Source organism: Pseudanabaena sp. PCC 9330 (assembly GCF_055795045.1).
Genome location: NZ_JAYFES010000117.1, coordinates 342,134 through 399,804, shown reverse-complemented (window position 1 = coordinate 399,804; position 57,671 = coordinate 342,134). Strand labels below are relative to the sequence as shown.

49 protein-coding genes and 1 tRNA gene (2 of these 50 running past the window's edge) are annotated in these 57,671 nt (G+C 58.3%); 24 read left to right on the top strand and 26 right to left on the bottom strand.

Features of this window, described 5'->3' with window-relative positions:
* Both AC0QKW_RS23960 and AC0QKW_RS23955 read right to left on the bottom strand, forming a co-directional pair.
* A protein-coding gene (locus AC0QKW_RS23960; RefSeq protein ID WP_473153624.1) for a response regulator crosses the window boundary here: on the bottom strand, window positions 1–854 show its 5' portion. 175 nt of this gene lie to the left of the window's left edge; 854 of the gene's 1,029 nt are visible here — the first part of the coding sequence; it begins with the start codon at window positions 852–854; its stop codon lies off the left edge, out of view.
* Between the two features lie 59 nt (window positions 855–913).
* Window positions 914–1,810, bottom strand: a complete 897-nt coding sequence (locus tag AC0QKW_RS23955) for a tRNA (5-methylaminomethyl-2-thiouridine)(34)-methyltransferase MnmD (RefSeq protein WP_473153623.1) — start codon at window positions 1,808–1,810, stop codon at window positions 914–916.
* 392 nt (window positions 1,811–2,202) lie between these two features.
* Between AC0QKW_RS23955 and AC0QKW_RS23950 the strand changes: the two genes are divergently transcribed.
* Window positions 2,203–3,927 carry a diflavin flavoprotein gene (locus AC0QKW_RS23950; protein ID WP_473153622.1) on the top strand — a complete coding sequence of 575 codons (1,725 nt, stop codon included), beginning with the start codon at window positions 2,203–2,205 and terminating at the stop codon, window positions 3,925–3,927.
* Between the two features lie 197 nt (window positions 3,928–4,124).
* On the opposite strand, the gene AC0QKW_RS23945 is transcribed toward AC0QKW_RS23950, so the two are convergent.
* The 4 genes from AC0QKW_RS23945 to AC0QKW_RS23930 all read right to left on the bottom strand — a co-directional run bounded on the left by AC0QKW_RS23945 (window position 4,125) and on the right by AC0QKW_RS23930 (window position 6,873).
* A complete protein-coding gene (locus AC0QKW_RS23945) occupies window positions 4,125–4,337 on the bottom strand; it encodes a type II toxin-antitoxin system HicB family antitoxin (RefSeq protein WP_473153621.1) in 213 nt (70 codons plus the stop codon).
* 1 nt (window position 4,338) lies between these two features.
* Window positions 4,339–4,587 (bottom strand): type II toxin-antitoxin system HicA family toxin, encoded by a 249-nt coding sequence (locus AC0QKW_RS23940; RefSeq protein WP_473153620.1) that lies wholly within the window; start codon window positions 4,585–4,587, stop codon window positions 4,339–4,341.
* Between the two features lie 7 nt (window positions 4,588–4,594).
* Entirely contained in the window at window positions 4,595–6,544 is a 1,950-nt protein-coding gene (locus AC0QKW_RS23935) for an NACHT domain-containing protein (protein ID WP_473153619.1), read from the bottom strand.
* A gap of 101 nt (window positions 6,545–6,645) precedes the next feature.
* Window positions 6,646–6,873: a hypothetical protein gene (locus AC0QKW_RS23930; protein WP_473153618.1), complete on the bottom strand. Its 228-nt coding sequence runs from the start codon at window positions 6,871–6,873 to the stop codon at window positions 6,646–6,648.
* A 62-nt stretch (window positions 6,874–6,935) separates the two neighbouring features.
* Between AC0QKW_RS23930 and cobJ the strand changes: the two genes are divergently transcribed.
* The 5 genes from cobJ (at window position 6,936) to AC0QKW_RS23905 (ending at window position 12,436) form a co-directional block, all read left to right on the top strand.
* Entirely contained in the window at window positions 6,936–8,774 is a 1,839-nt protein-coding gene (cobJ, locus tag AC0QKW_RS23925) for a precorrin-3B C(17)-methyltransferase (RefSeq protein WP_473153617.1), read from the top strand.
* Window positions 8,775–8,887: 113 nt separating this feature from the next.
* Window positions 8,888–9,895 carry a hypothetical protein gene (locus AC0QKW_RS23920; RefSeq protein ID WP_473153616.1) on the top strand — a complete coding sequence of 336 codons (1,008 nt, stop codon included), beginning with the start codon at window positions 8,888–8,890 and terminating at the stop codon, window positions 9,893–9,895.
* A 334-nt stretch (window positions 9,896–10,229) separates the two neighbouring features.
* On the top strand, window positions 10,230–11,024 hold the full coding sequence (locus AC0QKW_RS23915) for a transporter substrate-binding domain-containing protein (RefSeq protein ID WP_473153615.1): 795 nt from the start codon (window positions 10,230–10,232) through the stop codon (window positions 11,022–11,024).
* Window positions 11,025–11,061: 37 nt separating this feature from the next.
* Window positions 11,062–11,721 (top strand): amino acid ABC transporter permease, encoded by a 660-nt coding sequence (locus tag AC0QKW_RS23910; protein ID WP_473153614.1) that lies wholly within the window; start codon window positions 11,062–11,064, stop codon window positions 11,719–11,721.
* Window positions 11,714–12,436 carry an amino acid ABC transporter ATP-binding protein gene (locus AC0QKW_RS23905; protein WP_473153613.1) on the top strand — a complete coding sequence of 241 codons (723 nt, stop codon included), beginning with the start codon at window positions 11,714–11,716 and terminating at the stop codon, window positions 12,434–12,436. The genes AC0QKW_RS23910 and AC0QKW_RS23905 overlap by 8 nt, the downstream gene beginning before the upstream one ends.
* 61 nt (window positions 12,437–12,497) lie before the next feature.
* On the opposite strand, the gene AC0QKW_RS23900 is transcribed toward AC0QKW_RS23905, so the two are convergent.
* The gene (locus AC0QKW_RS23900) at window positions 12,498–12,698 is read right to left on the bottom strand and encodes a hypothetical protein (protein WP_473153612.1); all 201 of its coding nucleotides are present in this window, start codon (window positions 12,696–12,698) and stop codon (window positions 12,498–12,500) included.
* 207 nt (window positions 12,699–12,905) lie between these two features.
* On the opposite strand from AC0QKW_RS23900, the gene AC0QKW_RS23895 reads away from it, so the two are divergent.
* On the top strand, window positions 12,906–15,299 hold the full coding sequence (locus AC0QKW_RS23895; protein WP_473153611.1) for an NACHT domain-containing protein: 2,394 nt from the start codon (window positions 12,906–12,908) through the stop codon (window positions 15,297–15,299).
* 114 nt (window positions 15,300–15,413) lie between these two features.
* On the opposite strand, the gene AC0QKW_RS23890 is transcribed toward AC0QKW_RS23895, so the two are convergent.
* On the bottom strand, window positions 15,414–16,886 hold the full coding sequence (locus tag AC0QKW_RS23890; RefSeq protein ID WP_473153610.1) for a sensor domain-containing diguanylate cyclase: 1,473 nt from the start codon (window positions 16,884–16,886) through the stop codon (window positions 15,414–15,416).
* Between the two features lie 262 nt (window positions 16,887–17,148).
* Here AC0QKW_RS23890 and folP point away from each other — a divergent pair, with 262 nt between their 5' ends.
* A complete protein-coding gene (gene folP / locus AC0QKW_RS23885; RefSeq protein WP_473153609.1) occupies window positions 17,149–18,033 on the top strand; it encodes a dihydropteroate synthase in 885 nt (294 codons plus the stop codon).
* Between the two features lie 81 nt (window positions 18,034–18,114).
* Here folP and AC0QKW_RS23880 read toward each other — a convergent pair whose 3' ends face one another.
* Complete coding sequence (locus tag AC0QKW_RS23880; protein ID WP_473153608.1) at window positions 18,115–19,167, bottom strand: serine hydrolase domain-containing protein; 1,053 nt, start codon at window positions 19,165–19,167, stop codon at window positions 18,115–18,117.
* A gap of 234 nt (window positions 19,168–19,401) precedes the next feature.
* Between AC0QKW_RS23880 and AC0QKW_RS23875 the strand changes: the two genes are divergently transcribed.
* Window positions 19,402–19,473: transfer RNA gene (locus AC0QKW_RS23875), tRNA-Val, on the top strand.
* Window positions 19,474–19,676: 203 nt separating this feature from the next.
* Here AC0QKW_RS23875 and AC0QKW_RS23870 read toward each other — a convergent pair.
* The gene (locus AC0QKW_RS23870; protein WP_473153607.1) at window positions 19,677–21,584 is read right to left on the bottom strand and encodes a putative bifunctional diguanylate cyclase/phosphodiesterase; all 1,908 of its coding nucleotides are present in this window, start codon (window positions 21,582–21,584) and stop codon (window positions 19,677–19,679) included.
* Window positions 21,585–21,926: 342 nt separating this feature from the next.
* Between AC0QKW_RS23870 and AC0QKW_RS23865 the strand changes: the two genes are divergently transcribed.
* Window positions 21,927–22,133, top strand: coding sequence for a hypothetical protein (locus tag AC0QKW_RS23865; protein ID WP_473153606.1), 207 nt, complete (start codon window positions 21,927–21,929; stop codon window positions 22,131–22,133).
* Between the two features lie 245 nt (window positions 22,134–22,378).
* Window positions 22,379–23,665 (top strand): SGNH/GDSL hydrolase family protein, encoded by a 1,287-nt coding sequence (locus AC0QKW_RS23860; protein ID WP_473153605.1) that lies wholly within the window; start codon window positions 22,379–22,381, stop codon window positions 23,663–23,665.
* Window positions 23,666–23,681: 16 nt separating this feature from the next.
* On the opposite strand, the gene AC0QKW_RS23855 is transcribed toward AC0QKW_RS23860, so the two are convergent.
* Window positions 23,682–24,584 (bottom strand): DMT family transporter, encoded by a 903-nt coding sequence (locus AC0QKW_RS23855; protein ID WP_473153604.1) that lies wholly within the window; start codon window positions 24,582–24,584, stop codon window positions 23,682–23,684.
* 259 nt (window positions 24,585–24,843) lie between these two features.
* Between AC0QKW_RS23855 and groES the strand changes: the two genes are divergently transcribed.
* Window positions 24,844–25,155 carry a co-chaperone GroES gene (groES, locus tag AC0QKW_RS23850; RefSeq protein WP_190694526.1) on the top strand — a complete coding sequence of 104 codons (312 nt, stop codon included), beginning with the start codon at window positions 24,844–24,846 and terminating at the stop codon, window positions 25,153–25,155.
* Window positions 25,156–25,361: 206 nt separating this feature from the next.
* Complete coding sequence (gene groL, locus AC0QKW_RS23845; RefSeq protein WP_473153603.1) at window positions 25,362–26,993, top strand: chaperonin GroEL; 1,632 nt, start codon at window positions 25,362–25,364, stop codon at window positions 26,991–26,993.
* A gap of 188 nt (window positions 26,994–27,181) precedes the next feature.
* Here the strand turns inward: groL and AC0QKW_RS23840 are convergent, their stop codons facing one another.
* From AC0QKW_RS23840 to AC0QKW_RS23825, 4 genes are all read right to left on the bottom strand, one after another.
* Complete coding sequence (locus tag AC0QKW_RS23840; RefSeq protein WP_473153602.1) at window positions 27,182–27,817, bottom strand: hypothetical protein; 636 nt, start codon at window positions 27,815–27,817, stop codon at window positions 27,182–27,184.
* 110 nt (window positions 27,818–27,927) lie between these two features.
* Window positions 27,928–28,065 (bottom strand): DUF29 family protein, encoded by a 138-nt coding sequence (locus tag AC0QKW_RS23835; RefSeq protein WP_473153601.1) that lies wholly within the window; start codon window positions 28,063–28,065, stop codon window positions 27,928–27,930.
* Window positions 28,066–28,069: 4 nt separating this feature from the next.
* Entirely contained in the window at window positions 28,070–29,734 is a 1,665-nt protein-coding gene (locus AC0QKW_RS23830; RefSeq protein WP_473153600.1) for a protein kinase domain-containing protein, read from the bottom strand.
* Window positions 29,735–30,126: 392 nt separating this feature from the next.
* Window positions 30,127–31,455 (bottom strand): cytochrome P450, encoded by a 1,329-nt coding sequence (locus AC0QKW_RS23825; protein ID WP_473153599.1) that lies wholly within the window; start codon window positions 31,453–31,455, stop codon window positions 30,127–30,129.
* A 278-nt stretch (window positions 31,456–31,733) separates the two neighbouring features.
* On the opposite strand from AC0QKW_RS23825, the gene AC0QKW_RS23820 reads away from it, so the two are divergent.
* Window positions 31,734–32,522: an META domain-containing protein gene (locus AC0QKW_RS23820; protein WP_473153598.1), complete on the top strand. Its 789-nt coding sequence runs from the start codon at window positions 31,734–31,736 to the stop codon at window positions 32,520–32,522.
* A gap of 365 nt (window positions 32,523–32,887) precedes the next feature.
* Window positions 32,888–36,550: a CAAX protease gene (locus AC0QKW_RS23815; RefSeq protein ID WP_473153597.1), complete on the top strand. Its 3,663-nt coding sequence runs from the start codon at window positions 32,888–32,890 to the stop codon at window positions 36,548–36,550.
* Here the strand turns inward: AC0QKW_RS23815 and AC0QKW_RS23810 are convergent.
* Both AC0QKW_RS23810 and AC0QKW_RS23805 read right to left on the bottom strand, forming a co-directional pair.
* Window positions 36,547–38,112: an endo-1,4-beta-xylanase gene (locus AC0QKW_RS23810; protein WP_473153596.1), complete on the bottom strand. Its 1,566-nt coding sequence runs from the start codon at window positions 38,110–38,112 to the stop codon at window positions 36,547–36,549. The two genes, AC0QKW_RS23815 and AC0QKW_RS23810, sit on opposite strands and share 4 nt — an antisense overlap.
* 94 nt (window positions 38,113–38,206) lie before the next feature.
* Window positions 38,207–38,554 carry a VOC family protein gene (locus tag AC0QKW_RS23805; protein ID WP_473153595.1) on the bottom strand — a complete coding sequence of 116 codons (348 nt, stop codon included), beginning with the start codon at window positions 38,552–38,554 and terminating at the stop codon, window positions 38,207–38,209.
* A gap of 77 nt (window positions 38,555–38,631) precedes the next feature.
* Here AC0QKW_RS23805 and AC0QKW_RS23800 point away from each other — a divergent pair, with 77 nt between their 5' ends.
* Window positions 38,632–39,222: a CpcT/CpeT family chromophore lyase gene (locus AC0QKW_RS23800; protein WP_473153594.1), complete on the top strand. Its 591-nt coding sequence runs from the start codon at window positions 38,632–38,634 to the stop codon at window positions 39,220–39,222.
* A 290-nt stretch (window positions 39,223–39,512) separates the two neighbouring features.
* Window positions 39,513–42,116, top strand: coding sequence for a leucine--tRNA ligase (gene leuS, locus AC0QKW_RS23795; RefSeq protein ID WP_473153593.1), 2,604 nt, complete (start codon window positions 39,513–39,515; stop codon window positions 42,114–42,116).
* Between the two features lie 63 nt (window positions 42,117–42,179).
* Here the strand turns inward: leuS and AC0QKW_RS23790 are convergent, their stop codons facing one another.
* The 6 genes from AC0QKW_RS23790 to AC0QKW_RS23765 all read right to left on the bottom strand — a co-directional run bounded on the left by AC0QKW_RS23790 (window position 42,180) and on the right by AC0QKW_RS23765 (window position 47,469).
* A complete protein-coding gene (locus tag AC0QKW_RS23790) occupies window positions 42,180–43,505 on the bottom strand; it encodes a bifunctional folylpolyglutamate synthase/dihydrofolate synthase (protein WP_473153592.1) in 1,326 nt (441 codons plus the stop codon).
* Between the two features lie 96 nt (window positions 43,506–43,601).
* Window positions 43,602–43,940, bottom strand: coding sequence for a P-II family nitrogen regulator (locus AC0QKW_RS23785; RefSeq protein ID WP_473153591.1), 339 nt, complete (start codon window positions 43,938–43,940; stop codon window positions 43,602–43,604).
* 140 nt (window positions 43,941–44,080) lie between these two features.
* The gene (locus AC0QKW_RS23780; protein WP_473153590.1) at window positions 44,081–44,752 is read right to left on the bottom strand and encodes a hypothetical protein; all 672 of its coding nucleotides are present in this window, start codon (window positions 44,750–44,752) and stop codon (window positions 44,081–44,083) included.
* A gap of 307 nt (window positions 44,753–45,059) precedes the next feature.
* On the bottom strand, window positions 45,060–45,839 hold the full coding sequence (locus AC0QKW_RS23775) for a cysteine hydrolase family protein (protein WP_473153589.1): 780 nt from the start codon (window positions 45,837–45,839) through the stop codon (window positions 45,060–45,062).
* Window positions 45,840–45,892: 53 nt separating this feature from the next.
* Window positions 45,893–46,999 carry a phospho-N-acetylmuramoyl-pentapeptide-transferase gene (gene mraY / locus AC0QKW_RS23770; protein WP_473153588.1) on the bottom strand — a complete coding sequence of 369 codons (1,107 nt, stop codon included), beginning with the start codon at window positions 46,997–46,999 and terminating at the stop codon, window positions 45,893–45,895.
* A 224-nt stretch (window positions 47,000–47,223) separates the two neighbouring features.
* Window positions 47,224–47,469: a DUF3134 family protein gene (locus AC0QKW_RS23765; protein ID WP_473153587.1), complete on the bottom strand. Its 246-nt coding sequence runs from the start codon at window positions 47,467–47,469 to the stop codon at window positions 47,224–47,226.
* Window positions 47,470–47,636: 167 nt separating this feature from the next.
* On the opposite strand from AC0QKW_RS23765, the gene AC0QKW_RS23760 reads away from it, so the two are divergent.
* The 7 genes from AC0QKW_RS23760 (at window position 47,637) to AC0QKW_RS23730 (ending at window position 55,091) form a co-directional block, all read left to right on the top strand.
* Window positions 47,637–48,230: a PAP/fibrillin family protein gene (locus tag AC0QKW_RS23760; RefSeq protein WP_473153586.1), complete on the top strand. Its 594-nt coding sequence runs from the start codon at window positions 47,637–47,639 to the stop codon at window positions 48,228–48,230.
* Between the two features lie 53 nt (window positions 48,231–48,283).
* Entirely contained in the window at window positions 48,284–49,195 is a 912-nt protein-coding gene (locus AC0QKW_RS23755; RefSeq protein ID WP_473153585.1) for an RsmB/NOP family class I SAM-dependent RNA methyltransferase, read from the top strand.
* A gap of 107 nt (window positions 49,196–49,302) precedes the next feature.
* Window positions 49,303–50,187, top strand: a complete 885-nt coding sequence (locus AC0QKW_RS23750; RefSeq protein WP_473153584.1) for a 4-hydroxybenzoate solanesyltransferase — start codon at window positions 49,303–49,305, stop codon at window positions 50,185–50,187.
* A gap of 59 nt (window positions 50,188–50,246) precedes the next feature.
* Complete coding sequence (gene gatB, locus AC0QKW_RS23745; RefSeq protein WP_473153583.1) at window positions 50,247–51,749, top strand: Asp-tRNA(Asn)/Glu-tRNA(Gln) amidotransferase subunit GatB; 1,503 nt, start codon at window positions 50,247–50,249, stop codon at window positions 51,747–51,749.
* Window positions 51,750–52,297: 548 nt separating this feature from the next.
* Window positions 52,298–53,524, top strand: a complete 1,227-nt coding sequence (locus tag AC0QKW_RS23740) for an ATP-dependent 6-phosphofructokinase (RefSeq protein ID WP_473153582.1) — start codon at window positions 52,298–52,300, stop codon at window positions 53,522–53,524.
* A gap of 169 nt (window positions 53,525–53,693) precedes the next feature.
* Entirely contained in the window at window positions 53,694–54,392 is a 699-nt protein-coding gene (locus AC0QKW_RS23735; RefSeq protein ID WP_473153581.1) for a response regulator, read from the top strand.
* A 291-nt stretch (window positions 54,393–54,683) separates the two neighbouring features.
* Window positions 54,684–55,091, top strand: coding sequence for a hypothetical protein (locus AC0QKW_RS23730; RefSeq protein ID WP_473153580.1), 408 nt, complete (start codon window positions 54,684–54,686; stop codon window positions 55,089–55,091).
* Between the two features lie 416 nt (window positions 55,092–55,507).
* Here the strand turns inward: AC0QKW_RS23730 and AC0QKW_RS23725 are convergent, their stop codons facing one another.
* From AC0QKW_RS23725 to AC0QKW_RS23715, 3 genes are all read right to left on the bottom strand, one after another.
* Complete coding sequence (locus AC0QKW_RS23725; protein ID WP_473153579.1) at window positions 55,508–56,110, bottom strand: fasciclin domain-containing protein; 603 nt, start codon at window positions 56,108–56,110, stop codon at window positions 55,508–55,510.
* A 204-nt stretch (window positions 56,111–56,314) separates the two neighbouring features.
* The gene (locus AC0QKW_RS23720; RefSeq protein ID WP_473153578.1) at window positions 56,315–57,193 is read right to left on the bottom strand and encodes a 3'-5' exonuclease family protein; all 879 of its coding nucleotides are present in this window, start codon (window positions 57,191–57,193) and stop codon (window positions 56,315–56,317) included.
* Window positions 57,194–57,282: 89 nt separating this feature from the next.
* On the bottom strand, window positions 57,283–57,671 hold the 3' portion of the coding sequence (locus AC0QKW_RS23715) for a sirohydrochlorin chelatase (RefSeq protein WP_473153577.1). It continues 688 nt past the right edge of the window; only the last 389 of its 1,077 coding nucleotides appear in the window; its start codon lies off the right edge, out of view; it ends in the stop codon at window positions 57,283–57,285.

Here is a 57,671-nt window from a genome sequence, read left to right as displayed (position 1 = left end):
TTGTAGGGGCGGGCATGGGTGAGGGCATCAAAAATATCGATCAGCTGAAAGACCTGGGCCAGGTAGGGAATAGCATCCCCCTTGAGGCCGTCGGGGTAGCCGCTGCCGTCCCAGCGTTCGTGGTGGTGGCGAATGATCGGCACCACTCCCTGCATGGTGCGCAGGGGACGGCAGATCGATTCACCAATGGCGACATGCTGCTCCATGATGGTGCGCTCCGCCAGGGTAAAGGGGCCAGTTTTGAGCAGCACGGCATCGGGAATGCCAACTTTGCCGATATCGTGCAGATAGCCTGCCCAGGCCAAATCGCGCACCTGCCCTGAGGACAGGCCGAGGTATTCGCCAAAGGCCCGCCCCAGGCTGACCAGGCGATCGCAGTGGTCACCGGTATTGGGATCGCGGCTTTCAATGGTGCGAGCGATGGAAAACAGCACCTGCTCGGCGTGGTCGAGGTCTTCGTTGAGGCGCTTCTGGTGAATCAGCGACTTGACCCGGGCCGACAGTTCAAGATTGTCAAAGGGCTTGGTTAAAAAGTCGTCGCCGCCAGCCTCGATGCCCCGCAGCCTGGCTTCGCGATCGCCCAGAGCGGTCACAAACACCACCGGTATCAGCCGCGTGTGATCATTACCTTTAATTTGGCGGCAGACCTCAAAACCATCGAGGCCGGGCATCATTACGTCTAGCAAAATTAGGTCGATCGGGTGCTGTGACACCTGGCCAAGGGCGTTCTGACCGCAGGCAGCCTGGAGCACTTCGTAGCCTTCCACCGCCAGCAGTGCTACGGCAGTCATGCGGCTGGGCGCATGATCATCCACCACCAGCACCCGGGGTTGTGATGAGTTTGGGTAAGGCACAGCAAAAACCTTCAAAGGGCAACAACCAAAGCCATAGAACAATCCGTCAATCTAACGAGTTACCGCTGCCCAGAGGCAGCGTTGGGGGAGGGTAGCCACCGCTTGCGCCACTGGGACGTTGCCCCTAGGGATGAGGTGGCCTGCTCCTGCTGGCGCCGCTGACGAATGGTGTCAGCAGCGTCGGTCAGGGTGGGATCGCGATAGGGCACAGCCGCCCGGGTGAGCAGATGCTCTTGCTCTTGCGGCGACAGGGGCGCAAGACCAGTGGGGCTTTTCTGAGCCAGGGTGCCGGGCCAGCGGCGACCAGCCGCATTGACGGGGCCAATCCATAGACCGGCCATTTGCAGGGCTGTCCGCACCGCTGCTGCACAGGAGTAGGTGACTAGTTTGCCCGAGGGTTTGAGGCAGCGGGCCACCCGCTGAATAAATTCCACCGTCCACAGCTCGGGGCAATGGGGCGGCGAAAAGGGGTCAAAGAACACCACATCGGCCTGAAAGCCCGACTGCTCAACTGTTTGAATGCGCTGGCGGGCATCGCCCCACAGCAGAGAGGCCTCTAGCCCAGGTCGGTGGGCTTGGCCGGTCGCGGCTAACTCCCGCAGGCAGTCTTGCACGGGAGACGGCCAGCCATTAATCAAATCTATCTCCACGGCCCGGCGTGGCACTCGAGGGTCAAGCTCTAGGGCCATCAGTTGAAGACGGCAGGCGGGGTTGACTTGGGCTATGGTGGCTAGGGCTGCCGCCGAGTTGTAGCCCAGGCCGTAGCACACATCCAGCAGTGCCAGACTGGGGCCTTGGGCCAGACTGGCCAGATTCGAAGCTTCGACGTAGGTGGTGTAGGCTTCGGCGTAGGCTCCAGTGCGGCTGTGAAACCACTCGCCAAAATCTTCAGAAAATAGCGTCATCGAACCATCGGCGGTGGGCTCAAGCACCAAGGCTCCGGTTGGAGGTAGCATAGGCAAGCTGGGTTAGATGGCCCAAACCCAAGGTTTGGGATGGTTTGGAATGTGCAAACAGCGCGATTTTCTGCCTGCACTAGTCGAGGGGTTGATCTGTGGGCTGAGCAGCAACCTCATCCTCACAGCCTGAAGCCGTAGGGTGCCCCGTTTGGTGCCGGAGTTACCAGCATCTGGCTGTGCGTGGGGGATCGCTGCCCCTAGGGTACTCGAACTAGAGCCATAGCCATTGACGATGGTTACCGATCGCAATTGGAGTAATAAGAGATTTTGATCCCTAGCCCCCAATTTTTAAGCGAGAATACAGAGAGTTAAGAAACCTTTTGATTGCTAAACCCTGGGTCAACCACCCAGTTTGGCCGAGGGGCACCGAGTTTTGTAGGAGAGTCTCCATGGTTGTAGCGGCACCGACACAAAAACGCCTCACCATTCAAGTCGAAGGGGTGGCCGACGACACCACCACCATTCGCTCTTTGGATTGGGATCGCGATCGCTTTGACATTGAGTTTGGCCTGCAGAACGGCACCACCTATAACTCTTATATTGTGCGGGGCGAAAAGGTCGCCCTAGTCGATACCTCCCACGCCAAGTTTCGCGAGCTGTACCTCAAGACTCTCACGGGCGAGATCGACCCCACCACCATCGACTACCTGGTGATTAGCCACACCGAGCCCGACCACAGCGGCCTGGTACGCGACGTGCTAGAGCTAGCCCCGCAAGCGGTAGTAGTGGGGGCCAAGGTGGCGATCGCCTTTCTCGAAGACCTGGTGCACCGCCCCTTTGAGCGCCTGATCGTCAAAAACGGCGACACCCTGGATTTGGGCAACGGCCATGTACTGGAGTTTGTCAGCGCCCCCAACCTGCACTGGCCCGACACCATCTTTACCTACGACCACAAAACCGGCGTGCTGTTTACCTGCGACGCCTTTGGCCTGCACTATTGCAGCGACGCCCCCTACGACGAAGATTTAGAGGCGATTTCCCCCGATTTTCGCTTTTACTACGAGTGCCTGATGGCCCCCAATGCGCGATCGGTGCTGGGCGCGATGAAGCGCATGGAGGCGCTGCCCCCGGTAACTATCATTGGCACCGGCCACGGCCCTCTGCTGCGCTACAACGTGGGCGAGCTCACGGGCCGCTACCAGCGCTGGAGCCAGGAGAAGACCAAATCCGAAGACCTGGTGGCGGTGTTCTATGTGTCGGACTATGGGTTTAGCGATCGCATCTCCCAGGCGATCGCCCGAGGCATTACCAAAACCGGCGTGGCAGTCGAGATGATGGACATGCGCTCCGCCGACCCCCAGGAGGTGACGGAGCTGGTGGGCCGGGCCAAGGGCCTGGTGATTGGTATGCCGCCTGCGTCTGGGGCGGGTGCCCAAGCCACCCAGACGGCCCTGGGCACGGTGCTGGCCGCCGTGCACGGCAAACAAACCATTGGTCTATACGAGTCCTACGGCGGCGACGACGAGCCGATCGACACCCTGGCTACCAAGTTTCAAGACCTGGAGCTAATTTCTGCCTTTGCCCCCATTCGCATCAAAGACACCCCCACCGAAGGCATCTACCAGTCCTGCGAAGAGGCGGGCACCGACCTAGGCCAGGGCCTCGCCCAATCCGCCAAGCTCAAAAAGCTCAAGTCCCTTGACGCCGATCTAGAAAAAGCCCTGGGCCGCATCAGCAGCGGGCTATACATCATTACCGCCAAAAAGGGCGAACTCTCCAGCGCTATGCTGGCCTCCTGGGTGGCCCAAGCCAGCTTCCAGCCCCTGGGCTTTACGGTGGCAGTGGCCAAAGACCGCGCCATTGAGTCGCTGATGCAGGTGGGCGACACCTTTGTGCTGAATATTTTGGAAGAGGGCAAGCATCTGGGCCTGATGAAGCACTTCTTGAAGCGGTTTGCCCCCGGTGCCGATCGCTTTGCCGGAGTGCGCACCCGCCCCGCCACCAACGGTTCGCCGCTGCTGGCCGATGCCCTGGCCTACGTCGAGTGCGAGGTCACCAGCCGCATGGAGGTGAGCGATCACTGGATTGTCTACTGCACGGTGCAGGACGGCAAGGTGTCTGACCCCGAGGGCCAAACTGCCATCCACCACCGCAAGGTGGGCACCTATTATTGAGGTTGTTCTCAGTCAATAGAAGGTTTGGGGAAGCGGGATGCCGACATTGTTGAGGGTTGGCTCCTGCCGATTTTTCTGCGGTTTATTGACATGACTTCTTTGATGGTTGAAACGCTCGACATTCCTCAGATTCGGCACGTTTTGGTGTCAGATGACCGATTGACGATAGAACTGTCTAACGAGTGCACCATCAAGAACTAGGCAAACAGCAGACGCCCTTTGGGGACAGGAACGGGGCGACCCAGAGATTGAGCTGTCTCGATCCACTCTTGGATGATGACCTCGACGTTGGCGACCGCCTCTTGATAGGTTTCGCCATCGGCAGCACATCCCGGCAGCTCAGGTACTTCAACTACAAAAGCCTGATCGTCTTCGCTCCAGTAGATGATGAGTTCATATTTGATTGGCATTTTACTCTCCTAGCTTATATTTCAAGATTATGGTTCTGACTTGCTTCACTTGGTAAGCTTTGGCTTTATCCTGCTTTGGCTGCAAGTTGAGGATTTCTTCTATGCCTTCCTTCGAGAATATGTGATGGCTGCCCCGTATTCGCTCCTCAAATCCTAGAGCAATAAGCAACTGACATAGCTGAACAAAAGAGATGTTGGCATCCGACGTTCCGCGCAAAATCTTAATTAAGAGTTTATCTTGCTGACCCATGACTATCTCACTCCCTACCTCTCTCTAACGGCATGGCGGCGAAGTGCTCTTGCACCAGGCGGTGAATGAATCGATAGCGACCGCCGACTCGCTGCAACAGCAGGCGATCGGTGCAGTGGTTGAGAAAACGGGCATAGTTCCAGGGAATGGCGTTGGTGCGGTGGAGAACCAGGCGTAGGGAAAGGTGCTGAGTACAGGTATACCAACCAGCTACTCCGCCTCCTATCAGAAATGCGTAGGTAGTTCCTTCAACTAGAGCCTGAAGCAAATTAAACTCTACATTAGCTAAATTTAATGCACCATTTGCTATGGCATCAGAAAGCTGAATTCCCAAGACTAACAGAACAGTGGCCGGATAACTTAGAATGGAGATAGGAACTATATTTTTGGCAGATTTAATAATACCCTCGTTTGGAATTGTCTTGATGTCAATATCTACCTTTAGCCCAAGAGAAAGGCCCAAAATAAGCCCTACGACGCATCCAAAAAGCATTCCCCAAAACAGTCCGAAAATCAGTTCGCTAAGCAGTCCAGTTGAAACAGCTAACATTAGACCCAAAAGCAGTCCAAAAAACGATCCTAGAGACAGTCCAACAATAAATCCAGAAAATATTTTTAATAGAGTTTCTTTTTGGGAAGATTTTAGCAAAGAAAGATCGAAATTTTCCATGATGTTAATAGGCTTATCCCCGCCAATTAAGCCACCTAAAGATCCAAAAATCAATCCACCTATTGACCCACCAATTAGTCCGCCTAATGAACCGCCAATAAATCTGCCAAATAATCCACCTAGTACTCCAGTGACTAGTCCGAGAATAACTATGTAAGATGCTCTCTGCCTCCAATTCGCCAGCATCGCAGGCTGCATTTTTTCAATCAAAAATTCACCTTCTGATTGGGCCTGAAGCTGCCTCGCCAGCCACACCAGCCAGTGGCGGGTTTGCCGCGCCGTGGGCTGCTTCCCTGGCGGGTAGGCTTTACTGTTTACCGGCTCGTGCAGCCGCCGCCCAATGTAGGCATCCAGCAGGTAGTCCAGCCGTTCCTGGGTGGTCTGCAAACGGCTCCACTGGGCTGCATCCAGCTCGTCATTGGCCAAAATTGACACGCTCAGCAGCAGGGGGGTACGCACCAGTTCCATCAGGTCATCATCGTGCTGTAGGGTCTCCCACAGGTGCGTCATCTTCAGCGAGGCCAGGTAGTCTTTTAGCTGCTCGTCTGTCAGCGGGCTCAGGCAAATGGCTCCATTCAGGTCGAGCTTGGCGGCGTAGAGTTCGTATTCTTCTAACCGGCTGCACACCAGCAGGCGGGATGCCCCGGTGTCGCTTTGCAGCCAGGTGTTGATGCCCTGCACTGCCGGTTCCTGGCGGGCGGGGGGCAGCTCATCCAGGCCATCTAGCAGGGGCAGCAGCTTTTTTTCGTTCAGCCAGGTTTGTCCCAGCTTTTGCGACAGGCCATACTTCAGCTTTAGTTCGTTTAGCAGCCAGTCGGCAAAGCTCTGCTTGGGGTTTTGCCACGACGACAGGTTTACCATCACAGGGATAGGTTCCTCTGGGTCGCCATTGGCCCGCTGTACCAGGGCGGCCGCCAAGTCCAGCATGGTGGTAGTTTTGCCTGCGCCGGGGTTGCCCAGCACCAGCAGCTTGCCGCCCACATCGCGGCGGTCAAACACCTCGGCAATGGGGGTGCCGGGGGCCAGGGTTTTGGCCTTTTGGTCGGCGGTGCGCAGTTCGCTATCCCAGGGGCGGCTCACCTGGCTGCGCTGCTCGGCCATATCCAGACGAATCAAAATCGCATTGTGCAGCGACTGGCGCAGGCGATCGTCTACCTCCGTCCACACCGAGTTGATCAGCGTTTTTTCGTTGCGGTCGGTGCGGGTGGGGGCAGGCTGAGTGTCTGGCATGCCGTAATAGTTGACGGTGAGCGACTGATCGATGGAGTTGCCATCCCCAGACACCACATTGGAACCCTCCACTGACTGGCCAATGTCGATGGCGCGGTTGCCGGTGCTGGGTGTTTCCCTGGGTGGCCCCTCCAGGCTGGGCGGCGGGTCTGGAGGGGCTAGCGAGGGCTGAGGGTTGCCTCCAGGGCGGTTTTCAGAGCATCTAACCCTGGGCCGATGCTCTCTAGCCAGGTGAACAGCTCCGGCACCCGCTGGCCACGGGGAGCCTGGGCGGGGGAAATATTGCCCGGCGGCGGGTTGAGGCTAAACAAAACCTGATTGAACTGAGCGTCGGGGAGATTGAGCAGGAATTGGTAAAGTTCGGTGCGGGTTTGGGGAACGGTCATAGCAACGCTAGGCGGGGCAGGCCCCTAAAATATAGCCTTGACCCATTCTTTGAGGTTCATCTTTGTCATCTTTTGCCGCGATCGCCCTTACCCCCGCCGGGCTCAGCTCTCTCCTTCCCCTAGCCACCGGCCTCCCCATCGAGCTGTGGGTTCCCTCTAGTCTGGTGGCTGAGGCAGCAGCCTGGAATGGGTCGGTGCGGGTGTGCGATCGCCCCCTCAAAGACACGCTCGCCGACCTGTGGACAACCCACGACGGCCTGGTCTTTGCCCTGGCCACCGGGGCGGTGGTGCGGCTGATTGCGCCCTTGCTGACCGATAAAGCCAGCGATCCCGCCGTGGTGGTAGTCAGCGAAACGGGGGATCAGGTGATTAGCCTCTGCGGCGGTCACCAGGGCGGCGGGGATGACCTGACCCGCCAGATTGCCCACCTGCTGGGGGCAAACCCAGTAATTACGGGATCCGCCGCCGCCCTGGGGCTGCCGGGGGTGGACGTGCTGGGGGTGCCCTTTGGCTGGACGAAGGGCAGCGGCGACTGGACGGGAGTGAGCGCGGCGGTGGCCCACGGCAAACCCGTAGAGGTCTTGCAGGATGCGGGCACCACTCTCTGGCAAGACCACCTGCCCGACCGGCATCCCTTTGTGTTTGAGCCCGCCGATGCTCCGGCGGCGCGGCTGTGGATTAGCCCCATTCAGCGGCAGTTTGCCCCAGACAGCGCTCTGGCCAAGGCCCAGTGGCATCCAAGAGTGCTCTGGGTGGGCATCGGCTGCGAGCGGGGTACGCCCCAGGCGGTGATCGAGGCCGCGATCGCGCGGGTGTGCCGAGCTGGCCATCTGGCCGAGGGGGCGATCGCCGGTATTGCCAGCCTCGACCTCAAAGCCGACGAGGTGGGCCTGGTGGATCTCTGTGCCGAACGCAGCTGGCCCCTGCGCTGCTTTACCGCCGCAGACCTCAAAGCCATCCCCGTTCCCAATCCATCGGCAATCGTTGAACAGGCGGTGCAGACCCCCAGCGTAGCGGAGGCAGCGGCGATCTTGGCGGCGGGGGGTGAGCTGCGGGTGGCCAAGCAGGTGGTGCGGGTAGAAGGGCAGCCGGGAGCGGTGACGGTAGCGATCGCCCAAGCCGAGCGCGAATACATTCCCCACCCCGGCCACCTGGCGCTGGTGGGCACTGGCCCTGGCGACCTGAGTCAGATTACCCCGGCGGCGAAGGCAGCCATTTCCCAGGCGGATGTGGTGATCGGCTACGGCCTCTATATTGAGCAAATTCGCCCCCTGTGCCGACCGGGGCAGATTGTGGAACCCTGGCCCATTACCCAAGAGCGCCAGCGGGCCGATCGCGCCATTGACCTGGCCCGCTGGGGGCTGAGCGTGGCGGTGGTGTCGTCGGGCGACTGCGGCATCTACGGTATGGCGGGGCTGGTACTAGAGCAGCTCCAGCAGAGCGGGTGGGATGGAGCAACCCCCTCGGTGGAAGTGTTCCCCGGCATTTCGGCGCTCCAGGCGGCGGCGGCGCGGGTGGGGGCACCGCTGATGCACGATTTCTGTGCCATCAGCCTCAGCGACTTGCTCACCCCCTGGGAGGTAATTCTTAAGCGGCTGGAGGCCGCTGCCGCTGCCGACTTTGTGGTGGCGCTGTACAACCCTAAGTCAAAGACCCGCACCGAGCAGATTGCCACGGCCCACGGCATTTTCATGGCCCACCGTTCCCCCGAAACCCCGGTGGCAGTAGTGAAATCGGTCTATCGCCCCGATGAAACCATTCACCGCACCACTCTGGGGGAGCTGCTGGCAGCCCCCATCGACATGCTGACGGTGGTGCTGATCGGCAACCAGAGCACCCAGCGCCAAGGCCCCTGGCTGATCACCCCCCGAGGCTACAACGGCAATATCGGCAAGCTCTAAGGGGCTGATGACTTCCAGAGCTGGCTGGTACCCCAGCGGAATTCTCAACTAGGATAGGGACACCATCGGCCCAAGGTTTCTTACTTTTCTCTCGGCGGCGGGAGGCTTTGCCCATGACTGACGATGCTGTGTCTGGCGTGTTGCCGACTTCAGAGGTGGTTGAGACCCTGCTCAAGGGTCTCAACGCCTACGATCGCCTCTACGGTCTGCCCAACCATGTTGACCAAGTGCAGGGCATTTTAGGAACGCTGCTGCGGCTTTCCCAGAGCGATCGCCCGGCGGCGGCAATCGACCAGGCGGTGCAGCAAGTCTTGGCTGGGCTCAGCCTCGAGACGATTCGCGATGCCATCGTCGATCGCGCCAGTAGCGCCCTGGCCAAGGAAGCTCACCGATGGCAACAGCACCTGGAGCAAGAGGCCCAGACTATAGTAGCGGCCTACCTAGACCGCTACGGCGACGGCCCTGGGCCAACGCTCAACTCTGAGCTGCTGGGCACCGTGGCGACTGCCGTACTGCCGTTGCTAGGGCGCGATCGCCCCACCACCCAGTCCGAGGCTCTGGGCCTGATCAGTCGCCTGGTGCAGACCTTAACGGCAGAGATGACAGCGGTTGATCGCGATCGGCCCCAGGAGGCGATCGCAGCGGCCCTCAGCCCAGACTATGGGGTTTTAGCCGAAAAGCTGGCCACTAGCCTAAGCCAAAAACCCATGGAGACGGCGGTGGCCGAAACCGTGGTGGCCTACGTTGAGCAATTTGCTCCCAGCCTCACGAATATTGGCTCAGACCTGATCTCCCAGGCGCTCAGCGCCGTGCTCAAAAACCAGGTTGACTTTGGCCTCGATGTCGATCTGGCCATGGTCGATAGCGACCTGCTGATTCAGCAGGTGAGTTTTCAGCTCAACATTCTAAAAGCGTCGCCGCCTGTGTCTAAGTCGGCCCAGGCGATCGCCGCCGAAGTGAGCGCGGCAGTCAAAGCCCTCCAAGCCCACCCCGATCGACCCAAACCCGCAGACGCCACCGACCGAGTAGACCACCCCGACGGCACATCCAGCTCCTGGACCTCGACCCGACCGCCCAGAGATGCCTCAGCATCGGAAGACTTTTGGCAAAGCCATTCCTAGGGCTAAATCTGGGCATGCTCGGCAGGCGAGTCGGCAGTTGTTGAATGGCCAGCCCCCTTGCACCTTACGGAGCGGTAGTGATGGGGCTCACCAGCGAACGGCGGTGGAAAAACAGATTGCGGCCCAGAGGGGCGATCGCAACCCAGTGCGTTGGATAACCTCAAAACGCAACTTAGCAAAACGGTAATGTTGGTCACTACCGGTAAACATTTTTCTCTGCAAGCTGTTTAGGGATGTTGCGGCCCTCTAGTCAAAGCGCTCTGGGCTGGCCTAAAGTAGCTCTCTCGGGCATTCATCGAGACCCAGAGGCAAGCTCTATAGTGAGGAAAGATTGATGAATCGACGTTGGTTTTTGGCGTCTACTGCGGCGGTGGCCTTGGCTACCGTAGGCCTAACCACCGCCTGTGGTGGCGGCCAATCTGCAGGCGGTGACGCTGAAGGGGGCACCCTAACCATGGCCACCTCCGCCGACTACCCCCCCTACGAATTTGTCGAAACCGCTGGCGGCACCGAGGAGATTGTTGGCTTTGACGTCGATATTGCCCGCCACATCGCCACCGAGCTAGGCTACGAGCTAGAGATCACCAACATCGACTTCAACGGTCTGATTCCGGCCCTCCAGGCCAACCGAGCCGACTTTGTGATGGCGGGCATGACCCCCACCGAAGAGCGCAAACAAAACGTCGATTTTTCAGACATCTACTACGACGCCAAACAGGTGATCGTGTTTCCGGTGAGTGTGGCGATCACCTCCCCCGCCGACTTGAGCGGCAAAACCGTGGCAGTGCAGCTGGGCTCCATTCAAGAAGAGCTGGGCAAAGAACTGGCCGAAACCACCCCCGACATGCAGCTGTCGCCCCTCAACCGCATCAACGAAATCGTGCAGGAGCTGAAGACGGGGCGCATTGATGCCGCCATTATTGAAGACACCGTAGCGGCAGGCTTTTTGGCCAACAATCCCGATCTAGCCATGGTAGAAATCCCTGAAGAGGGCGAGGCGGGGTCTGCCGTTGCCTTCCCCAAGGGCTCGGAGCTGACCCCCGAGTTTAACCGGGTGCTGGCCGAAATGCAGGCCAGCGGCCTGATGGAGGAGCTGATTGTGAAGTGGTTTGGCGACGGGGCTGAATAGTTGAGGCCCATGCACTTAACCCAATGAACCTAGCCCGATGAACCTAGACTTCGGCCAGATTATTCCGTCGCTGCCCTTCATCTTGAAGGGCATTGTCGTCACCCTCCAGTTCACCCTACTGTCGGCCCTGTTTGGGTTTACCCTGGGCACCCTGCTGTCGCTGCTGAAAATCTCCAGCATTAAGCCGCTGCGGTGGTTTGCAGAGTTTTACACCTCGATTTTTCGGGGTACACCGCTGATTTTGCAGCTGGCGTTGGTGTACTTTGCCACGCCGCAGCTGATTGGCTACAAGATCTCGCCCATTGAGGCGGGGGTGTTTACCTTTGCCCTCAACTCGGCGGCCTACAGCTCCGAGACCATTCGGGCGGGCATTATGGCAGTAGACAAGGGCCAGCGGGAGGCGGCGATGTCGTTGGGGGTGGCCTATAAGCCGATGATGCTCGACATCATTTTGCCCCAGGCGTTTAAGAACATTCTGCCTGCCCTGGTGAATGAGAGCATTGCGCTGCTGAAAGATTCGGCCCTGGTGTCTACCATTGGGGTGCTGGATTTGATGCGGCGCGCCCAGGTGGTGGCGGGGCAGACCTTTCTCTACTTTGAGCCGCTGATCGTGGTGGGGGTGATCTACTACGTGATGGTGATGGGCCTGACCCAGGCCGCCAATGTCTTGGAACGGAGGATGCGCCGCAGTGATTAGAATCGAGCATTTGGTCAAATCGTTTGGGCCGCTGGAGGTGTTGAAGGACATTTCCACCGAAGTGGGCAGCGGCGAGGTGGTGGCGATTATCGGCCCCTCGGGGTCGGGCAAATCGACCCTGCTGCGCTGCATTAACCTGCTAGAAAGTCCTACGGCGGGGCACATTTTTGTCGATGGCATCGACATCACGTCGCCCAAGTGCGACATCCTCAAGGTGCGGCAGAACGTAGGCATGGTGTTTCAGCATTTCAACCTGTTTCCGCATAAGACGGTGATGGGCAACCTCACCTACGCGCCGATGAAGGTAAAGGGCCTCTCGAAGGCGGACGCCAGCAAGATTTCTCTGGATCTGCTGGCCAAGGTGGGGCTGTCGGAAAAGGCTGACCAGTACCCCTCGCGGCTGTCGGGGGGGCAAAAGCAGCGGGTGGCGATCGCCCGCGCCCTGGCCATGGAGCCTGACGTGATGCTGTTTGACGAACCCACCAGCGCCCTCGACCCCGAAATGGTGAAGGAGGTGCTGGAGGTGATGAAGGCCCTGGTAGAGACGGGCATTACCATGTGCATCGTCACCCACGAGATGGGCTTTGCCCGCGAGGTAGCCGATCGCGTGCTGTTTCTCGATGGCGGCTACCTGGTGGAGGATGCGCCGCCGGATGTGTTCTTTAGCAGCCCGAAGAGCGATCGCGCCCAGCAGTTTTTGGAGAAGGTGTTGTAGGGGGAACGTTAGCACGTTGGCCTGTTGGCGCGTTTTTGGGTTGTGCTTTTTAGCGCAGAGCCTATTCATGGGGTTTACCGGTACCGAGGAGGCCGACGAGGGCAGTGGTGCCGGTGATCCAGAGGGCGATCGCGCTGTTGAATAAGCGGTTTTGCTGCTCGGTGAGGGTGGGCTGGCTGGCCAGGTGCAGCGCCGTACCCCCAGAGCCCAGGGTGAGCGCGAGGACGGAGGCGAGAATGAGATTGGAACTTGGTTTTTTCATGGGTTTAATGCCTTGCGTGAATCGATGTATTCACTGTCGCAAGGGCAGTTTGGAGTTTTCTCCCTGATGTTGGCTGACCTGGGCTGACTTAGCCTGACCTAACTCCAGTCGTGAGCTAAAGACTGAATTCATCCCAGGAAACGCCCTGAGCCCTTCTCTATGGGATGGGTTAACCTGGCAGTACCGAAATTCTTGTCCGGTGTGTCTATGCAGCCGTTGCCTGCCGACTTTTTAGCCACCTTTGCCAAACGATACGATCTCTCGCCCGAGCAAACCGAGGCTTTGATCAAACGGTTAGGGGATAAAGACAACGAGCAGGCTGATGCTGAGGCGCTACACATCAGCGTTAATGCATTGCGTAACCGCATGACTGGTGTCTACACCAAGTTCAGCATTAGTAGCGGAGGGCCGGGGAAGCTCCGCAAGCTCCACGACCTTTTGCTGGACGAGTATCGCAAAACTACACCGGCCGAGTTTGCAACTACAGAAGCCGAAACAGATATAGATGCCCTGGTGCAGACCATCCGCGCCCAGGTATATGACGATATACAAACCCGCTGCGGCACTATGCGGGTGCTGGATATGGAGCAGCCCATTGGCCTGGGCGACGTCTACACCAGCGTCAACATTCTCGAAAAGCTCTCTGGCAGGCGACGGCTGGGCCTGGATGAGCTGCTGCAAGACTGCGACCCAGAAAACTTTGATCGCTTTTTGCTGGGCCAAGTGCGCCACGAACGGGTGCCCGGTTTGCAAGCGGTTGAAGAACACAGCCAACTGATGATTTTGGGCAAGCCAGGGGCGGGCAAAACCACCTTTATGAAGCGGCTGGCCATTCTCTGCAACCAGGGCGAATTTCAGCCTCAGCGGGTGCCGGTGTTTGTCACGCTGAAGGACTATGCCGAGGCCGAAGGAAAACCTAATCTGCAAGCCTACATTCAGCGCCAGTGGAATGTCTGCGGCGTGGAAGGGGCAGATGCGCTTTCGACAGTATTGAACAGCGGCAAAGCCCTGGTGCTGCTGGATGGCTTGGATGAGGTGTACGAAACAGACCACGACCGAGTGCTGCAAGATATTAAAACCTTTGCCCACCAGTTTAGAAATTGCCAGTGCGTGATCACCTGCCGCATTGCCGCCAGTGAATACACCTTTGAGCAATTTACCGAGGTGGAGGTAGCCGACTTTGACCAAGAGCAAATAGCAGAGTTTGCTACCAAATGGTTCGCGGTTAAAAACGACCCCAAAAAGGCTGGAACCTTTATTCAGCGACTAGAGGATAACGAACCGATTCAAGAACTGGCGACCAACCCGCTGCTGCTGACGCTGCTGTGTCTGGTGTTTGGCGAGGCGGCAGACTTTCCGGCGAACCGGACAGAGTTATACAAGGAGGGACTGGACGTGCTGTTGAAAAAGTGGGATGGCAAACGCAACATTGAGCGCGACCAGGTTTATAAAAAGCTCTCCCTCAAGCGCAAGGAAGATCTGCTAAGTCAGCTTGCCTTTGAAACCTATGAACGGGGGGATTATTTCTTTAAACAGGCTACCATAGAGCAGCATATTATCCGCTATATTCGCAACCTACCGGGGGCTAACGAGGATGAAGAAGCCCTACAGTTGGACAGTGAAGCGGTGCTGAAATCCATCGAGGCTCAGCATGGCTTACTTGTAGAACGGGCTAGGGGAATTTACTCGTTTTCGCACCTCACGTTTCAGGAATACTTGACGGCACAGCAAATCACTAGCCCCACTGAAAACCTGCATCTAAAGCTACAAAATCTGGCCATTTGCATAACTGAACAACGCTACCGAGAAGTTATTTTGCTTGCGGTAGAGATGCTGCCCGAGGCCGACATGCTGTTGCTCTTAATAAAGCAGAATATTGACTCACTGATGCAGGATGATGCGACAGAGAAGCCAAAATTTCTCCAAGACTTTTTAGCTTGGCTACAGCAAAAAGCGACCTCAGTTAATACTCCCTGCAAACCTGCTGCCATCCGTGCTTTTTACTACGATCTGGCACTAGGCCTTGATCGCACCCTCTTCCTTAGTAGTCATGGTGTTCTCTACCTAGACTTCGCTCTTGACAGTGATATAGCCCGCAACCTAGACTTCGCTATCGACAGCGACCCTGAATTAGTCCTCGACCGCAACCTTGCCCTTGCCTGTAATCTAGCTTTATCAAGCAGACTCAGCGGCAAGAGTGATCCTATTCAGCAAATTGAGCATAGTCTCACTCTTGCCGAGAAAATGGCCGAAAATCTTCCTGAAATAAAGCTTGAGATTCAGAATTTTAAAATCAAGTTGATAGACCTTAAAAATTTGAAAGATCACAAGAAATGGCGTTTGCCTGACACCGAGATCTGGGCTGAAGAAATCAGGGATTTCATAATAGAAAATCGTGACATTGGCTACTGTTGGCAGTTTAGCCCGACCCAAGCCAAAAAGCTGCGACAGTACTGCGATGCTAATCAACTCTTGGTCGATTGCCTCAACAGCGATTGCTACGTCACCAAAGCCACCCGGCAATACATCGAAGACACCCTACTGCTGCCCCTCAGCGAAATAGAGAAATATCCAGTCCCCGATGCCATAGCCAACCTGTAGCGGCAAAGACCTTGGAGGTTTCTCAAACCTCCGAGGTCTGACAGCCTTCTGCATACAAAAATAGGGCGATCGCTGGGTAGACATTTACGACATTTTGGTGACGCGATCGCCCCCCTAGGGAGAGGAAATATATTCAACTCGGTTGCGGCCATTTTCCTTAGCCTGATACAGCGCCCTGTCCGCCCGCTTAATCACATCCTCAATGGATTCAGGGCGGTGATATTGGCTCACCCCCATACTGACCGTGATATAGATCTCATCGGCAACGGGAAACTTTCCCAGGGTTTCCTGAAGTCGTGCCCCAAGGCGCATCGCCTCTTGCCAACAGCTAAAGGGCAGCAGCACAATAAATTCTTCACCTCCCCAGCGAGCGATCGCATCCGTTGTGCGGGCCGATTTTCGCAGCACACTGGCAAAGTCTTGCAGCACGCGATCGCCCACATCATGACCATGGCGATCGTTGATCGCTTTGAAATGATCAAGGTCGATTAACATCACCGACAGCGGCTGCTCATACCGATCGGCCTCCTCCAGCCTGGCGGCGGCAATCTCAAGGAATTTGCGGCGGTTCATCAAGTCCGTGAGCGGATCGGTAATGGCCAGCTGTTCCATGCGCTGGACCAGGCGCTGACTGCGGTAAAACTCCCGCAGGCCCAGCCCCGTGATGACGATCAGCATGCCATTGCCCAGCAGATAAATTAGACATTTCGATCGCCATTCCCGCAGGGCCTCCTGGGTGGAAATGCCCACCACCATGAGAAAAGGCAGGTCCGCCACGCGACGAAATGACCAGACTCGATCTTCGCTATCGAGGGGCGATCGCGCTCTCAGGCTTTTTGTCCTAGGGGCATCGGGCCGACTCATGGCATCCGACTCGGGACGTCTGACCACCTGCCCCAACTCAGAGGACAATCCTGGCGTGCGGGCCAACAGCTGGTGTTTAAAATCAAAGACGCTCACGACCATCCCCGGCCTGGTCTCCAGGCGATTGAGCCACTCTTGAAAGATCGCAAGATCGAGGCCGATGAGCCCAAATCCAGCGACGGATTGATCGTCACGCAGCACTGGATAAGACATGGTGATGTTCATCTTATTTTCTACAGAGATGAACATATTGCTGACCTTGTAGGTCGCGATCGGTTCTTCAAACACCAGATCGCAGTATTCGCGATAGCTCAAATCAAAGCCAAGGTTAAACCCAATGGAGGTGTGAGTCACCACACAATCTCGGTTAAACAAGCCCAAAAACAGCGTTTGTGGATACAGTTTGGCCTGACGAATAATCTGCTGAGTCCGCAGGGCGTGCTGGTCGGTATCCACCGCAGGGTAGACCAGCTCAGCCGGATCAACCCCCGTGGTGAGCTCAAGCAGCAAGTGGCGAGGCGTAGAGAAGGCGGCGTCCACCCATTCCGACACCAGATAGCTGGTGATTTCGGCCTCGGTGGTGATGGCTTGCAGAGTGTTTTGGTATGAGAAGAATAGCTCTAGGCCACTGATCGCCAGAATGACCAACACCGTACCAAGAGCCAGAAGGGTGGCCCGACTGGTGGCGGATTGAGGTGGGAGGCGGTCAATCAGTTTAGCCACATTTTTTAGTCCTTACGGAGGTAGTAGGCCAAAACCCTGAGAGCAGGTTATCTATTCCAGCGAGAACCCTGATGGGATGGGCCTTAACCTCGCCCGATCTAAGCAGCCCGCCCCAGGGTTCGCGATAGCGGCAAGCAACTCAGTCCCCCGATTCGAGGCCTCTGCCGCCAACAATACCCCGTCCCCAAGGCCATACCATCATCCCCTCAAACAGTCCCCACCATTTCCGCTAAGCTAGGCAGAGATCTACTGGATTGCCCCTATGTCTGTGCTTACCGCCCCCTCTCCTTGGAAGATTCGCGATCGCACCTTTGTCTGGGGCAGCCGCACCTATCTGATGGGAGTGCTCAACGTCACCCCCGACAGCTTTAGCGATGGTGGCCAGTTCAACACAGTCGAGCGCGCCCTGGCCCAGGCGCGGCACCTAGTACACCACGGCACCGATATTCTAGACATTGGCGGCCAGTCGACCCGCCCTGGGGCCGAGTCGATCACTCGCACTGAAGAGCTAGAGCGGGTGATTCCGGTGATTGAGGCGATTCGGCGAAATGACGACGATAGTTTGGCCCAGGCAATTATCTCGGTAGATACGACTCGGTCGTCGGTGGCGCGGGCGGCGGTGAGGGCCGGGGCCGACATTGTCAACGACATCTCGGCGGGCACCTACGACAAGGGCATGCTCTCGACGGTGGCCGACCTGGGCGTGCCAATCATGATTATGCACCTGCGGGGCACCCCGATCACCATGCAGCAGCGCACCGACTATCACGATTTGATTGGCGAAATCTACGAATTTTTGCAGCACCAGATCGAAGCGGCGATCGCCGTCGGCGTCAAACCCAGCAAAATTGCCGTTGACCCCGGCCTGGGCTTTGCCAAAACCTCTGCCCAGAGCCTAGAACTGCTGCAACAGCTCAGTCGGTTTCGCGAATTGGGGTCGCCACTGCTGGTCGGCCCGTCGCGCAAAAGCTTTATCGGCTGGATACTCGACCAGCCCGACCCCCAGCAGCGGGTATGGGGCACGGCAGCGGCCTGCTGTGCGGCGATCGCCGGCGGAGCCGATATCCTCCGCGTCCACGACGGGGCCGAGATGCACGACGTCTGCCGCGTGGCCGATGCGGTGTGGCGCAAGCAGGCAAAACTGTAGCGGGGGGTGGGTTTGATGCTCAGAGAGGGGGCCGGGGGCTGGCGAGTTCACAGCGCTATCTTGCCCGCTCGCAGTTACGCGTCAGGCGGCGGCCAGCACACGAGCCACGGCATAGGCCACATCGACCCCCACATTGTCGCCTTCTCGGTTAGTCGCAGCAGCGATGGTGGTGGGGCGACCCGCCAGCCCTGAGAAGTGAAAGGCCGCGATCGAATAGCCTGGCCCACCCCCGTTGTGGCCTGTCACTCGCCCATAGGGTGAGTCAGTATCCACAAACAATCCCAGCCCGCAGCCCAGATTCATAAGCGGTGGGTGCGACCCCAAGCGGTACACCGGCTCAGCCATCTGCTCAACCAGCGCCAGGTCAAGAATTTCCCCCGAGATCAGGGCATCCATCATCGTGGCCAGTTCTGCCGCTGTAGACACCACTACCCCATGGGCAACCCAGCCGGGATGGTAGCGCTGCGACATATCCTCAAGTTGGTCACCAAACATCGAGCTATAGCCTGGGGTCAAGCCCGTAACCTCATCTAAGGAGGTAGCGACAAAGGTATGCTTCAACCCCAGAGGTGTAAAAAACAGCTCGTCTAAGTTGTCTTGCATAGAGTTTCCTGTGGTGTTCTCGAGCAGCCTTTTGAGCGCCAGATAGCCAATGTTTGAGTACGACCAGCCTTGACCTGGGTCAAACAACAGTCCGCGAGTGCGGGCGACCTCAAAAAATGCCTCCGGCGACCAGGGAGCACCAGGCGTCGTTTTGACGGCGTCGTGGTAGGTCGGTAGACCACCGTAGTCGGGCAAGCCGCTGGTGTGGCTAAGAATCTGGCGCAGGGTAATAGGCCTCTGCACGGGGAAGTTGGGCCAGTAGTCTTGAATGGGTGCATCTAGACTGAGACACCCGGCGCTGGCTTGCCCCATTACCGCCGCTGCGATCAGCGTTTTGGTCACGCTGTAGATATAAAAGCTAGCGTCAGCAGGGAGGGGAATTTTCTGATGCCGATCTTGATGGCCTATGCCTAGGGCCAGCAAAGGCTCATCGGCGATACAGATGGCGATCGCCGCCCCCGGCATCTGGGCTTGGGCCAGGGTTTTCTCAACCGCTGCCTCAAGAGCGGCCTGATTATTTGAATCCATCATTAAATCTCAATATCTTTACAGATGGCTCGAAGGATTTGCCACAGCTAGAGATTGGCAGCGTCGCGATCGCTGAGTTTGCTCTAGGCCATCGAGACAGCCCAAGACAACAGCCTGAGTATAAATACTTATTTTTGTTTTCGGGCCAGTTCTATGCGATCGATCGGGCAGATAGGCTTTGAGAATGGTTAGAGAGTTGACTTGAAAACCCCTTATACCCTAGGATTAAAGACTAACGGGCGATTAGCACAGTGGTAGCGCGCTTCCTTCACACGGAAGAGGTCACTGGTTCGAAACCAGTATCGCCCATACAGACAAAATTCTTAGGCTTACCGACTCAAAGACCCTAAAGGTCTACAAGTTATCAGCTTTTTAGGGAAAGGGTATGGCTGGCCGTAATGGCTTAACTCAGTAGCCAATCAGACTACGGTGAGTCAGGGGCGTGCAAAATAGCCTCTGAGGCAGACATCCCCACCCCCGTTTCTTCCCTACCCCATTACCCCACCCCTCTCTCACTGGGGCGACAGACAAATCCCTTCTTTAATTAGGGCCGTCAACGCTTGGGCTGTCATCGGCCTTGAAAACAGGTATCCCTGGCCATACTGATAGTTGAGGCCGAGCATCAGATCGCGCTGGTCAGTCTGCTCAATGCCCTCGGCCACTAGGCTAAAGCTGATGCCCTCAGCCAAGTTGGCGATCGCCCGGCAAATGGCCATCTTCTCCAGACTTTGGGCACTGGTAGGAATAAAGTAGCGATCGACTTTGACCTCATCAAAACGAAACTGTAGCAGCTGGGCTAGCCCCGACTGCCCGGTGCCAAAGTCATCGACCTTGAGCCGCAGCGACATGTCTCTCAGACCCTGCAAACTCTTCAGGTAGCGCTCCAGGTTGCTGTAGATGCCCCGCTCCGTAATTTCAATGCCGAAGTGGTTGCTGGCAATGCCTGCCCCGGCGACCCGCTGCATGATGCGGTCTAAGAAGTCGTCGTCCTCAAGTTCTAGGGGGCTGATGTTGATGGAAAGGGCGAATTGAGGGGCTATATCCTGCCACTGGCTCAGTTGTTCTAGGGCATGGCAAAGCACCCAATCGCTAATCCGGTGGACTAAGCCCGTAGCCTCGGCCACAGGAATAAACTCCGAGGGCGATACCCGACCCAGCCGTGCCGAATCCCACCGGATGAGAGCTTCGGCTCCGACAATGGCTCCAGTTTCCATATGGCAGATAGGCTGGTAGGCCAGAGAAAACTCTGCCTCACTGCTGCGCTGATCGAGGTAGGCTTCGAGGGTAATTTGGCGCAGTCGCCGCTGGGCCAAGTCGCAGTTCCAAAGCTGGATGTGGTGCTCAGGCGCGTTGGAGCAGCGATTGCGCTTAGCCTCTCGCATGGCGGTCTCGGCAGCCTGGAGCAGCCGATTGATCGGGGTATCCTCCTCAAAAGCGTCGATGGTGCCCCTAGAGACACCAATAGAAGCTCCCACACTGGCCCCTTCGGTTTCAATGGCCAAAATATCTTTGAGGACGCTGGCGGCAATCGCCGCCGGGGTCAGGCATGACTCGGATGAGTCAGGGGCAGGCAGCAGCAGCAAAAACTCGTCGCCGCCATTTCGCACCGCAATGCCGTTGTAGGTTTGGGCGTGGTCTTGCAGCACCGCCGCTACTGCTTTGAGCAGTTTGTCGCCCAGCAGGTGACCCCGCTGATCGTTAATTAGCTTAAAGCGATCGAGGTCAATAAACAGACAGACATCCCAGGTCTCTAGATCCATCTCCAGCACCCGGCGGTTGTAGAGGCCCGTGAGCGGGTCGTGGATCACACCGCTGACCTCGGTGAAGGTCATGTAGAGCAGGTCTGGGGCAATGGGGGTGACCAGGGTCATGTACCAGCCCGAAATTTCACCCTTGTACTGGTATTCGAGGCGCTGGGGTTTCCCCGATGTCAGTGCCTCAAAGTAGAGATCGATCAGGGGCACCTGGTAGGGGTAGACCTGCTGGCGGTGGACGGGCATTTTTTCGCAGAGGCGATCGCCCGGTTTGATCAAGTTTTTGGTGATGGCGGCAGCGGCAGGGTTGAGCTTCAGCAGGGTCAAGTCGTCACCACTGCGCTCGCAGAGCATCTTACCCGTCAGCGCTTGATCCCAGGTAGCCTCTAGCAGATGAAAGGTTTCGCCCAGGTAGCGCAGCCGACTTTGGCTGCGCAACAGCACCACCACCGCCGCCCACGACACCCCGGCAGTCACCCAATGCCAGGGGGTGCTGTGCAGGTGCATGGCGCTGAGGGTGTGACCGACACCGCAGCTAAAGACAAACACAGTCAGCACCAGCAGGTTGAGCCAGATGTCGCGTTTGGCGGTCAACAGCAGCGGCAATAGCGTCAGGGGAATGATGAAATACGCCGCCGCGATCGCGCCGTTGGCAGCAGTTTCCATGCTTAACTCTCCCCCAAAATCATAATCCTCTACTCCATCAGCCTAGGGGCTGAAAGGGGCTATGGGGGCAGAAACGTCCAATTGTTAACCACGGGTAGAGAGACCCTCTCCAAGATAGTATTGATTGCTAAAGTTAAATTTAATGGATCCTGACGAGGGCAGTTCAGTAAACCTTCGCTGGCGCTAAGTGCAACGCTCTATTGCGAAGCACAACAAACCTTATCGCGCGGTAAAGCTTCAGCCCCAGAGGTGGCCGTTACCCAGATGCTCAAGGACAATGAAGGCAAGCCTGGCCCGGCATTTTTGCCTTGAGGGCCACAGTCACCTAAAAGGATACGCACCATGACAACTCCCCGAGACGTACTTGAGCACCTAAAGCACATCGACGAGGCCGATACGGTGCAGGGAGCTGAGTACCGTGAAGAAGCCCAAGAAGTCTTAGCCGATGAGACAATCAGCCTGAGAATGCGCAAGGCGATCGCCGATCGCCTCAACCGAGCCAACCACGACCTGGCCCTGCACACCGTCGCCCCCGAAGAAAGTTACTAACCCTCGGCTAATCAACCACCCCAGACGGTTCCTAAATCATCTATTAGAATGCAGCCCGCCGAGCGATCACTAACGAGTGGCCTCTCGGCGGGCTAACTTTTTGTCGCTAGAGGCGCTTGAAAGGGAGGCGCTGGTAAATATACAGCTTGCCTGTGCTCTGCATGTTTAATATATGTGTCTGTTGCTTGTGTTCTCACTATTGTCTCTCTCAAGATTGAGCATGTCTTTATGAGCCCCCAGAAGCCATGACCATTGCTTTGCTAGGCGATAGTTTGCTCGATACTGGAAATCTAACCAATATCTTGGCTCCCTTTGGCATCGTTCCATTTCCTGATCTTCCCTTTTTTGATCCTCCCTATACCGGGGGCAAAGCGTCCAATAGCCTCGTGCTTGGCGAAGCCGTGCTGGCTCAGTTAGATATCGATCCCACCTCATTAGCGCTTGGTGTTAGGCTGCCCACCGCTCTGCCTACGCTCAACCCCCTAACACAAAATATTAACTACGCTGTTGCTGGCGCTACGACGGGAGTATTTGGCTCAGCAGGCAATGGTTTAGAGATGTTTCCCGTGGGCGTACAATCTCAAATTGCGTTGTTTACACAAGATCTGGCCTCTATCGGAATTCCTGAGGCTAAGGCCGCGAAGCCAGACATTATTTTTAGTGCGGGCAGCAACGATGTATTCGAGGCGTTAGTTGACATAAATAGTTTTGCTAGCATGCTTTTGACACCTAGCCAAGACGACGACAACGCTCTAAAAAACGATCTGGCTACACAGGTAGTAGGGAATATATATGCTGCAATTGCCAGCCTTGAGAATCATGTAGATGACATCGTTATTTTTGGCTTGTCAAAACTAGGAGATTCACCCTTTTCTATTCAAGTAGATAGCGCAGTTGATGCGCTGCTGCCGGGTGACTACGCGGGCCAAACGCGAGAGTTTTTAACTAGTGTGGCCGCCGAGGTTAATGCTCGATTGATTGCCACCTACGATAGTCCCGATCCGAGATGCAATAACTTTTTGTTTGATGATGTCACCCAGACCATGGGCGACAAGGCGGGCCAAGCGATTAATGCTCTAGAAGGCTTCTCTGCTCGGGCTATAGATTACGGCTCTACTTTATTGTCAGAGACTAGGTTTTCAACGACGTTCGATGATTTGCTGGGCAGCAATATCTTTGGTGGAGCCAATCAATCTCTGGTTGGCTTCTTAGATGATATTGATGATTATTTGAAAGGCCAGCAAGGTGGCTACGACCCGATCAAAAACGTCATGGTAATCGATGGAATCGATGTTTTTGAAAGGGGTGAAGCGGCTTGGGAAGAGTCGGTGATTGGCGCAGGGCTAACTCTAGTTAAGGAAGTTTCTTATCTAGATTACTTAACTCGACCCACAGGTTTGTCAGGCAACTTAGATTCACGATCTTTTGCGTTTACCGATGGCTCCCATCCTACGTCGAATCTCAATCAGTTTATCGCTACCCAGATAGCACCTCAAATTCAAGCCGAGTTTCCTGAGTTTGGCCTGGGTTGAGAGTGGAGCGAGAGACTTAAGTTTTGGGCTGACTGAACACCACATTTACCCCCAGCAAAATGAGCCCCATACTCGCCACCATCGCTGCCGTCAGCGGCTCTCGAAAAAACAGCCAGGCCAGCCCCGCCACAAAGATCGGTACCAGACTATAGACCACGCTAGCCGTACGGGTGGGGCCAACTTGCTGAATGCTGAGGTTAAACAGCAGGTAGGCCACCCCCGAGGCGGCGACCCCCATGTAGGCGATCGCAATCCACGACGCCCCAGACAGCGATCCTAACTGCCCCCACCAGCGCTCTAGAGAAGCTAAGACCAGCAGCTGCCCCACCCCCGCCACCGCAGCATAAAAGGTAATCGTCAACCCCGAGTAGCACTGGCTCAGCTGCTTGATGATCAGCGAATACACCACCCAGCACAGCACGGCACAGAGCATCAGCCCGTCGCCCCGGTTTAGCTCTAGGGTGAGCAGAGTGGTAATGTTGCCCCGCGTCAGCAGAGTCAGCACCCCCAGCAGGGCCAGCACAATGCCGCCGTACTGGCGGCGAGTCAGTCGTTCGCCAATAAACAGAGCCGCCATAATGCCTGTCAGCACCGGGTTAAAGGCGTTGATAATGGCGGTGTTAGCGGTGGCGGTGTAGCGCAGGCTGAGAAAGAAAAAATAGTGGTATCCCACCACCCCAAACAGACCCAGCAGCGCCATGGCTCCCCAGTGGTCGCGGGCGACAGTGAGAGATTTGCTGGGGCGATCGCTGCGGTAAATCAGCAGGCCCAGCACCCCCAGGGCGATCGCGTAGCGCAGTAGGGTGGTGGTCAACGGCCCCAGCTCCACGGTGGTGTATTTGCCCGCTATAAAGCTGCCAGCAAACAAAAAGCTGGTAAGCACGGGCAGCAACACCTTGAGATTTGCAAAAGCAGTCATCGCACCCCTCCAAACAATTCGCCCTCCATCTTGACCCGTAAGTCACACTTCCCCCATCTCCCCCACTTCCTACCCCCTCACTCTCCCCAGTTCGGGAACCCGTACAAGGGCGTTCATTGCGATCGCCCCCCGTTCCGCCGTAGATTAGCACTCGGAGCTTGCGAGTGCTAAGCTCCGAAAACCTGTGTAATGCGTCTGAGTGGGGCCGAGTGCAATTCCCCCAGGCGCTGTCTTAATAGCAAACCCGGAGAAGCATTGTATGGCAGCTATCACTTTGGCGGCATCTAGCGTAAAGCCCCTAGCTGATCGAGTTTTGATTAAAGTAAGTGCGTCCGAAGAGACCACTGCTGGCGGCATTCTGCTTCCTGACACCGCCAAGGAAAAGCCTCAGGTGGGCGAAATCACCGCCGTAGGCCCTGGTAAAACCGACGACAAAGGCACCCGTCAAGCCCTGGAAGTCAAAATTGGCGACAAGGTGCTCTACTCCAAGTACGCCGGCACCGACATTAAGCTGGGCGGCGACGAGTTTGTGCTGCTGTCTGAAAAAGACATCCTCGCCGTACTCGGCTAAATCAATTTTGAATTTGGGATGTTGTGCGGGTGCTCTCTAGGCAATCCGTAGGGTGGACAGTGGCCACCATCAGCCATACCAGGTTTTGTTGGGTTCCGCTAACGCTTCACCCAACCTACTAAGCTGAACTCCTAAATTCTGACTCTTAAATTCCCTTCACGTTTTCACATTCCCCTCTCGTCTTCTTTTCGGAGAATATTGAATTTATGGCTAAGCGCATTGTTTACAACGAAAACGCCCGTCGCGCCCTCGAAAGGGGCATGGACATTCTGACTGAGGCTGTGGCCGTCACCCTCGGCCCCAAAGGCCGCAACGTGGTGCTCGAAAAGAAATTTGGTGCCCCCCAAATCGTCAATGACGGCGTCACCATCGCCAAAGAAATCGAACTCGAAGACAACATCGAGAACACTGGTGTGGCCCTGATTCGTCAGGCGGCTTCTAAAACCAACGACGCCGCTGGCGACGGTACCACCACCGCTACCGTGCTGGCCCATGCGATCGTTAAAGAGGGCATGCGCAACGTGGCTGCCGGCGCCAACGCCATCTCCCTCAAGCGCGGCATCGACAAAGCCACCGCTTACCTGGTCGAGAAAATTGCTGAGCACGCCCGCCCCGTTGGCGACTCCAAGTCGATCGCTCAGGTGGGTTCCATCTCAGCCGGTAACGACGAAGAAGTGGGCGCGATGATCGCCGAAGCCATGGAGAAAGTGGGCCGCGAAGGCGTCATCTCCCTGGAAGAAGGCAAGTCGATGACCACCGAACTGGAGGTCACCGAGGGCATGCGCTTTGACAAGGGCTATGTCTCTCCCTACTTCGTCACCGACACCGAGCGCATGGAAGCGGTGCTCGACGAGCCCTACATCTTGATCACCGACAAGAAAATTGCCCTGGTGCAGGATCTGGTGCCCGTGCTGGAGCAAGTCGCCCGCTCTGGCCGTCCCCTGATCATCATCGCTGAAGACATTGAGAAAGAGGCCCTGGCTACCCTGGTGGTCAACCGTCTGCGCGGTGTGCTGAATGTGGCCGCCGTTAAGGCTCCTGGGTTTGGCGATCGCCGCAAAGCCATGCTCGAAGACATCGCCGTACTGACCGGCGGTCAGGTGATCTCTGAAGACACCGGCCTCAAGCTCGACAACACCAAGCTCGACATGCTGGGTCAGGCCCGCCGCCTCACCATCACCAAAGACACCACCACCATCGTCGCCGAAGGCAACGAGAAGGATGTCAAGGCCCGTTGTGAGCAGATTCGTCGCCAGATCGACGAAACCGAGTCGACCTACGACAAGGAGAAGCTGCAAGAGCGCCTGGCTAAGCTCTCCGGCGGTGTGGCCGTGATCAAGGTCGGTGCCGCCACCGAAACCGAGATGAAAGATCGCAAGCTGCGCCTCGAAGACGCCATCAACGCCACCAAGGCTGCGGTTGAAGAGGGCATCGTCCCCGGCGGCGGTACCACCCTGGCCCACCTGGTGCCCGACCTCACCACCTGGCTAGAGGCTAACCTGACTGGCGAAGAGCACACTGGCGCTGCGATCGTCGCCCGCGCCCTGGCTGCGCCTCTGATGCGCATTGCTCAGAATGCCGGTCAAAACGGTGCGGTGATCGCCGAGCGCGTCAAAGAAAAAGATTTCAACGTCGGCTACAACGCCGCCAACGGTGAATTCGTTGACATGTTTGACGCTGGTATTGTTGACCCCGCCAAGGTGACCCGCTCTGCCCTGCAGAACGCGGCCTCCATCGCTGGTATGGTGCTGACCACCGAGTGCATCGTGGTCGACCTGCCCGAACCTAAAGAAGGCGCTCCCGCTGGCGCTGGCATGGGCGGCGACTTCGACTACTAAGTCAGGTCTAGTCCACAGGATGCATTGGCGAAGCAATGCATCCGCCTTGATCCCCAAAGCTGTAGGGTGGGCAGTGCCCACCATGCTTGATTAGCAAAAAAGCCGTCCTGAGTCAGGGCGGCTTTTTTGTGGCTATTTCAAGCGCTCTATTACTCTATGGGCGTTGACGGAGCCTGTTAACGCACGATCTAGCGGAAATTACACACGATTCCAGCCCACAGATAATCGACGGTGGCATCGGGTTCAGCGGAGCTGAGAATGCCAAATAGGTCGCCCGTGGAAAATTCTGTACCGAGGGAACTTTCCATCACCTCAACGGTATAGGCAGATTCTAATTCACTGCGGGTAGAGCCGATGCCTACCCCGGCCATGGTGGTCAGGGTGGCATCGGCATCGGGGCTGACTGACCAGCCGATAAACTCACCGCTAGCCGCGTGCAGCACCAGACCTTTAGGCCACTGGGTAATGGTCTGCGGGCCAGAGCCACATTCGTCGTTGTCGCCCGATTCTAGAGGCTCGCCCAAAATGCTGGTGACGGCATCGGCCACCAGGGCCATCTCGGTGCCAAAGGCAACCGGTACGGTAGAGCCGGTCTGATCGCCCACCAGCTGAAGCCCTTCGCCCGAGAGAGCTAAGAGCGATTCGGTGTCTTCAAGCTGGTCGTCGGGGGCGGGGTCGATGACGGCGGGGTCAACGGCACCGCCCATGGGGTCTGTGCCGTTGGCCTCGGGGGCCGTTGGGGTACGGGTACAGGCGGCTGTCGTCAGCAGCAGAGTTAGCCCCAGGGGTAGCAATGCAGAAAAACGAAACGCTGGTTTAACCATGGGCATAATAAAGTTGTTTCCGATACCAAGACTGATGCATTCAGCCTACGGCAAATTTTGGGTTATGAATGGACGGCCTGAAATCTGAGAGCCAAACTGCCCTGATGCAGCTAACCTTCAGGCAGCCAATCTTCTGTCAATACCAGATCTAGCGAATATTGACAGGTTTCTGGAAACACCGAAATCTCTAGATTGGTTTGGGTGACGGCCTGGCGGCGGACGCGGCGATAGCTATCTTCGTTATCCACAGCGCTACCGCGACTGCAACACGCTTCTAAAGTTAGAGGCGACAATGCGGAGCTGGCCGTCTTGCATCTGCACCGTAAAGGTGCGCTGCTCTCGCTGGGTCGAGCCGTCGGGGTAAACATAGGTGTTTTCGCCCAACAGCTCGACGGTGTCGGCGCTCTGGCCAGTCACCCGCAGATTCTCGACCGAGACGCGATCGAACTGGGCAAAAAAGCCGGGGTCAAACTGCTGGGCTAGAGAGCCACCAAACTGCGATCGCGCCGCATCCCAAGCCTGATTAGACACATGGCCATAGAGCGCGCTCACCGTCGCCTGAGCCGCCTCAGGAGTCAGCTCGTTAGCCGATGCTGGCGATGGCGCAGACGAGTCATCGGCTTCTGCGGTGGGTTCTGGAACAGCGGTAACCTCTGGCTGCGGGGGAACCGGTGACACAGGCTCGACGGCAGGGGCTTCAGCCGCAGCTTCAGGGGGCGGGGTCGTCGCTTCTAGCTCAGGCTCAGCGTTTTGGGGCAATTCATTCGCAGGAGTCGTTGCTACGGGCGGGGTTTCAGCATCGGGGGCAGCGGCCCAGCGCCACATCTGCCAGCCCAGAAGGGCGAAAATCGCTACCGCAGATCCCGCCACCAGCGGTAGCCAGAGAGCGGGCGATGAGGATTGCTCTCGTCGCCGGGCTGGGGTCTGGGGGAGAGTTTGGGGGGCGGTGAGCTGGGTTCTGTCTCGACGGCGACCCACGGCTACCGTAGGGTTGGCCTGGGTAGCTGGGGTAGCCTGGTCGGGGGTGGCGATTCCCGGAGAGATCGCTGGAATATACTGGCTCAGCTTTGGCGGCAAACCTCTCAAAGCCGCCAAAGCCTCAGCGGCAGTAGCATAGCGGGTGCGAAAGTCGTAGCGCACCATGGTATCCAAAATATCCAGCAGCGCCGGGTAGGTCTGGGGAGCATAGCGCTGCCAGTCTAGCTCGCCGCTGTGGGGGTCAGGAGGCAGCTGCGTTGGCGAATACCCAGTCAGGGCTTGAATGCCCAAAATGCCAACAGCATAGACATCGCTACTGAAATGGGGTCGCCCAGCTACCTGCTCACTGGGCATATACCCCTGGGTACCAATGGAGATGGTGTGGCTGAGGCCAGAGCGCAGGGCGGTGGCCTGGGTGCTGACCTGCTTGACCGCACCAAAATCGATCAGCACAATGCGGTTGTCGCGATCGCGGCGAATCAAGTTCGAGGGTTTGAGGTCGCGGTGAATGACGCCATGGCTGTGAACAAAGGCCAAAATCCCCAGCAGATCGCCCAGCAACGCCACCACCTGGGCCTCGCTCCAGGGAGCACCCAGCTCATCCGCAAGAGCATGACCCTGAATATATTCCTGGGCCAGGTAAAACTCCTGAGCTTCCTCAAAGTGGGCCAGCAGCGCCGGAATCTGCGGGTGCGCCCCCAGCTTGTAGAGGGTCTGGGCCTCGGTGTCAAATAGCCGCCGCGCCGTCTGGAGTTCTTCTACACTGGTGACCTGAGGCTTGAGCTGCTTGACCACGCACAGCGGGTGCCCCGGCAGGTGTAGATCTTGGGCATGAAAGGTTTGGCCAAAGCCCCCCTGCCCCAGGGGCTGAATCAGCCGATAGCGGCCCCCCAGGGGGCTAGACTCGGGCTGGAGATAGGGCGAAGCGGTCGTGGCCATGGGCAAAAGTAGTCAATACAAAACAACGCCGCTACCAAGATGCTGCTGCCCTAAGGTAGCGCCCCATATCATAGCCGCCAACAGAGACAGAGCGGCGAAGAAAACCTGCGTGGTAAGGCTCGGCACAACAAAGTCAAAGAGGCTTAGCCAGATCAGATCTAATACCAATCGTCCATGCCGCTAGAGCGGCACCCCCAACCATAACGATCTATTTTCAGGGCAAATCTGAGTCCCATAACTCCGATTCCCAAAAGGCCAAACCGTAGGGGCAAACGGTTGTTTGTCCTGCTGAATCGGGGGTAGCCAAGGAAAATTTGGCATAACAGACCTAGCCCAGCCAAATTTAAGCTGACGCCATAGACAGTCTCTAGGTTCCCGCCGAGCAAATATGGTTAATACGCTCTAAAGATCACTCTGAGGCCCGATCGCGGTCTCAGGGTGGGCACCGGGTTCATGGCGAGGTTTTGCCCCGGCAGCAGTTCCCAAGTGTAGTGGCGCAGCAGGTGAGCCGCCACCAGCTTGATTTCGAGCTGGGCAAAGGCCAGACCCAGGCAAATGCGGGGGCCACCGCCAAAACCTACCAGGCTAAAGTCGGCTCGTTTGTGCTCGGCGCGATCGGGGCCAAAGCGGTCGGGGTCAAAGCGGTCGGGGTCGGTGAAAATTGCCCCATCCCGGTGGGCGGCATCAATTCGATAGAGTGCCATCCACCCCTCCGGCACTCGGTAGCCGTTAAACTCAAATGCCTTCACCACACCGCGAAAGCCCCCTGCCACGGGCGGGTACAGGCGCTCTACCTCTTTGACGATCTGATCGAGGTAGGGCATCTGACGAGTTTGCTCTAGGGTGACGGTGGCGCTCGTGGCCATCAGCGCCATCTGCTCCTGCCGTGCCCTTTCCCACACCTCGGGGTGCTGGGCCAGCGCCATCACCAGCGAAGTCAGCATAGAGGTCGTGGTCTCGTGGCCGGCAAATAGCATCAGCAGCGCCTGCACCTTGATTTCATTTAGGCTGAGGCGGTTGCCCTCCTCGTCTTCGCTCTGCACCAGCAGGCCGAGAGCGTCTTGGGTCGGGTGGGTCTGGCGGTCTTGCACCACCTGCTCAATGTGGGCCAGCAGGCTGTCCCGCGCCCTGAGGGCGCGGCCAAAGGGTGTCCAGCCCCAGCGCACCGGGGGCGAAAACAGCCCCGCCGTCAGCTCTGTGAACCAGTGGGAGAGCTGCGCCGTCTCGCCCCCCGGTGCGCTGCCCAGCAGCAAGGTGCTGGCGATGTCAAAGGTAAGCTGCTTCATCTCCTCAAACCAGGTGAACTGGCCCCGCTCGGCCCACTGTTGGGCATAGCGCTCGGTGAGGGTTTGCATGGTGTCCACATAGCCCGCTAGGGCGGGGCCGTGGAAAGCGGGCATGAGCAGTTTACGGTTGCGGCGGTGCTCATCGCCCTCCTGCAAAAACAGCGACTCGCCCAGTAGTTCGCTAAAGGTGCCGGGCCAGCCGTCGCGCCAGGAGAAGCTATCCATATGGGTCGAGAGCACAAACTGGTTGGCCTCAGCGCCCATCAGCACTACCGTGGGGCGGCCCAGCAGCCGGGTTTTGAAGATGTCACCGTACTGGGCTCGGCGCTTGTGGGCAAAGTTGCGGTCAAACAAAAAGCTGAGGGTCTCGCCCAAGAGGGGCAAACCAAAACTGCCGGGGGGCAAGGGCAAGGGGTCGGGAGCAGCGGCAACCATAGATGGGAGCGTTAGGCATAACTCAAAGACAGACCGACAAAAACAAGCCGGTGGGAAAGGGTCAACCTCTGGGGTCAACGCCTTCTAGAGTACTGCTTGTCTCCCGGCATAGCTATAGAAAACTACACGTTTTTGGAGTTGATCTTCTCAGGTCAATGTTGTAAGTATGGTGGGACTAATAGCTGGTTTAAGCCAGTTTCTCTACTGAAGACCGGTTTTTAATCAAAACAACTTTTATCTTCAGTCTGTTCTTTCATTTATAACGTGTGGTGGATTGTATGGCTTTCAATCGCTCAGCTGCTCTTGTTGCGATCGCCTCAACGGCTTTACTCAGCACTACCGCCTGTGTCTCTCCCTCCAGTGGCCCTGGGGTGCCGCCACTGACCGGCACTGTTTGGGAGCTGCAGCAGATTCAGATGAGCGATGGTGCTTTGCTGACGGCCAACCCACCCGAGAACTACACCGCTGAATTTACCCCGCAGGGTGAGGTGTTGGTGCAGGCTGACTGTAACCGGGCGATCGGTCAATTTACCGAAGAACCCGACGGGCGCCTATCGGTTACCCTCGGGCCTACCACCCTAGCCGCCTGCCCCGAAGGCAGCATTGGCCCCCAGTTTTTACAGGCTTTAAACAACTCCAACCTCTTCTTTTTCCAGGGCGAAGATTTGTTTGTTGACCTGAAGTTTGACAGCGGCACTATGCAGTTTTCGAGCCAGCCAGCACCGGCCCTGGTAGGTACCCTGTGGAAGCTTCAGCAGATTAGATTTAACGACGACACGACCCTAGTGGCCGATGCGCCCGAAAACTACACCGTTGAGTTTATGGGTGACGGCACTTTGGCGGTGCAGGCCGACTGCAACCGAGGGCGCGGCACCTTTACCACCACCGAAGACCGCCAGCTAGAAATAGGCCCCATTGCCACTACCTTGGCCGCTTGCCCCGAAGGCTCTTTGGGCAACGACTTTACCCAGGCGTTGAGCAACTCGGCCATCTACTTTTTCCAGGGCGGCGATCTATTTATTGACCTCGCCTTTGGCAGCGGCACCATGCAGCTGTCTGCTGACTAGAGATTTAGCGCATAGCGTGCTGGTTGGCCCCGTCAACCAGCACGCTATGCCTTTTCAGATCTTTTAGATAACCAAAGATGTCCTGTGGGGTGCATTCAAGTTATGTAACCCACCCTGCGGGCATCAAGCTACACCCAAAGTCCATCTCCCGAAGGGAAATGGACTTTGAAATCCGGCTCTCTTTCTCCCTTGGGAGAAGGGGTTGGGGGATGAGGGAACCGACTTTGCAAACGGGGGATGCACCCTGTCCTGTGGTCTAGGAATGCCTTGTCTCAAGGCCATTAAAAATCCTGTAGTTAGCCTAACGGTGTCAGTTTTGCCTCGGGCCTAACGTAGAATTTCAACACGTCTTTTAGGCCGGGCCAATGCTAGATCGCTTTTGGGAAGTGCTGGGGTATGTCTTCGCCCTCAATGCCGAGGCGTTTCGCATTGCCACTACGGTGCCAGCGGGTGAAGGGCTGGCGCTGCTGCTGGTGGTGCTGGCGGGGCTCTCCCAGGGCATTGGCCAGAGCATTATTCTGTTTGTCAACCAGGTGCGGCCCGCTCGGTTTGTGATTAGCCTGGCGATTAATGCGGTGCTGTTTGCCTTTGGCTTTTTGGCCCTGGTGTTAAGTACTTGGCTGATTACCCTAGCTCCCTGGGCCAAGAGTCTGCCCTTTGGGCAGTTGGTGACGGTGCTGGGGGCAGCCTACGCGCCGCTACTGTTTAGCTTTTTAGGGGCGCTGCCCTACCTGGGTGTCCCCATTCTCAATGTGCTGTCGGTGTGGCATTTGCTGGCCATGGTGGTGGGCTTTGGGGCGATCGCCAACCTCCCTATCAGCAGTGCCTTTGGCTATGTGGCCCTGGGCTGGATTTTGCTGCAAGTGCTGCAAAGCACCGTGGGTCGCCCCATTGCTAGCCTGGGCAAGCGCATTGCCAACCAGGCGGCGGGGGTCGATCTGGTCACCAATCGCCGCGACTTAACTCAGTCTTACCGCGATCGCCTGGCCGATACCCCGACCCGCTGGCAAGACGAGTTTACCCAGCGGATCACCGCCCTCAACCAGGGCGATGTGATGGCGGCGGTGACTGGAGAGCCAACGCCTTTGGCGGCGGCAGGGGCAGGAGGAGGGTCAACGGCGATCGCCGTTGACCCTGGCCCCAATGCCAAGCGCCTGGGCATCGGCTTTAAAGCCCTGCTGGGGCTGGCGGCGATGGCGGTGCTCACGGTGGTGGTGCTGGCGCTGCTGCGACCCATTCGCGAGTGGTGGTTTAGCTGGGTGGGTAGCCTGCCCAGCCTGGTGCAGCTGGTGCTGAACTTTGTGTGGATTGGCCTGGTCGCCCTGGTGGTGGCGGGGCTGCTGGCCCCCCTCGAAACCCTGGGCTGGTGGGCGGGCTGGTACGACGACGAGGTCAACACCACCGTCAACGCGGGTGAGCTGGCCGAGCCTGTGGCCGACACCAGCCAGATCAAACGCTACGTGGTGTATCTCGACGGCATCGGCATCTCTAGCTTTGAGTACCTGCCCGACATCGAAGAATTTCTCGACACCCTGGCCCCTACCCTGCCCCAGGATGTGGCGCTGATTCGCGGCATTATGCCCTACTCAGTGATGAATGCGCCCCTGAACGAAGATCGCCCCCTGTCGTTTTTGTGGCGCTACGCCGACAAGCTGCGGTTTGCCAACCCCATGAGCGTGCTGGGGCTGCTAGTCAACATTCGCAACGTGCTGGTGGTGGGGGTGTCTGCCGACAAGCGCTATGGCCCGCTCTATAACCAGGGCATTGCCCAGGTGGTGTTTAACGGCCTGAGCAAAAATGGCTATCAGATTGGCAGTGGCACCCCCGTGACCCTAATCGGCTACAGCGGCGGCGGGCAGATGTCTTGCGCCAGCGCCCCCTACCTCAAGCGCGCCCTGGGTGCCCCCATCGATGTGATTTCTTTGGGTGGGGTGATGAGCGCCAACATCAACATTCTCAAGCTAGAGCACCTCTACCATCTGTCGGGCGAGAAAGATGTGGTGGAAAAGTTTGGCACCAAGATTTTTCCGGGCCGCTGGAAGATTTTTCCGCTGTCTTACTGGAACCGGGCTAAGCGGCGGGGCAAGATTAGCTTTGTTTCCCTGGGGCCGGTGGGGCACCAGGTGCCGGGGGGCATTCTCGACCCCAAGCTGGTGCTGCCCGATGGTCGCAGTTCGTTAGGGCAAACCATCGACACCATCAACGCCATTCTGCGGGGCGAAATTTTAGAGGCTCAGCTAGAAAGGGGGAGCACAGCCAACAACTACGATATTTTTGCCGCTAACCCCCTGGTGCAGCACCAGAGCTACCCCCTCGATCGCCACCCTGACCCGGCCCTCTACCGGCCCATTGGCGACTGGGTGGGGCGGCTGATTTTGCCCACCAAGGCCGAGCGGTTTGGCGGCTGCTTTTACGAGATTCACCATGCGCCGACGGAGCACCGGGGGCTGGTGGGCCAGGTGGTGAAATTGGGCTGGTCTGACAACCCCTTTACCCAAAAGCTAGTGCAGGCGGTCACCCACGATGTGCACTTTAGCGCCGATGCCGAGTACGCCAGCCGCTTTGGCGGCGTGATCAACCCGGTGCGGCTCAACCACTGGCTGCGGGTCGACCCGCTAGAGTCGCTGGCCGGGTCGCTGCCCGGCGACGACATGGTGGTGGTGGTGGAAAATCCCCAGGTGGTGCTGGAGAAAAACGGCGTGACCCTGCGGATCAGCACCCAGCCCATGGAGGTGACCGGGCGCTACTACGGTCTGGTGCAGTTTGCGGGGCCAGGGGAGGGCGATCGCTGGCTAGCCCGGCACTTTAACCGGGCTAGCCGCGCCTTTGATGGCCCTGAGGAATGGGTGAGCCTGCCCCCAGTGGCGACCATGGAGGTCTATGGCAGCGACCCATCTACGACGAAAGATCTAGAAAAATCGCCCTACAACGAGTCGGGCTGGTACATCTACGGCGCGCAGAATGCTGAGGGCAGCTTTGTGGTGCAAGCCCTCGGCCCCAGGGCTCTGTTTCGCCTCCAGCCGGAGCGGGTGGTGTTTGGCGGGGCCAAGTCGGCCTACCGGTACATTCGCCAAGAGTCGTGGGCCGACGTGGTGGCCCAAAAGGGCCGGGTCGGGTCGGTGCTCTGCACAGCGCGGGATAACGGTCGGCCCGAAGCGATCGCAGAGGCGATCGACGAGTGGCAGGTGGGCGATCGCGCCCTCATTCTCCACAACTACGGCGGCATTGGCGGCCATAAAAAAGAACCCGCTGCCTTTAGCCCAATTTTCTTTGGCCACTTTGCCTACGGGCGGGCCGAGGTGGTGCACGACCCCTTAGCCGACGAGCGGCGGTTCGAGATGCGCTACTACCAGGTCTATGCCCACAACATCGACGGGCTGATTGCGGGCACGATTCACTGGTCGAGATACCAGGGCGATCGCCAGCGGGGCTGGCTGGGCACCCGCCCCACCTGCGACATTGTGGTCAAGCTCGACGCCTTCAGCCGCGACTATTACTTTGATGGCGAAAAGCGATCGCCCCTCGTGCGCATGGAGGCCCACCTCCAGGCCATGACTGCCCGCTACCGCATTGGCGACGGCACCGGGGGCACCTTTGTCGGCCCGTCTAACAACTGCTCCCAAGACTCTAACCAAGCGCTATTTGCCAGCCTGCTGAGCACCAGCGACAGTCTTACCCGCCACGCCGACGCCCTGCGAGATTCAAATCGAGACAACCCCGACCAGGCGGCGGCCTTGCAGCAGCTCGCGGCCTTTGGCCAAGACCTCAAGGGCGTTTTGCAACCCCTGGGCGGCCTGCGCCCCGCCTGGGAGACCAACGAGTTTAACCTGGGCAGCTCCATCGAAGATGAGCCGATTCGCAACTTGGTCATGGGTTTGGGCAGCTGGCGAACGGTGTTTCCGCGCAAGGCCAGCGACACGGTGGTGCACAGGTTTCTCAAGTACGGTGCCTCAGCCTGGGTGCTGCGCACCAGCCAGGTGGGTGGCCACGACCCTGACATTGAGCCGATCGCCCCGATGACGTTTTAGACCAGGCCCCAGACTCGCTTCAGCCCCTGGAGGCGGTAGTAGGCAGCTTTGGGCTGGTTTTGACGATTGAGCAGGCCACCAAAGGGCCAGAAGGTGCTCTGGTCAGAAAGATCCCACCAGCTCACCGACTCGATCGCCGGTTTGCTGTAGGCCAGGGTGTAGATCTGCTCGACCCAGTCGGCCTGAACGGCCTCGCTCCAGGGGGCGTGCCACTGGCCTAGGGCGTCGCCCAGCTGCGAGGTGTCGTCGGTGCCCGTGTTAGACGACACCGCCATTTCGGTAATGTGGATGGGTTTGCCCAGGGCGGTGAAGCGATCGAGCATGCGATCGATCTCGAACATATCTTGGTCAGGGTAGTAGAGCTGAAGGCCGATAATCTCAAAGTCAATGCCCGCCGCCAGACAGGCCTTGAGATAGCGGAGGGGGCTGCGCTGGGGTGGGCCGTAGATGGCCACGTTGCGCGCCCACAGGCAGCAGCTATTGACCACCCGTTTGACCGCAGGATAGCCCTCTTTGGCCGCCTCGCAGGCCATGCGGGTGAGGTCGAGAAACTGATCGGGGTCGTAGCCCAGCTCGTTGCCCCAGGGCACATCGTGGGCTTCGTTGATCACGTCGTAGGTGGGAATGCGAGACCCAAAGCGCCGGGTAATCTCGACAATTCTTTGGTGCAGGGCGGCTTTGACCTCTTCGTAGGGCAGCGATCGCACCCAGTCGGGCACGCTGACCTCGTGAAACCAGGCGAGCGGATGCCCCTTGGGAACAATGCCCGCCCCCTGGAGCCACGCCACCTGGGTCTCGACCGGGGCATAGTCGGGCTGACCGCGCTCGGGCTCAAAGGGCCGCCAGTAAAAGGGCACGGTGGCACTGGTAAAGAGGGCCTCAAAGTGGCGATCGTAGTCTGGCCTCAGGCCGGGGTGGCCAAAGGCATTACAGCCCAGCTGAAACTCCCGTCGGGGCGGGGTGCGCCCAATCCGCTGGTGAGCGCGGCTGAGGGCCATGTCTTCGCCAGCCCAGAGGCTTTCTACCAGAGACTGGTTCCATAGAGAAATCTGGGTTTGCAGGTCAGTGGCTCGGTCGGCCTGGCTGAGATAGCCCTGGGCCTGGTGAAGGCGATCGCGCACCCGCTGGGGCACCCCATAGCCCTGGCGCTGCCAGCGATCGCAGGCGGTAGCGACCCGGTAAAGGCGATCGCGCGCAAACGCCCCATTTAGCACCGGCACATCCTCCCCCGGCAAAAAGCCCCGCCCCCGGTTGTCGGCGTAGAGCGTGACATCGCCAAAGCCATCGACGGGCAGCTGCAGCGCCACCGCAAAGGGAAACGGCGGCGACTGTGAGACCAGCACGCCCTCCTCTACGGTGCGATCGGGGTGGAGAATGGGTTCATCATCAAGGTCTAGAAAGTAGAGGCGGTTGAGCTCAAACCGGGGCAAGGGGTCGCCGTTGGGCAAATAGGCCCGCAGCGTCAGCGGCCTGGGGCTGGCCAGCAGCTGGGTGGTTTGGCCAAGCCACCCAGTGGCCAGGGCACCGGTACCGGTATAGCGAAGAAAATGTCGGCGTTTCACAAAACTAGCGGGTCAAGCTAACGGGTCGAAAGGGCTTGAGCTCAAGGCAAGTTCGACAGAGAAGGGGTAGATTGCAGCGATCGGATCAGGGGCGCTAGGGTTCAGGGGTGGCTTTGTCGCCCTCGCCACAAGCATCCGTCCCCGGCCAAGCGGCCTGAATTTCCTCAGCTTGGTGGCGAGCTGCAAAGCGCTCCCAGGTAATGCCATTGACATCCACCTCTGCGGTAAACGCCTCGGCCTCGTCATCTTCCCAGCCCAGGTGGCGCAGCTGCCCTGGTGCCACCTCCGGGACATGGCGAATTGAAAGGTTCAGCGTCTCTGTGCGCCACAGAGCGTAGCTACCGGCGATCACCAGCGTGGGGCTGCACCCTAAACGGGCAGAATAATCTGCCACAGAAGCAGCAATATCACCGGAGGAGAGTGCTAGGTGCAGCTTTTTCATCGCGGTCTTTTCTGACGGGCTCTCGTCAACCCTGTAAACTAGGGTCAACCTTACCACGACGCTTGCGACACCCATCCATGACCCACGCCACCGACATTCACACCCTGGCCCGCTGGATGGCGGCCGACTTTAGCAACCAACAGCAGGCCTTCGACAACCCGCCGCTGTTTGCCCACATTCGCGTCTGCATGCGCCCCCTGGCCCCAGAGATACTCGGCGGCACGGGCTTTTACATCGAGCAAGCCTACGACTTTCAGCTCAACCAGCCCTACCGAGCACGGGGCATGAAGCTCAGCGCCCAGGGCGATCGCATTCTGATTGAAAACTACACGGTAAAGGATGCCGAAGCGTTTTACGGCGCTTCCCGCGATCTCGACCGGCTCGCCAAGCTCACCACCGACCACTTTGACAAAACCCCCGGCTGCAATATGAACGTCCACTGGACGGGCACCAAGTTTAAAGGAGCCGTTGAACCCGGCAACGCCTGTATGGTCACCCGCAACGGCAAACTCACCTACCTCGACAGCGAGTTTGAAATCGACGCCGACCAGTTTATCAGCTGGGATCGAGGCCGCGACCCCGAAACCCACGAGCACCTGTGGGGGTCGCTGGCAGGGCCGTTTATGTTTAAGCGCCGGGCCAGCTTTGCCGATGAGGTCAAGGGATAACGCTGGAAAGTTTTGAGTTCTTAGTTTTGAGTTTTTGCGGTATTTAAGGACATGCGTCTAAATAAAGTCCCGGAAACGTTGATGCCCTATTGGTGCATTGCTTCGCGAATGCACCAATAGGCAAGACAGCGATTGGTACTTTATTTTCTAAGCCCTTAATTCAACATCCAAAACTTTCTGCTCCCCTACTCGCTCACTCTCTGACTCCATCACGCCAACTTGTCTCCCCGCCGCCACAGGTCGCTATGATGGGGAACATCGCACCAGTGCAGCAGTAGGAGCCAGGGACCGTGGAGTCCAATAAATATTCCCCCGCAGAGATCGAGACAAAGTGGCAGCAGGCTTGGGCCGAGCAAGGGCTAGACAAAGCCGTAGAAAACCTCGACCAGCCGAAGTTTTACGCGCTGTCGATGTTTCCCTACCCGTCGGGGAACCTGCACATGGGCCACGTGCGCAACTACACCATTACCGATGTAGTGGCGCGAGTGCGGCGCATGCAGGGCTATCGGGTGCTGCACCCCATGGGCTGGGATGCCTTTGGTCTACCGGCGGAAAACGCGGCGATCGATCGCGGCGTGCACCCCGCCCAGTGGACCTACCAAAACATTGACCAGATGCGCGCCCAGCTGCAAGAGCTGGGCCTCTCCTACGACTGGGAGCGCGAGGTGGCCACCTGTGCCCCCGACTACTACCGCTGGACCCAGTGGATTTTCATTCAAATGTTGAAAATGGGGCTGGCCTACCAAAAAGAGGCGGCGGTCAACTGGGACCCCATCGACCAGACGGTGCTGGCCAACGAGCAAGTCGATAGCGAGGGCAAGTCTTGGCGATCGGGGGCGATCGTCGAGAAAAAGCTGCTGCGCCAGTGGTTTCTCAAAATTACCGACTACGCCGAAGAGCTGCTGCAAGACCTAGATAAGCTGCCGGGCTGGCCCGAGCGGGTGCGCACCATGCAGGCCAACTGGATTGGCAAATCGACCGGGGCACAGGTGGTATTCACCACTGAGGGCGGCGATGCCCTGCCCGTCTTCACCACCCGGCCCGATACCCTCTGGGGAGCCACCTTTATGGTGCTGTCGCCCGAGCATCCCCTGGTGGAGAAACTCACCGCGCCCGATCGCGTCGCCGCCGTGGAGGACTACCGCAAGGCCGCCGCCGCCAAGAGCGAGATCGATCGCACTGCCGAAGACCGCGAAAAAACCGGGGTGTGGACGGGCAGCTACGCGGTGAACCCGGTGAACGGGGCCAAAATCCCCATCTGGATCGCTGACTATGTGCTGATGGGCTATGGCACCGGGGCGATTATGGCGGTGCCCGCCCACGACCAACGCGACTTTGAGTTTGCCCGCAAGTTTGCCCTGCCCGTTAAGGTGGTGGTGCAGCCCGAGGGAGAATCCTTCGATGGCGATACCTTGACCAAGGCGTGGCCCGGTGATGGGGTGATGGTCAACTCTGGCCCCCTGGATGGCATTCCCGCTGGGAAGGGCGAGGGGCAGAGCGTAGCAGCGGCGATCCATTGGTTAGAGAGCAACAGCAAGGGCCAGGGCGAGTCAAACTACCGCCTGCGCGACTGGCTAATCTCCCGCCAGCGCTACTGGGGGGTGCCGATTCCGGTGGTGCACTGCCCCGAGTGCGGCATTGTGCCGGTGCCCGACGACCAGCTGCCCGTCACCCTGCCGGAGGATGTGGAGTTCTCCGGGCGCGGTGCGTCGCCGCTGGCCCAGCTGGGTGACTGGGTAAATGTACCCTGCCCCACCTGCGATCGCCCCGCCCGGCGCGAAACCGACACCATGGACACGTTTATCGACTCGTCCTGGTATTTCTTGCGCTATACCGATGCCAAGAACCCCGAGTCGGCCTTTGCCCAGGCCCAGGCCAACGGCTGGATGCCGGTGGATCAGTACGTGGGCGGCATTGAGCACGCGATTTTGCACCTGCTGTACTCGCGGTTTATTACCAAGGTGCTGCGCGATCGCGGCCTGGTCGCCTGCGATGAACCCTTTGAGCGACTGTTGACCCAGGGCATGGTGCAAAACACTGCCTACAAAAATCCCAAAACGGGTAAGTATGTCGCCCCCGAGGATGTGGCCGATCCGGCGCATCCTGTCGATCCCCAGACGGGTGAGCCCCTGGAGGTGTTCTACGAAAAAATGTCGAAGTCTAAGTACAACGGCGTGGACCCCAAATCGGTGCTGGCCAAGTACGGGGCCGACACCGCCCGCATGTTCATTCTCTTCAAAGCGCCCCCCGAGAAGGATCTGGAGTGGGATGACGCCGACGTGGAGGGCCAGTACCGCTTCCTCAACCGCGTCTGGCGGTTGGTAACCGAATACATCGCCCAAAACCCCGATGTAGGGGCGCCCAGCGGTGCGCCCGCCGGGGATACCACCGCCGATCTCTCCAAAGATGAAAAAAACCTGCGCCGCGCCATCCACACCGCCATTCAGGCGATTACCGAAGACATCGACGGCGACTACCAGTTCAACACCGCTGTGTCAGAGCTGATGAAGCTCAGCAACGCGCTGACCGATTCGCCATCGAAGGATTCCCTAGTCTACGCCGAGGGCATTCGCGCCCTGGTGCTGCTGCTGGCCCCCTTTGCCCCCCACCTGGCCGACGAGCTCTGGCACCAGTTGGGTAACACAGACTCGGTTCACCGCGCCCCCTGGCCTGCCTTTGACCCCAGTGCCCTAGTGGTAGACGAGATCACCCTGGTGGTTCAGATCATGGGCAAGACGCGGGGCACGCTGGAAGTGCCCGCCGACTCTGACAAAGCGGCGCTGGAGCAGTTTGCCCGCGAGTCAGAGGCCGCCCAGCGCTATCTGGAGGGCAAAGAGATCAAGAAGGTGATCGTGGTGCCCGGCAAGCTCGTGAACTTCGTCATCGCCGGGTAGTTTGCCCCCACAGCAAAGGGCTTTTCTCAATCGGCGGCTCTCAATGGGCCGCCGTAGCAAGGCCTACAGAGCTACATCGGTCTCAGCGGCTAAGTAGTGGCCAATGAGATAGAGAGACCCGCAGAGCACCCGCAGCGGGGCTGGGGTGGCCCCCAGCTTCTCTAACCCGTCTCGGAGGGAGGGGTGCACGTCGCAGCGGGCTAGATCAGGGCAGACTGATCTGGCGATCGCCCCCAAATCCTCCGGTGCTGCCGACTCGTGGCCCGGCACCGGCACCAGATGGAGCGAGTCTCCCGGACGCAGCAGGGCGGCAAAAATGTCGCTGTGGTCTTTGGTCGCCAGCATTCCCATCAGCCAGGCGGTGCCCTGGGAGGCCTCGGGATGGCTGGCCCACCAGGTATCGACATACTGGCGCAGCACCAGGGCGGCGGCAGGGTTATGGGCGCCGTCGATCAGCAGGGGGTATTGATCGGGTGCTCTCCCCCAGGTCACCCATTGCAGCCGCCCCGGCCAGCGGGTTTGCCCCATGCCCTCGGCGATCGCCTGGTTAGAGATGGCCCAGCCCTGGCGGCGTAGGGTTTGCAAGGTCGCGATCGCGATCGCCGAATTAACCAGCTGGTGATCGCCAAGCAGGGCAAGGGGAAAGGTCACTTCATCGTTCCCGCTGCCGTAGCGGGCCAGGCCATTGCCCAAAGCTACCGCCGGATTAGGCAAGACCACCGGACAGGCTAGCTCCTCCAGCCGGGCCTGAACTACCGCCGCCGCCTCAGGGGGCAGCGGCCCTACCACCGCCGGCTGGCCCAGCTTGAGCACCCCCGCCTTTTCGCGAGCAATATCGGCCAGGGTGGGGCCTAGACGCTGCCAGTGCTCACGACTGAGGGAGGTAATCACGCTGACCAGGGGTTTATCGACCACGTTGGTGGCGTCAAGCCGACCGCCCAAGCCCACCTCCATCACCGCCAGATCAACCTTTTCCTCAGCAAAGTGGAGCCAGGCAGCGGCGGTAAACACCTCGAACTGGGTGGGTGAGGGCTGAGCTGGGTCAATGGCCGCTACCACCTGACGCAGCCGCTCGATCAGCAGGGCGGCGGCAATGGGCTGTCCATTCACGGTGATGCGCTCACGCCAGCTGACCAGGTGGGGCGATGTGTAGCGACCCACCCGATAGCCCGCTGCCGCCAGCGTCGCCGCCAGATAGGCGCACACCGACCCCTTGCCATTGGTACCCGCCACATGCACTAGCGGCACTCGATCTTGGGGGCGGTTTAGCCTGTCCAAAAGCCGCTGAATGCGCTCTAGGCCCAGCTCTACCCCAAATCGCCCAAAGGGCTCTAGCAGGGTCTGAATATACGCTTCTGTGGAGTCAAAATCTGAAAGCAGCGGCGGCATAGACAAGCGATCGGAGCCTTAGAGTGAGCGCAGAAAGATGGACACAAAAAAGGCGCAGCTAGAGCCGCGCCTGGGGTCGAGGCATTGCCTAGAAGCCTAGACAGCCTCAGTATTCTTCTCGCCAGTGCGAATGCGGACAATTTCGTCTACCGGGCTAACAAAAATTTTGCCGTCGCCAATCTCACCCGTGCGAGCAGCAGAAATGATCTTATCGACCACCGTATCGACCTGAGACTCTTCTACGACAATCTCAATCTTGAGTTTTTGCAAAAACTCAACGGTGTACTCAGAACCTCGATAGCGCTCAGTTTGCCCCTTTTGGCGACCAAAGCCGCGCACTTCAGACACAGTCATGCCCACGATACCCGCATTGACCAGGGCAATCTTGACCTCGTCAAGCTTAAAGGGACGAATGATAGCTTCTATTTTTTTCATAGATTCAACCAGGGTGCTCTAGCGATTATCGCTTAACTTCGGTCTATGTTTATCGGGCTTACACCCTAAGATACTGTATCAGCTGCTACAAAACGTCAAGGAACTGCCCTGTGGCAATCGAACGATCTGAGACGTGTTGCCTAGCGAGAGTTGCTCAAAAGGGGTTTCATGATCAGAAAACCGGCCCCAAAAGCACTCACTACAATCAGCAGAATAGTAGCAGCCAGCCACAGGCCACTCAGATCGCTAGACGATTGGGCTAGCTGCCCTGGGCGGTTAGGATCCAATCTTTCTTCGGTGTACAGGCGTTGGGGAGCCGTTCCTTGGGGGCGCTGAAGCGGCTTGGGAGGTTTTTTGCCCCTAGGCTTCACCATTTGAGTCAGCTGGCTGGCCAAGTTGGAGACCCCTTCGCCCACAGACTCGCTCAGACGCTCTGGGAGAGAGGCTTCGAGGTCTTCGCCTAGCTGCCCAGTCGCCATCAGCGGCGGTTCTGCGGCAGAGCTGAGGTCTAGGGAAAAGGACATGGCCCCCGCAGACTGCACAGCCTGGGGCTGACTGACTTCGATCGCCTGTTTGAGCCGAGCCGCAGAGTCGGCAAAGCGAATCATCTCTTGGCGGAGCACCTGGTTTTGTTGGCTCAGCTGCTGATTTTGCTGGTTGAGCGAGTCAACCATCGCCTGGGTAGCCCGCAGCTCGGTGGCCAGCTCTCGATAGACGGAGATAGGCACCGAAGGCGTCTGACGGCTGCCTTGGGGTGCCTCTGGAGCCATCGCTCCAGCGTAGGAAGATTCAGCGGAAAAAGGTGCGTTCATGGTAGCGGTAGAAGGGGCGTGAAACTCAATTTGCCCAAGGGTAGTTCAAATTAATGCAATTGCACCATCCCTAGGCAAGAAAAATTTGGTGCTGCTGAAGCGAGGCATAAATTTTGGCAGGTGCAAACAGCTGTCTGCCTCTACGCGAGGCCTCAAACGTTTGCTTGATACCTACGTTTAGCAACCCCAGAATCTAGCGGCAACGGTTTTGGCCATGGCACCATGCCCACTTCGAATTCAGCTGTGGCGCGCTGCTTGGGGAAGAACGATCGCTCCCGATCTGGACTTTAAGCTAGTTATAAACACTTTAACCAGTGCCGTCCAAAGCCGTGGCGATCGCGCCGCTGTCGGTCACAAAGCCAAAGCACTGGTTGACATTGTAAATCGTGGCCTGGGCACAGTAGTCGGGCGAGGTGGTGGCGCTACAGTCGCGCAGCAAAATACAGTCGTAGCCGAGAAAATTGGCGTCTTGGAGGGTAGCCATGACGCACTGATCCATATTTACCCCGGCAAACAGCAGGGTAGTCTTGCCCAGGTTGCGCAAAATGCTGTCTAGGGGCGTATCCCAAAAGCCGCTCATGCGATACTTATCGACCCAGATGTCTTGGGGGGCGGCGGTCAGCTCTTCGACCACTGCCGCCGCCCAGCTGCCCTGGGTCAGCACCGGGGCACCGTTGGCCGGCAGTGGGTCACCCAACCCAACCCCCGTACCGCTGGGGTTGTAGACGTGGCGCAGGCTGGCGCTGACGTTGAGCAGGTCAGGGCGATTACCCCAGTTAACCCACACCACGGGCACCTGAACCTGGCGCAGCCGAGGCAGCAGCCGTTGCAGAGGAGCGATCGCCTGGCGCGCTGGGTCAACATCAACCCCAATGCTGGCCAACCAGCCATCGGGGTGACAAAAATCGTTCTGCATATCGATGACTAGGCAGGCGGTTTTGCTCAAGTCAAACCGCAGCTGCTTGGTATCGGTGGTCAGGGTGGCGGGGCGAGGCTGTAGCTCTTGGCGGGTAATATCGGCCACCTGCTCGTTGACCCACCAGGCATTGGGCGGCGTACCCAGAGGACGCAGGTTTGAGGCTGACATGGCAATTCTCCTAGAGCCAGCGGGCCTGGCTAAAAGCTACACCGGGTCACAATCTACAGCTGCAGGGCGATCGCAGCCAGCACGGCAGTAACAGCGTAGGCCACCCCGACCACCTGAATTTCAGACCAGCCCGACAGCTCAAAGTGGTGGTGCAGAGGAGCCATCTTAAAGAAGCGCTTGCCGACCCCATCGGAGCCTTTGGTGGCTTTGAAATAGCCCACCTGAATGATCACCGATAGAGTTTCGGCAAAGAAGAGCAGGGTGACCACCAGCAGGGCAAACAGGTTGCCGCTGAGAATGCCCACGGCCCCCAGAGCACCGCCTAGGGCGAGAGAACCAGTATCGCCCATGAAAACGCGAGCGGGGTTGTGGTTGTGCAGCAAAAAGCCCAGGCAAGCCCCGGCCATAGCAGCACAAAACACCATCAGGTCAGGGTGGCTGGGGGCGACAATGGCCGCTAGCCCCATAAATGCGATCGCCCCTGTACCGCCCATCAGCCCGTCTAGGCCGTCGGTGAGGTTAGTCGCATTGCTCTCAGCCACCAGCACAAACCCAGCCAAGGGCCAAAAGAGAAACCCGAGGGGCAGCACTATACCCAGGGGCAGAGCCACGGTGGTCACGGTAGCTAGGGCGTCGGCAGCGGGCTGAATGGCCATCACCCAAAGGCAAAACACAGCCGCCACCACGATTTGCAGCGCTAGCTTAGTACGGGGGGAAATACCTTTATTAGATCGACGTTGAATCACCTGCCAATCGTCGATCCAGCCAATGGCACCATAGGCGAGGGTCAGCAGTGACACCGCCAGGGCATCGCGGGCAAACCCGGTGGCAACCAGAGCTACAGCCAGCGCCACAGGCACAAAAAAGGCACCGCCCATGGTGGGGGTACCGGCTTTTTTGAGATGGCCCTGGGGGCCTTCTTGACGAATAAATTGACCGGCCTTGAGGGCTCGCAGCAGCGGCACTGCCCAAAACCCCAGCAAGCTGCTGCCCAGAACCGCAGCCAAAAACGGTACCAGTATTGAGTTACCCAGTCCCAGACCGTTGCCTAGGACGGCATCTAGGCTTGCCGCTGCCGCAGTCAACCCCACACTCAAGAGCCAAAACAGCGTCAGACCGCTCAGGGTCAGCCGTTTCGATGCTAAAAATTTCGCATCCACAAACGATTCCTCAATATCGTCACACCACACACCCCAGGAGTCTACTGGATGATCTTCCGATTGACTACATTCTGGCGCTAGGAAATAGTCAGGAAGTTTAGATGAATCGTCTCACCATCGAGGATTCAGGTTAACAACACTTAATGACTAATTGGGACCGATAGTTAGTCAACGGTGGGGCCACCATAGGGCATCGGTGGGTGAAGCCATCTCCTACAGCAGACCTAATCGTCGTCGTCGCTGAGGCTGAGGTCGGCATCGTCGTCTTCGAAGTCGTTGTCGTTACCCATCAGATCAGAAATTTCTTCGTTTTCGGCTTCGTCAGGAATGTTTTCCACCACGTCGCGGCTGCGGAGACGGCCAATATCTTCTAGCCATTTCAAGATCGATGCTTCACCAGAGGGCGGCAAAATGGGAGCCTTGGCGGTGCGGGGCACCTGACGCAGAGACGGGTTGTAATATTTGGGCATAGCGAGTGGGGAATTGCACTGTACGAACACTCTATGGTAGCAGAGCTAACCCTCTGGTGCTCTCTAGTGGTTTTCTCTGCCGATTCGCTAGAGATTTAGCCCCGGTGACAGCGCTATAGTAGGCCCGTGGTCTCACGGTAAAGATTAGACGATGTTAGGCGAAGACGATGATAGGCAAAGCTGAGCTACTCGATGCCGTAGCGACCAGCAATCGAGGCATCGATAGCGACCCTAGCGATCGCATCGCCATCCAAGCCGCCGCTGCGGTACTCGAAGGCCGCAACCCCACCCCCAGCCCGCTAGAGGCCACGGCCCTGCTCGATGGCGACTGGCGCTTGCTCTACACCACCAGCCGCGAGTTGTTAAATCTCGATCGCATTCCCCTGGCCTCCCTCGGCCCCATCTACCAGTGCATTCGCCTGGCCGAAAATCGTATCTATAACATTGCCGAAATCAACGGCCCGCCGCTGCTGTCGGGCCTCGTATCGGTGGCCGCTCGCCTAGAGCCCGTGTCGACCAAACGGGTGGACGTGCGCTTTGACCGGGGGGTGTTGGGGCTGCGCAAGGCCCTGGGCTACCAGTCGCCGACTCAATTTATTGAGCAGCTGCGGAGCACGCCCAAATTTTCCCTGCTGCAAGGGATCGATTTTGCGATTAACAGCGATCGCCAGACCGGCTGGCTAGAGGTCACTTATCTCGATGACGATCTGCGCATCGGGCGGGGAAATCAGGGGAGTTTGTTTGTGCTGAAGAAGGTTTAGGGAAGCGAGTGACGGGTGAGGCGTCAAATTTATTGCTAAAGCTGAGTCGTCGGTTGTTTGCCAACGCCGGCGATCGCGATGCCTTTGTCGAGGCTCTCGTTCATCCCCAGCCTTATCCCAACGCCATTGTCTGGGGGCAGCCCCGGCCCGAGCCTCTGCCCTTTGCGATCGCCCCACCGCTGCCGTGGCAGCCAGCCTGGTGCGATCGCATCGCCGCTGACCAGCGCCCCGGCCAGCACCCCCTCCACCAATCTGGAGCCTATTACTGTCTGGATACCGCCTCGGTTTTCGCCGCCGCCGCATTCTCAGCTATTCCAGACCAGGTCGACACTGTTCTCGACCTCTGCGCCGCCCCCGGCGGCAAGAGTCTGCTGGCCCGCCAAGCCTTTCACCCTACCCACCTCTGGTGCAATGAGGTCATCCGCAAGCGGGTCAAGATTTTGATCGCCAACCTCAAGCGCTGCGGCGCTACCGAGGCCCTAGTCTTCAACCTCGACCCCCAGGTGTTCGCCGCAGAACTGCCCCACAGGGCCTCCCTCGTCGTTGTGGATGCCCCATGCAGCGGCCAGTCGCTGCTGGCCAAGGGCGATACGGCCCTGGGCTGCTTTCACCCGGTCAATATCAAAAAAAACGCCAGTCGCCAAAAGCGCATCCTCGCCGCCGCAGCGCAAACCGTCGCCGGGGGCGGCTACCTGGCCTACATGACCTGCACCTTCTCCCCCGAAGAAAACGAGCAAGTTGGCGATTGGCTATTGAAGAAGTTTCCCCAGTTTGACGCCATCCCTGTTCCCATCCTGGCGAACCATACCTCATCCCTAGCAGACTTTCCCTGCTATCGGCTGTGGCCCCAGTCAGGGCTGGGGGCGGGGGGGTTTACGTCCCTCTTTCGCAATACCGAGGAGATATCAGCCCCCCTCAACCTCGACTTCCTCACCGCCAAAGCCATGGAAATTTACTCCACTTGACCCTCCAACCAAAATCTGGTGCAAACAGCTGGGGCAGACCCATGGGTCTGCCCCGACAGATCTCCATCCCGCTATGCTAAAAACTGTCTCCCACAACCCATGGCACCATGGCCAGCCCTTCGACCCAGCCAAGACCCTCCACCCCCAACGCTATTATTCGTCTGCTCCGGTGGGATAAACCCACGGGACGGCTCATTTTGATGATTCCGGCCCTGTGGTCGGTGGTGCTAGCCGCTGAGGGGCGACCGCCGTTGCCCCTGGTGGGGGTAATCATTTTGGGTACCCTGGCCACCAGCGCCGCTGGCTGCGTGGTCAACGACCTGTGGGATCGCAACATTGACCCCCACGTGGCCCGCACCCGCACCCGCCCCCTGGCCGCTCGAGATCTCTCGGTACAAGTCGGTTTTGGGGTGCTGCTGGTGGCGCTGCTGTGCGCCTACGGGCTGTCGCTGTATTTGAATGCCCTCAGCTTTTGGCTGTGCGTAGCAGCGGTGCCGTTCATTCTGCTCTACCCAGCGGCCAAGCGGGTGTTTCCGGTGCCGCAGCTGGTGCTGTCGCTGGCCTGGGGCTTTGCAGTGCTGATTCCCTGGGCGGCGGTACAAAGAACCCTAGAATTGCCCGTGTGGATTTTATGGCTAGCCGTGGTGCTGTGGACGCTGGGGTTTGACACGGTCTACGCCATCCCCGATCGCGACGACGATCGCCGCCTGGGGGTAAACTCAGCAGCGCTGTTTTTTGGCGACTACACCCCTCAACTCGTCGGCTTTTGCTTTCTCGGCACCTGGCTATTGCTCGTCTGGCTGGGGGCACTGCTGCTGCTGGCATTTCCTTACTGGCTGGCCCTTGCCGCTGCGGCCTTTGTCTGGTCGCGCCAGGCCTATCTGCTCAGCCGCTACAAGCCTCCTCTCAAGATCTACGGCCAACTCTTTAGGCAAAACGTCCAGCTCGGTTTTGTCATTCTTGTCGGCATGGTCGTCGGCTCCCTTCTTTAACCCCCACTCCCATGCCGCTACAATGTATTGCACATTGCGATAGTCCATTGGAGCGGTTTATGACCACTGCGGCCCCCGCCAAAACCCAGCCCGCCAAAACTCAGTACGAAGCCATCATTGGTCTGGAGACCCACTGCCAGCTTTGTACCGAGACCAAGATTTTTTCCCCAGCCTCCACGGCCTTCGGGGCCGAGCCCAACACCTACATCGACCCGATCGTGCTGGGTATGCCGGGAGTACTGCCGGTGCTCAACCAGCGGGTGCTGGAGTATGCGGTAAAAGCGGGGCTGGCGCTGAACTGTGAAATCGCCCCCTACTCCAAGTTCGATCGCAAGCAGTACTTCTACCCCGACCTGCCCAAGAACTACCAGATCTCCCAGTACGACCTGCCCATTGCCGAGCACGGCTGGCTCGAGATCGAGCTGATCGACAAAAAGACCAAACAGGCCACCCGCAAGCGCATCGGCATCACCCGCCTGCATATGGAAGAAGACGCGGGCAAGCTGGTGCACGCGGGCAGTGACAGGCTGGCAGGCTCCACCTACTCCCTGGTGGACTACAACCGCGCCGGGGTGCCGCTGATCGAGATCGTCTCCGAGCCCGACATTCGCAGTGGCCTCGAGGCAGCAGAATATGCCCAGGAGCTGCGCCGCATCGTGCGCTATCTGGGGGTGAGCGACGGCAACATGCAGGAGGGCTCCCTGCGCTGCGATGTCAACATCTCCGTGCGCCCGGTAGGCCAAGAAGAATTTGGCACCAAGGTGGAGATCAAAAACATGAACTCCTTTAGCGCCATTCAAAAGGCGATCGACTACGAAATTGAGCGCCAGATCAAAGCCAACGAAGCGGGCGAAACCATCATCCAAGAAACCCGTCTGTGGGATGAGAGCAGCCAGCGCACCAAGAGCATGCGGGTGAAGGAAGGCTCCAGCGACTATCGCTACTTCCCCGAGCCCGACCTGCCCCCGATTGTGGTGTCGGTGGCGCAAAAAGAGGGCTGGCTGGCCGAGCTGCCCGAGCTGCCCGCCCAAAAGCGCACCCGTTACGAAGCTGAGTTTGGCCTCTCTGCCTACGACGCACGGGTGCTGGCCGACGATCGCCCCATTGCCGAATATTTTGAGGCTACCGTCGCCGCCGGGGGCGACGCCAAACTCACCGCCAACTGGATCACCCAGGACATTGCCGCCTACCTCAACAACGAGAAGCTCTCCATCGACGACCTGCCGCTCAAGCCCGAGCTGCTGGCCGAGATGGTGCAGCTGATCGAAGCGGGCACCATCAGCAACAAAATCGGCAAAGACCTGTTGCCCGAGTTGCTCACCCAAGGGGGTTCACCCAAGGCCATGGTCGAAGCGCGGGGTCTCAGCCAGATCTCTGACCCGGCCCAAATCGAAGCCATGATCGACGAGGTGCTGGCAGCCCACCCCGAGGAACTTGAAGCCTATCGCGGCGGCAAGAAAAAGCTCCAGGGTTTCTTTGTCGGTCAGCTAATGAAGCACAGCGGCGGCAGAGTGGATCCAAAACTTAGCAATCAGCTGCTCAGCCAAAAGCTAAATTCATGAGACAGGTGAGGTGCATTCACAAAACTCAATAAGGGGTCTTACCCCCCGTGCTATTTTTGAGTTAATATGGTATCAGATGCACCCTGATGGTAGGGAGAGCCGTTTTGGGCTCTCCTTTTTTTTGTCTATTTTTTGTCTATTTGAGTAGAGCCACGGTCAATGCCCTGGCCTTGTGTGCCTGGTGGTCAGTCAAGCCTAAGCTGGTAGACCGGGTAGTGCACTAGAAAATTTCTGAGAGAAAGGATGTCTCCATGTAGGGGCGCAGGGCCTGCGCCCTCGGAAGGCAACAAAAATCTTCGGTATTTTTGTTGCCAGAATTGGCTTAGCACAACGTCAAGACACCCTGAGCTTGTCGAAGGGTCTTCGAGGGTATCTGCGACCCTAAGTTTTAGCTCTGACAAAGCACTGGGCTGGCATTTAAGACGTGACCATCCCTGCGCTCGCAAAAGTGAGCAAAGGTTATCCTCCGTTAAGACTGTTGAAGCAGGGTAATTTCGACGGCTCCAGTGATCCGAGGATAGGGATAACAGCCTTTCGGATACCGTCCTATGACTTCCTCTCAGCGCATTGGCATTCTCACCAGCGGTGGCGATTGCCCCGGTCTTAACGCCGTCATTCGAGCAGTGGTCAAATGCGCCAATCGGCGGGGGTGGGATGTGATCGGCATTCCCTACAGCACCGAGGGGTTTATGCAGGTGGTTGACGGCAAGTACGACCTCGACCATCTGCGCCTGACTGACCATGGCTACGACATCCCCGGCATTCTTCAGGGGCTTGACGTGCTGCAATTCCTTAGCGGTACCATCCTCGGATCGCTCAATAAGGGTCACCCCGGCGACCCCGACAAAATCGCTAAAATTTTAGCGGGCTATGAAAAGCTTAACCTTGACGCCCTGATCGCCATTGGCGGTGACGGCAGTCTCGACATTATCTACGATCTGGCCCAGCGCGGCGGGTGGAACCTGATCGGTATTCCCAAGACCATCGACAACGATGTGCCTTTTACCGAAAAGTCGATTGGGTTTGACACAGCGGTTCAGACCGTCAACAGCGCTCTCTACGACCTCACCTTTACCGCCGCCAGCCACGATCGCGTCATGGTGGTCGAGGTCATGGGCCGCGACGCCGGGCATCTGGCGCTCCACGGCGGCATCGCTGGCGGGGCCGATGTCATTCTCATTCCCGAACTGGTGCCTCAGTTAACCCCTGAGATCGTGACGCAGATCTGTCAGCACATTGCCGAACTGCGGCAACGGGGGCGCAAGTTTGCCCTGGTGGTGGTGGCTGAAGGCGTCCACGGCGAAGACGGCAAGCCCATGCACTTGATCGGCGAATATCTGGCCAAAATAGTGTGCGATCGCAGTCGTACCCTCTGCCAAACCGGCGACATCGCCTACTGCGACATGGATTTGGTCGAAACCCGCGCCATGGTGTTGGGTCACATTCAGCGCAGTGGCGTGCCCACCGCTAGCGATCGCCTGTTGGCCTCCGCCTTTGGCCGCAAGGCCATCGATCTAATCGCCGAAGGCCGCTATAACCGCATGGTGGTGTGGGAGGCAGGCCGGGTGCAATCTAAGGATCTCCACCACGTCATTGCCACGGTGCGCGACTGCCACCAGCGGGGCGTCTGCCCCAGCCCGGTAGAGACCGACAGCACCATGGTAAAAGTGGCCCGATCGATGGGTATCTATATCGGCGACCCCAACACCCTGCCCAACCCCAACCCCCTAGCGGACGAAAGCAATCACCCGGCGGCTCTGCCCGTCACCCCCTGACCCCAACCTCAGCCCCAGAGGCAATGGGCCAGTCGGCAGCGGCTGCGCCCAGGTAACCTCTGAAGCAACGCATCAACAATTAGAGCGCGGCGGCAAGCTTTGAGAACTGATTTCACCCTTACAATTACGGGATAGAGTGAGCAGTAATTAGGTCATCTGGGACGGTGTTATGTCTGAGCAACCCGGCAATATTCTACTGGTAGACGATGAGCCAGGTCTGCGCGAGGCGGTGCAGGCCTACCTCGAAGACAGCGGCTTTACGGTGCGATCGGCCAGCAATGCCAAAGAAGGGTGGGATCTACTCCAGCAGGAAACGCCCGACGTGCTGATCTCCGACATCATGATGCCCCAGGTCGATGGCTACGCCTTTTTAGCCCAGGTGCGCGACGACATTCGCTTCAAAGGCCTGCCGGTGCTGTTTTTGACGGCCCGAGGCATGACCAGCGATCGCATTCAGGGCTACAACGCTGGCTGCGACGCCTACCTGTCAAAGCCCTTTGACCCCGAAGAGCTGGTCGCCGTCATCACCAACCTGATGGGGCGCCGCGCCGCCCAGACCATTGGGTCAGGTGACGTACCCGATATCGCCGTCATGGCCCGCCAGATCGAAGAAATCAAAGCCATGCTCAGTCAAAAGGGCGGCCTCGTCAAAGTCGCCTCCGACATTCGCATCGACCTTACCCCCCGCGAACAGAGCGTCCTTGACCTGGTAGCCGAAGGGCTCATGAACAAAGAAATTGCTAGTCGTCTAGAGACCAGCGTGCGCAACGTCGAGAAATACGTCAGCCGCCTGTTTAGCAAAACTGGCACCAACAGCCGCACAGAGCTGGTCCGGTTTGCCCTAGAGCATGGCATGGTGACAACCTGATAGTCGCTGAGGCATTCCCAACTTAACCTCACCCGAAGACGGCCCCGAGAGAGCCTCCCCTAGATCAGCTAAAGCTAGGGCACGGCCACCGAGATCAAGGGTCTCTCATAAAGAGCCAAGCTCAGGCAAAATGCGGATTTTCCCAATTTGCCTCCGTTTTCCTGCCAACAAAAGTTAACATAGTAGTTAACAAACCTTAGCTAAGTCCGGCCTGGCTATCTGCCTCATCGAGGCGCTTTGCCTGGGGGCTTGGCTCACTCGACCCAATCACTACCGACGCAGGAGAGCTTTATGACCGGATTCATTCGCGGATTGCTGGGCGGCAAAAAGGCAAAAAACCCTGGCGAGGCCAACCGCCCCGCGCCGCAGCAGCCCACCATTGAGCGAGCTGGGGGTGCCTTTTACCTAGATCCCGATGACGCCAAGAGCTACGGCAACATTGACTACATGCGCTCCTCTAAGACCGTGCGTCGTACCTTTGCTAAAAAAGCGGGTGAAACCGAGGAGAAGGAGAGCATTCGCCAGATTTCTGCGATGGAGGCCATTCGGCTGACCGCCGAAGGTCTGCCGGCAGAAAAAACGCCCCAGGCCGAAACCTTCTCACAGCCCGTGGTCAACAAAACGCCAAACTACGGCGGTCGCGCGGTCGATACCAACCTCGATATGTTCCGCAAGATGGCCAAGGATATGAAGAAGTAGTCTGACCTTCGTCTACGCAACCTTAAAGTAGATTGATCTTGGCAAGGGCGCAGCTTATCTGCGCCCTTTTTTGTGGGTCTATAGCCCTCGCTCTAATACCAAATCCTGCTCGCCTGCCTCCGATTCAGCAGGGCGAACAGCTGTTCGCCCCTACAGGTTGGTCGGTTGGGTATCAGGGGTATGGAATTCGGATTCGGTATAAAAGGCTTTCCTGTATACCCATATTCGCTTGAATCAAATATCGGCTGTGATCTCACCCCACCCCGTAAGGACGATCAGACTGTTTTTCCAGGAATGATTGTTTATCGAAATTGGGTTCTAAAAAAAAGAAAATCCCCAGGGGCTACCCCGAGGATTGGATGGGAGTCAGGAAGTTTGAGCGAAAGGATAGCCCCTAGGCTACCCTAGGATAGCCCCTAGAGAGCCATGCCGGGGGGCAAGATGACCTGGTCGATGGCGTGAATGACACCATTGCTAGCCTGAATATCAGGGGTAACCACCATGGCCTGGTTGACCATCACATCGCCAGTGGCCTCGTCAACCTGGAGAGCAATGGGAGCGCCAGCGGCACTCGGCACGTCACCTGTGGTCACCTCACTAGCGGGCACTTCCTGCTCAACAACGTGGTAGGTCAGCACCTGACGCAAGGTTTCCTGGTTTTCGGGCAGTAGGAGCTGATCTAAGGTACCTTCAGGCAGCGCTTCAAAGGCCGCATTGGTAGGAGCAAACAGGGTTATAGATTCACTGGTGGCTAAAACATCGCCCAGCTGAGCGGCTTCTACTGCCTGCACCAAAATGCTGAAATCGGCGTTGCTGGCGGCCACATCCACCACTGTATCTTCGTCGGTGACGACTTCGGTCGTGGCTGCTGAGTCTTGCGTCATAGCTGGGTCTTGACCGGGCACCCCATCGGCGGTGGACTCAGAGGATGGGCCACAGGCGGCCATGAGGGCGGCGGCACCAACGCTGGCAAAGCCTACCAGCCATCGTTTGGTTGTCGAGTAACGCTGAATAGCCATAGAAAATAGTCCTTACAGTCTTAACTGTGTGCACAAACGACCGGTGTCTAGAGAATCGACGCATTTGAGGCACTTAAATTAAGTTAATAAAGTTAAGGCGGGCTTTCCTCCACCGGAGGTTAGAACCTCCGGGTGCCTAGGATGCCACAAAGCTCTCTCCTCCGAGCCATGCCCGTAACTCTAGATAGGCCTAGGGCTTGCTGTCTAGGCTGCCTGGTCTGTGTTCTCAGGGGTGGTCGCCAGGGCAATGACGGCAGCGGGCTGGGGCTGCACGCGAGTGTAGCGGGTGAGGTATTGGCTGAGGTGATGGTCGCCCTGGGAAATGCGATCGCCCACCATTGCCCTAAACTGATCTTCTTCTGCAACCAGTTGGTCGGCGCTAAAGAGCCCGGCAAACCGAGCCGTCCGCAGCCAGAGCAGGTAGGTATTCAGCGCATCGTACTGGCTCTGCTGCACGATCGATCGCAGATCGCCCTCCACCCACCAGGCCACCACATCGGCAGGGTCTGGGCGGCTGGGCAGCCCCATAGCCCCAACTAACTCAGACAGGGTTGGAGTGGCAATGCCCCAGCCGCCCAGGGCGTTCTTAAGGTCGATGTGGGCGTCGCCGTGACGACTAAAATAATCATTGCTCCAGCCCTGGTCGGCGCGACGGCAAAACTCTGGCGCAGCTATACCGGTAACCAAACCCCGTTGCAGCAAAATTGGCAGGTCGCTGGTCTGAGAGTTAAACCCCACCAGTTGGGGATGCTGCTGCCCCAGATAGCCCAGAAAGGTGAAGATTAACTCTCCTTCATTCATTAGCTGATCGCTTTGCCGAGGCAGGGTGGTCAGCCGCAGGTGCACGGTGCCATCGGGCAGCTGGGCACGGATGACGGCAGAGACGGCGACCACTCGGCACAGTGCTGTTTTGAGATGGGGGCGAGGTTTGTCGGCGGTGGCCCCAGCCTTGGCCCACATCACCTCAAGCACCTCAGCATCTGTCAGGTTGGCGGGCAGGCCATACAACTGCCGCCCCGAAGCCGGATCGGGCACCCACTCTAAATCAAAGGCACAGACCTGTCGACCGATCGATTTGAACATGGCTGCCCCCTGAGATGCAATAGAGAGAGTGCGCTGCGATCGCAGCGCACTCTCTCTAAGATTCCCCTCTCGGGCTAAAGAGCATCGGTTTAGGGCACCTGCCAAGCACGCTGGTGGTAGTCGTCAGGTTCTGGGAACAGGTCGATGGGTTCACCATGGTGATGCCCGTGCCCGTGCCCGTGCCCGTGCCCGTGCCCGTGCCCGTGATCGTGCCCGTGCCCGTGATCGTACCCGTGGTCGTGGGCATGGCCGTGATCGTGGCCGTGGCCGTGCTGCCCTCCCCCGGCGGCAAGGCGAAACTTGCACATTTCGCAGTTCATAGCCACCTGGCCCAGGTGAGTCTCAATCTCGCGATCGCGCAAAATCTGCATAAGCTGCGGATGACTACCCATCTCTGGCAAGTAGCTGACCAACTGCTCGGGGTGGGCAACCTGCTCTTGCTCACAGATGCCCATGATCTTTTTAATCAGCACCCCGG

Excerpts from the sequence above, each read along its gene's own strand:
- AC0QKW_RS23735 (WP_473153581.1), top strand. The coding sequence starts at position 53,694 with ATGTCTGAGCAACCCGGCAATATTCTACTGGTAGACGATGAGCCAGGT.
- AC0QKW_RS23895 (WP_473153611.1), top strand. The coding sequence starts at position 12,906 with ATGCAGCCGTTGCCTGCCGACTTTTTAGCCACCTTTGCCAAACGATAC.
- AC0QKW_RS23780 (WP_473153590.1), bottom strand. The coding sequence starts at position 44,752 with ATGAACGCACCTTTTTCCGCTGAATCTTCCTACGCTGGAGCGATGGCT.
- AC0QKW_RS23870 (WP_473153607.1), bottom strand. The coding sequence starts at position 21,584 with ATGGAAACTGCTGCCAACGGCGCGATCGCGGCGGCGTATTTCATCATT.
- groL (WP_473153603.1), top strand. The coding sequence starts at position 25,362 with ATGGCTAAGCGCATTGTTTACAACGAAAACGCCCGTCGCGCCCTCGAA.
- AC0QKW_RS23880 (WP_473153608.1), bottom strand. The coding sequence starts at position 19,167 with ATGATGGATTCAAATAATCAGGCCGCTCTTGAGGCAGCGGTTGAGAAA.
- AC0QKW_RS23900 (WP_473153612.1), bottom strand. The coding sequence starts at position 12,698 with ATGAAAAAACCAAGTTCCAATCTCATTCTCGCCTCCGTCCTCGCGCTC.
- AC0QKW_RS23750 (WP_473153584.1), top strand. The coding sequence starts at position 49,303 with ATGGCCAGCCCTTCGACCCAGCCAAGACCCTCCACCCCCAACGCTATT.
- AC0QKW_RS23825 (WP_473153599.1), bottom strand. The coding sequence starts at position 31,455 with ATGGTTGCCGCTGCTCCCGACCCCTTGCCCTTGCCCCCCGGCAGTTTT.
- AC0QKW_RS23855 (WP_473153604.1), bottom strand. The coding sequence starts at position 24,584 with ATGACTGCTTTTGCAAATCTCAAGGTGTTGCTGCCCGTGCTTACCAGC.
- AC0QKW_RS23915 (WP_473153615.1), top strand. The coding sequence starts at position 10,230 with ATGAATCGACGTTGGTTTTTGGCGTCTACTGCGGCGGTGGCCTTGGCT.
- AC0QKW_RS23955 (WP_473153623.1), bottom strand. The coding sequence starts at position 1,810 with ATGCTACCTCCAACCGGAGCCTTGGTGCTTGAGCCCACCGCCGATGGT.
- AC0QKW_RS23820 (WP_473153598.1), top strand. The coding sequence starts at position 31,734 with ATGGCTTTCAATCGCTCAGCTGCTCTTGTTGCGATCGCCTCAACGGCT.
- AC0QKW_RS23950 (WP_473153622.1), top strand. The coding sequence starts at position 2,203 with ATGGTTGTAGCGGCACCGACACAAAAACGCCTCACCATTCAAGTCGAA.
- AC0QKW_RS23940 (WP_473153620.1), bottom strand. The coding sequence starts at position 4,587 with ATGGGTCAGCAAGATAAACTCTTAATTAAGATTTTGCGCGGAACGTCG.
- folP (WP_473153609.1), top strand. The coding sequence starts at position 17,149 with ATGTCTGTGCTTACCGCCCCCTCTCCTTGGAAGATTCGCGATCGCACC.
- AC0QKW_RS23760 (WP_473153586.1), top strand. The coding sequence starts at position 47,637 with ATGATAGGCAAAGCTGAGCTACTCGATGCCGTAGCGACCAGCAATCGA.
- groES (WP_190694526.1), top strand. The coding sequence starts at position 24,844 with ATGGCAGCTATCACTTTGGCGGCATCTAGCGTAAAGCCCCTAGCTGAT.
- AC0QKW_RS23865 (WP_473153606.1), top strand. The coding sequence starts at position 21,927 with ATGACAACTCCCCGAGACGTACTTGAGCACCTAAAGCACATCGACGAG.
- gatB (WP_473153583.1), top strand. The coding sequence starts at position 50,247 with ATGACCACTGCGGCCCCCGCCAAAACCCAGCCCGCCAAAACTCAGTAC.
- AC0QKW_RS23840 (WP_473153602.1), bottom strand. The coding sequence starts at position 27,817 with ATGGTTAAACCAGCGTTTCGTTTTTCTGCATTGCTACCCCTGGGGCTA.
- AC0QKW_RS23920 (WP_473153616.1), top strand. The coding sequence starts at position 8,888 with ATGACTGACGATGCTGTGTCTGGCGTGTTGCCGACTTCAGAGGTGGTT.
- AC0QKW_RS23815 (WP_473153597.1), top strand. The coding sequence starts at position 32,888 with ATGCTAGATCGCTTTTGGGAAGTGCTGGGGTATGTCTTCGCCCTCAAT.
- AC0QKW_RS23775 (WP_473153589.1), bottom strand. The coding sequence starts at position 45,839 with ATGTCAGCCTCAAACCTGCGTCCTCTGGGTACGCCGCCCAATGCCTGG.
- AC0QKW_RS23930 (WP_473153618.1), bottom strand. The coding sequence starts at position 6,873 with ATGACCGTTCCCCAAACCCGCACCGAACTTTACCAATTCCTGCTCAAT.
- AC0QKW_RS23720 (WP_473153578.1), bottom strand. The coding sequence starts at position 57,193 with ATGTTCAAATCGATCGGTCGACAGGTCTGTGCCTTTGATTTAGAGTGG.
- AC0QKW_RS23785 (WP_473153591.1), bottom strand. The coding sequence starts at position 43,940 with ATGAAAAAAATAGAAGCTATCATTCGTCCCTTTAAGCTTGACGAGGTC.
- AC0QKW_RS23800 (WP_473153594.1), top strand. The coding sequence starts at position 38,632 with ATGACCCACGCCACCGACATTCACACCCTGGCCCGCTGGATGGCGGCC.
- AC0QKW_RS23740 (WP_473153582.1), top strand. The coding sequence starts at position 52,298 with ATGACTTCCTCTCAGCGCATTGGCATTCTCACCAGCGGTGGCGATTGC.
- AC0QKW_RS23730 (WP_473153580.1), top strand. The coding sequence starts at position 54,684 with ATGACCGGATTCATTCGCGGATTGCTGGGCGGCAAAAAGGCAAAAAAC.
- AC0QKW_RS23860 (WP_473153605.1), top strand. The coding sequence starts at position 22,379 with ATGACCATTGCTTTGCTAGGCGATAGTTTGCTCGATACTGGAAATCTA.
- AC0QKW_RS23945 (WP_473153621.1), bottom strand. The coding sequence starts at position 4,337 with ATGCCAATCAAATATGAACTCATCATCTACTGGAGCGAAGACGATCAG.
- AC0QKW_RS23725 (WP_473153579.1), bottom strand. The coding sequence starts at position 56,110 with ATGGCTATTCAGCGTTACTCGACAACCAAACGATGGCTGGTAGGCTTT.
- AC0QKW_RS23830 (WP_473153600.1), bottom strand. The coding sequence starts at position 29,734 with ATGGCCACGACCGCTTCGCCCTATCTCCAGCCCGAGTCTAGCCCCCTG.
- AC0QKW_RS23790 (WP_473153592.1), bottom strand. The coding sequence starts at position 43,505 with ATGCCGCCGCTGCTTTCAGATTTTGACTCCACAGAAGCGTATATTCAG.
- AC0QKW_RS23765 (WP_473153587.1), bottom strand. The coding sequence starts at position 47,469 with ATGCCCAAATATTACAACCCGTCTCTGCGTCAGGTGCCCCGCACCGCC.
- AC0QKW_RS23805 (WP_473153595.1), bottom strand. The coding sequence starts at position 38,554 with ATGAAAAAGCTGCACCTAGCACTCTCCTCCGGTGATATTGCTGCTTCT.
- AC0QKW_RS23910 (WP_473153614.1), top strand. The coding sequence starts at position 11,062 with ATGAACCTAGACTTCGGCCAGATTATTCCGTCGCTGCCCTTCATCTTG.